This is a genomic window from Caballeronia sp. GAWG2-1 (assembly GCF_023631405.1).
Classification (GTDB): Bacteria; Pseudomonadota; Gammaproteobacteria; order Burkholderiales; family Burkholderiaceae; genus Caballeronia.
Window position 1 is genome coordinate 1 of the sequence record NZ_JALQDD010000002.1, and the last position, 57,055, is coordinate 57,055.

Annotated in this window: 51 protein-coding genes, 1 tRNA gene and 1 pseudogene (1 of these 53 cut by a window edge); 29 read left to right on the forward strand and 24 right to left on the reverse strand. The window is 62.6% G+C overall.

The window, feature by feature from the left end:
* Positions 1-85: 85 nt before the first annotated feature.
* From NCR98_RS00405 to NCR98_RS00440, 8 genes and pseudogenes are all read left to right on the forward strand, one after another.
* Positions 86-709: pseudogene (locus tag NCR98_RS00405) on the forward strand (methionyl-tRNA formyltransferase); the annotation flags it as partial.
* 94 nt (positions 710-803) lie between these two features.
* Complete coding sequence (locus NCR98_RS00410) at positions 804-1,451, forward strand: LysE family translocator (RefSeq protein WP_250462559.1); 648 nt, start codon at positions 804-806, stop codon at positions 1,449-1,451.
* Between the two features lie 129 nt (positions 1,452-1,580).
* Positions 1,581-2,435: a zinc metalloprotease HtpX gene (gene htpX / locus NCR98_RS00415; protein ID WP_244826731.1), complete on the forward strand. Its 855-nt coding sequence runs from the start codon at positions 1,581-1,583 to the stop codon at positions 2,433-2,435.
* 163 nt (positions 2,436-2,598) lie between these two features.
* On the forward strand, positions 2,599-4,059 hold the full coding sequence (gene rsmB, locus NCR98_RS00420; RefSeq protein ID WP_250525266.1) for a 16S rRNA (cytosine(967)-C(5))-methyltransferase RsmB: 1,461 nt from the start codon (positions 2,599-2,601) through the stop codon (positions 4,057-4,059).
* Positions 4,056-4,652 carry a DUF4390 domain-containing protein gene (locus tag NCR98_RS00425; RefSeq protein WP_250462564.1) on the forward strand — a complete coding sequence of 199 codons (597 nt, stop codon included), beginning with the start codon at positions 4,056-4,058 and terminating at the stop codon, positions 4,650-4,652. Before rsmB ends, NCR98_RS00425 begins: the two co-directional genes overlap by 4 nt.
* 22 nt (positions 4,653-4,674) lie before the next feature.
* Complete coding sequence (locus tag NCR98_RS00430; protein ID WP_284502940.1) at positions 4,675-7,104, forward strand: sensor histidine kinase; 2,430 nt, start codon at positions 4,675-4,677, stop codon at positions 7,102-7,104.
* Positions 7,105-7,818: a response regulator transcription factor EsaR gene (esaR, locus tag NCR98_RS00435; RefSeq protein WP_250462569.1), complete on the forward strand. Its 714-nt coding sequence runs from the start codon at positions 7,105-7,107 to the stop codon at positions 7,816-7,818.
* Positions 7,819-7,913: 95 nt separating this feature from the next.
* Positions 7,914-7,989 (forward strand) — tRNA-Phe (locus NCR98_RS00440).
* 175 nt (positions 7,990-8,164) lie between these two features.
* Here the strand turns inward: NCR98_RS00440 and NCR98_RS00445 are convergent.
* Complete coding sequence (locus NCR98_RS00445) at positions 8,165-9,076, reverse strand: glycoside hydrolase 5 family protein (RefSeq protein ID WP_250462896.1); 912 nt, start codon at positions 9,074-9,076, stop codon at positions 8,165-8,167.
* Positions 9,077-10,571: 1,495 nt separating this feature from the next.
* On the opposite strand from NCR98_RS00445, the gene queC reads away from it, so the two are divergent.
* From queC to NCR98_RS00470, 5 genes are all read left to right on the forward strand, one after another.
* A complete protein-coding gene (gene queC / locus NCR98_RS00450) occupies positions 10,572-11,306 on the forward strand; it encodes a 7-cyano-7-deazaguanine synthase QueC (protein WP_244826736.1) in 735 nt (244 codons plus the stop codon).
* Between the two features lie 24 nt (positions 11,307-11,330).
* Positions 11,331-11,963, forward strand: coding sequence for a 7-carboxy-7-deazaguanine synthase (queE, locus tag NCR98_RS00455; RefSeq protein ID WP_250525267.1), 633 nt, complete (start codon positions 11,331-11,333; stop codon positions 11,961-11,963).
* 17 nt (positions 11,964-11,980) lie between these two features.
* On the forward strand, positions 11,981-12,427 hold the full coding sequence (queD, locus tag NCR98_RS00460; RefSeq protein WP_250525268.1) for a 6-carboxytetrahydropterin synthase QueD: 447 nt from the start codon (positions 11,981-11,983) through the stop codon (positions 12,425-12,427).
* 162 nt (positions 12,428-12,589) lie between these two features.
* Positions 12,590-13,372: an HpcH/HpaI aldolase family protein gene (locus NCR98_RS00465; RefSeq protein WP_250525269.1), complete on the forward strand. Its 783-nt coding sequence runs from the start codon at positions 12,590-12,592 to the stop codon at positions 13,370-13,372.
* Positions 13,369-14,058 (forward strand): tetratricopeptide repeat protein, encoded by a 690-nt coding sequence (locus tag NCR98_RS00470; RefSeq protein WP_250508443.1) that lies wholly within the window; start codon positions 13,369-13,371, stop codon positions 14,056-14,058. Before NCR98_RS00465 ends, NCR98_RS00470 begins: the two co-directional genes overlap by 4 nt.
* A 39-nt stretch (positions 14,059-14,097) precedes the next feature.
* Here NCR98_RS00470 and rodA read toward each other — a convergent pair whose 3' ends face one another.
* The 5 genes from rodA to NCR98_RS00495 all read right to left on the reverse strand — a co-directional run bounded on the left by rodA (position 14,098) and on the right by NCR98_RS00495 (position 20,522).
* Positions 14,098-15,252, reverse strand: a complete 1,155-nt coding sequence (gene rodA / locus NCR98_RS00475; RefSeq protein WP_244826741.1) for a rod shape-determining protein RodA — start codon at positions 15,250-15,252, stop codon at positions 14,098-14,100.
* Positions 15,253-15,264: 12 nt separating this feature from the next.
* Complete coding sequence (mrdA, locus tag NCR98_RS00480; protein ID WP_250508444.1) at positions 15,265-17,586, reverse strand: penicillin-binding protein 2; 2,322 nt, start codon at positions 17,584-17,586, stop codon at positions 15,265-15,267.
* A gap of 77 nt (positions 17,587-17,663) precedes the next feature.
* Complete coding sequence (mreD, locus tag NCR98_RS00485) at positions 17,664-18,176, reverse strand: rod shape-determining protein MreD (protein ID WP_250525270.1); 513 nt, start codon at positions 18,174-18,176, stop codon at positions 17,664-17,666.
* Positions 18,173-19,282: a rod shape-determining protein MreC gene (gene mreC, locus NCR98_RS00490; RefSeq protein ID WP_250525271.1), complete on the reverse strand. Its 1,110-nt coding sequence runs from the start codon at positions 19,280-19,282 to the stop codon at positions 18,173-18,175. The genes mreD and mreC overlap by 4 nt, the downstream gene beginning before the upstream one ends.
* 196 nt (positions 19,283-19,478) lie before the next feature.
* Positions 19,479-20,522: a rod shape-determining protein gene (locus tag NCR98_RS00495; RefSeq protein ID WP_004189550.1), complete on the reverse strand. Its 1,044-nt coding sequence runs from the start codon at positions 20,520-20,522 to the stop codon at positions 19,479-19,481.
* A 388-nt stretch (positions 20,523-20,910) separates the two neighbouring features.
* Here NCR98_RS00495 and gatC point away from each other — a divergent pair, with 388 nt between their 5' ends.
* From gatC to NCR98_RS00520, 5 genes are all read left to right on the forward strand, one after another.
* Entirely contained in the window at positions 20,911-21,210 is a 300-nt protein-coding gene (gene gatC / locus NCR98_RS00500; protein ID WP_244826745.1) for an Asp-tRNA(Asn)/Glu-tRNA(Gln) amidotransferase subunit GatC, read from the forward strand.
* Positions 21,211-21,300: 90 nt separating this feature from the next.
* Positions 21,301-22,794 (forward strand): Asp-tRNA(Asn)/Glu-tRNA(Gln) amidotransferase subunit GatA, encoded by a 1,494-nt coding sequence (gene gatA / locus NCR98_RS00505; RefSeq protein WP_250491652.1) that lies wholly within the window; start codon positions 21,301-21,303, stop codon positions 22,792-22,794.
* Positions 22,791-24,266: an Asp-tRNA(Asn)/Glu-tRNA(Gln) amidotransferase subunit GatB gene (gene gatB / locus NCR98_RS00510; RefSeq protein ID WP_250525272.1), complete on the forward strand. Its 1,476-nt coding sequence runs from the start codon at positions 22,791-22,793 to the stop codon at positions 24,264-24,266. The genes gatA and gatB overlap by 4 nt, the downstream gene beginning before the upstream one ends.
* A 138-nt stretch (positions 24,267-24,404) precedes the next feature.
* Positions 24,405-25,244, forward strand: coding sequence for a PPK2 family polyphosphate kinase (locus NCR98_RS00515; protein WP_250525273.1), 840 nt, complete (start codon positions 24,405-24,407; stop codon positions 25,242-25,244).
* A 19-nt stretch (positions 25,245-25,263) separates the two neighbouring features.
* Entirely contained in the window at positions 25,264-26,046 is a 783-nt protein-coding gene (locus tag NCR98_RS00520; protein WP_244826749.1) for an exodeoxyribonuclease III, read from the forward strand.
* A gap of 1 nt (position 26,047) precedes the next feature.
* On the opposite strand, the gene NCR98_RS00525 is transcribed toward NCR98_RS00520, so the two are convergent.
* Genes NCR98_RS00525 through metX form a run of 4 tightly spaced genes read right to left on the reverse strand, consistent with a single transcriptional unit; the run spans position 26,048 to position 30,064 of the window.
* Positions 26,048-26,986 (reverse strand): M48 family metallopeptidase, encoded by a 939-nt coding sequence (locus NCR98_RS00525; protein WP_350029492.1) that lies wholly within the window; start codon positions 26,984-26,986, stop codon positions 26,048-26,050.
* Positions 26,968-28,254: an AmpG family muropeptide MFS transporter gene (locus tag NCR98_RS00530; protein ID WP_250462597.1), complete on the reverse strand. Its 1,287-nt coding sequence runs from the start codon at positions 28,252-28,254 to the stop codon at positions 26,968-26,970. Before NCR98_RS00530 ends, NCR98_RS00525 begins: the two co-directional genes overlap by 19 nt.
* Before the next feature lie 59 nt (positions 28,255-28,313).
* Entirely contained in the window at positions 28,314-28,922 is a 609-nt protein-coding gene (gene metW / locus NCR98_RS00535) for a methionine biosynthesis protein MetW (protein WP_250462600.1), read from the reverse strand.
* Positions 28,919-30,064, reverse strand: a complete 1,146-nt coding sequence (metX, locus tag NCR98_RS00540) for a homoserine O-succinyltransferase MetX (protein ID WP_250525274.1) — start codon at positions 30,062-30,064, stop codon at positions 28,919-28,921. The genes metW and metX overlap by 4 nt, the downstream gene beginning before the upstream one ends.
* 293 nt (positions 30,065-30,357) lie before the next feature.
* Between metX and NCR98_RS00545 the strand changes: the two genes are divergently transcribed.
* Positions 30,358-30,639, forward strand: coding sequence for a type II toxin-antitoxin system Phd/YefM family antitoxin (locus NCR98_RS00545; protein ID WP_244826753.1), 282 nt, complete (start codon positions 30,358-30,360; stop codon positions 30,637-30,639).
* Complete coding sequence (locus NCR98_RS00550; RefSeq protein WP_244826754.1) at positions 30,636-30,956, forward strand: type II toxin-antitoxin system RelE/ParE family toxin; 321 nt, start codon at positions 30,636-30,638, stop codon at positions 30,954-30,956. The genes NCR98_RS00545 and NCR98_RS00550 overlap by 4 nt, the downstream gene beginning before the upstream one ends.
* On the opposite strand, the gene NCR98_RS00555 is transcribed toward NCR98_RS00550, so the two are convergent.
* Both NCR98_RS00555 and argB read right to left on the reverse strand, forming a co-directional pair.
* On the reverse strand, positions 30,946-31,716 hold the full coding sequence (locus NCR98_RS00555; protein WP_250491657.1) for a pyrimidine 5'-nucleotidase: 771 nt from the start codon (positions 31,714-31,716) through the stop codon (positions 30,946-30,948). The genes NCR98_RS00550 and NCR98_RS00555 overlap by 11 nt on opposite strands.
* Before the next feature lie 76 nt (positions 31,717-31,792).
* Positions 31,793-32,692 carry an acetylglutamate kinase gene (argB, locus tag NCR98_RS00560; RefSeq protein ID WP_244826756.1) on the reverse strand — a complete coding sequence of 300 codons (900 nt, stop codon included), beginning with the start codon at positions 32,690-32,692 and terminating at the stop codon, positions 31,793-31,795.
* 148 nt (positions 32,693-32,840) lie between these two features.
* Here argB and NCR98_RS00565 point away from each other — a divergent pair, with 148 nt between their 5' ends.
* The 5 genes from NCR98_RS00565 to NCR98_RS00585 all read left to right on the forward strand — a co-directional run bounded on the left by NCR98_RS00565 (position 32,841) and on the right by NCR98_RS00585 (position 38,642).
* Positions 32,841-33,044, forward strand: a complete 204-nt coding sequence (locus NCR98_RS00565) for a cysteine-rich CWC family protein (RefSeq protein WP_350029494.1) — start codon at positions 32,841-32,843, stop codon at positions 33,042-33,044.
* A 90-nt stretch (positions 33,045-33,134) separates the two neighbouring features.
* Positions 33,135-34,427, forward strand: coding sequence for an ATP-binding protein (locus tag NCR98_RS00570; protein ID WP_250525275.1), 1,293 nt, complete (start codon positions 33,135-33,137; stop codon positions 34,425-34,427).
* Positions 34,428-34,459: 32 nt separating this feature from the next.
* Complete coding sequence (locus tag NCR98_RS00575) at positions 34,460-35,002, forward strand: response regulator transcription factor (RefSeq protein ID WP_244826758.1); 543 nt, start codon at positions 34,460-34,462, stop codon at positions 35,000-35,002.
* A gap of 485 nt (positions 35,003-35,487) precedes the next feature.
* Positions 35,488-37,047: a methyl-accepting chemotaxis protein gene (locus NCR98_RS00580; protein WP_244826759.1), complete on the forward strand. Its 1,560-nt coding sequence runs from the start codon at positions 35,488-35,490 to the stop codon at positions 37,045-37,047.
* Positions 37,048-37,340: 293 nt separating this feature from the next.
* Entirely contained in the window at positions 37,341-38,642 is a 1,302-nt protein-coding gene (locus tag NCR98_RS00585) for a solute carrier family 23 protein (RefSeq protein ID WP_250462612.1), read from the forward strand.
* A 55-nt stretch (positions 38,643-38,697) separates the two neighbouring features.
* Here NCR98_RS00585 and NCR98_RS00590 read toward each other — a convergent pair whose 3' ends face one another.
* On the reverse strand, positions 38,698-40,362 hold the full coding sequence (locus NCR98_RS00590) for a Na+/H+ antiporter (RefSeq protein WP_250525276.1): 1,665 nt from the start codon (positions 40,360-40,362) through the stop codon (positions 38,698-38,700).
* 364 nt (positions 40,363-40,726) lie between these two features.
* Between NCR98_RS00590 and NCR98_RS00595 the strand changes: the two genes are divergently transcribed.
* Positions 40,727-42,046 carry a sensor domain-containing phosphodiesterase gene (locus NCR98_RS00595; protein WP_244826761.1) on the forward strand — a complete coding sequence of 440 codons (1,320 nt, stop codon included), beginning with the start codon at positions 40,727-40,729 and terminating at the stop codon, positions 42,044-42,046.
* A 24-nt stretch (positions 42,047-42,070) separates the two neighbouring features.
* Here NCR98_RS00595 and NCR98_RS00600 read toward each other — a convergent pair whose 3' ends face one another.
* Positions 42,071-45,646: an indolepyruvate ferredoxin oxidoreductase family protein gene (locus tag NCR98_RS00600; RefSeq protein WP_250525277.1), complete on the reverse strand. Its 3,576-nt coding sequence runs from the start codon at positions 45,644-45,646 to the stop codon at positions 42,071-42,073.
* Between the two features lie 234 nt (positions 45,647-45,880).
* On the opposite strand from NCR98_RS00600, the gene NCR98_RS00605 reads away from it, so the two are divergent.
* Positions 45,881-46,528, forward strand: a complete 648-nt coding sequence (locus tag NCR98_RS00605; protein WP_250525278.1) for a glutathione S-transferase family protein — start codon at positions 45,881-45,883, stop codon at positions 46,526-46,528.
* Between the two features lie 7 nt (positions 46,529-46,535).
* On the opposite strand, the gene NCR98_RS00610 is transcribed toward NCR98_RS00605, so the two are convergent.
* The 9 genes from NCR98_RS00610 to NCR98_RS00650 form a co-directional block, all read right to left on the reverse strand.
* Positions 46,536-46,778, reverse strand: coding sequence for a hypothetical protein (locus NCR98_RS00610; protein ID WP_244826764.1), 243 nt, complete (start codon positions 46,776-46,778; stop codon positions 46,536-46,538).
* A 42-nt stretch (positions 46,779-46,820) separates the two neighbouring features.
* The gene (locus tag NCR98_RS00615; protein WP_244828154.1) at positions 46,821-47,042 is read right to left on the reverse strand and encodes a hypothetical protein; all 222 of its coding nucleotides are present in this window, start codon (positions 47,040-47,042) and stop codon (positions 46,821-46,823) included.
* Between the two features lie 63 nt (positions 47,043-47,105).
* On the reverse strand, positions 47,106-48,023 hold the full coding sequence (locus NCR98_RS00620) for a carbohydrate kinase family protein (protein WP_250525279.1): 918 nt from the start codon (positions 48,021-48,023) through the stop codon (positions 47,106-47,108).
* A gap of 5 nt (positions 48,024-48,028) precedes the next feature.
* Positions 48,029-49,273, reverse strand: a complete 1,245-nt coding sequence (locus tag NCR98_RS00625; RefSeq protein ID WP_250462623.1) for an AGE family epimerase/isomerase — start codon at positions 49,271-49,273, stop codon at positions 48,029-48,031.
* Positions 49,274-49,285: 12 nt separating this feature from the next.
* Positions 49,286-50,287 carry a LacI family DNA-binding transcriptional regulator gene (locus NCR98_RS00630; RefSeq protein WP_244826767.1) on the reverse strand — a complete coding sequence of 334 codons (1,002 nt, stop codon included), beginning with the start codon at positions 50,285-50,287 and terminating at the stop codon, positions 49,286-49,288.
* 194 nt (positions 50,288-50,481) lie between these two features.
* Positions 50,482-51,090: a class I SAM-dependent DNA methyltransferase gene (locus NCR98_RS00635; protein ID WP_244826768.1), complete on the reverse strand. Its 609-nt coding sequence runs from the start codon at positions 51,088-51,090 to the stop codon at positions 50,482-50,484.
* On the reverse strand, positions 51,087-51,893 hold the full coding sequence (locus tag NCR98_RS00640; RefSeq protein ID WP_250525280.1) for a PIG-L deacetylase family protein: 807 nt from the start codon (positions 51,891-51,893) through the stop codon (positions 51,087-51,089). The genes NCR98_RS00635 and NCR98_RS00640 overlap by 4 nt, the downstream gene beginning before the upstream one ends.
* On the reverse strand, positions 51,881-52,927 hold the full coding sequence (locus NCR98_RS00645) for an acyl-CoA dehydrogenase family protein (RefSeq protein WP_250525281.1): 1,047 nt from the start codon (positions 52,925-52,927) through the stop codon (positions 51,881-51,883). Before NCR98_RS00645 ends, NCR98_RS00640 begins: the two co-directional genes overlap by 13 nt.
* A gap of 272 nt (positions 52,928-53,199) precedes the next feature.
* Entirely contained in the window at positions 53,200-54,219 is a 1,020-nt protein-coding gene (locus NCR98_RS00650) for a bile acid:sodium symporter family protein (RefSeq protein ID WP_250508459.1), read from the reverse strand.
* Between the two features lie 477 nt (positions 54,220-54,696).
* Between NCR98_RS00650 and NCR98_RS00655 the strand changes: the two genes are divergently transcribed.
* Together NCR98_RS00655 and NCR98_RS00660 are read left to right on the forward strand one after the other, a co-directional pair.
* Positions 54,697-55,095 carry a hypothetical protein gene (locus NCR98_RS00655; RefSeq protein WP_244826772.1) on the forward strand — a complete coding sequence of 133 codons (399 nt, stop codon included), beginning with the start codon at positions 54,697-54,699 and terminating at the stop codon, positions 55,093-55,095.
* Between the two features lie 512 nt (positions 55,096-55,607).
* Positions 55,608-56,702, forward strand: coding sequence for a porin (locus NCR98_RS00660; RefSeq protein ID WP_244826773.1), 1,095 nt, complete (start codon positions 55,608-55,610; stop codon positions 56,700-56,702).
* A gap of 83 nt (positions 56,703-56,785) precedes the next feature.
* Here the strand turns inward: NCR98_RS00660 and NCR98_RS00665 are convergent, their stop codons facing one another.
* Positions 56,786-57,055, reverse strand: partial view of an NAD(P)H-dependent flavin oxidoreductase gene (locus NCR98_RS00665; RefSeq protein WP_250525282.1) — the end only. 693 nt of this gene lie beyond the right edge of the window; only the last 270 of its 963 coding nucleotides appear in the window; its start codon lies beyond the right edge, outside the window — the gene reads right to left on this strand; it ends in the stop codon at positions 56,786-56,788.

Sequence of the window (57,055 nt, forward strand, 5' to 3'; positions counted from 1 at the left end):
GTGCGGCGGTTTCGGGAACACCCGGCCGGTGTATGCGGGCCACGGCCCCCCGGGCGCCCCAAAAACCAGGCGGGGTGGTTGCGCCCCCCGCCCCCCCCGCGCCGCGCCGATCCATCGCGCGATCGAAGCGGGCGACGCCGAATCGGGCATTACGCTCATGCAAATGGACGCGGGCCTCGACACCGGCGCGATGATCCGCGAGGGCCGCACGGCTATTGGCGCGGACGACACCACCGCCACGCTGCACGACCGCCTCGCGAAACTTGGCGCGGATCTGATCGTCGCGGCTCTTCGCGACCTCGAACGCGACGGCGCGCTGCCATCGAAACCGCAGCCTGACGACGGCACGACCTACGCACAGAAGATCGCCAAGAACGAGGCCGCGCTCGACTGGCGGCGTCCGGCAGAAACGCTTGCGCGTCAGGTGCGCGCGTTCGACCCGTTCCCCGGCGCGGTCGGCACGCTCGATGGCGTCGCGATCAAGATCTGGTCCGCGCAGCCGGTGAGCGGCGAGTGGCAAGCCGATCCGGGCACCATCGTGGATGTGTCGGCGGAAGGAATCGTCGTCGCCTGCGGAACGGGCGCGCTCAGGCTCACGCAGTTGCAAAAGCCCGGTGGCAAGCGCCTGCCCGTGCGCGAGTTTCTCGCGGGCGCGCCGCTTGCCCGAGGTCAGCGTTTCGCGCTGCAGGAAACCGATCCGGACGCTTGACCCAGGCTTGAAGCACGCGCGACGGACATGTAACGCATGCGTCGCGCGGCGCTAGAATCGTGAATCTTCAACACGCGCACGCTTGGAGTTTCCGATGCTCGGCATTACCGGTTTTGCCTTCTTTCTCGTCGCCGTCTTTCTGCTGAATGTCACGCCCGGCCCCGATACCGCCTATATCGTCGGGCGCAGCGTCGCGCAGGGACGCGGCGCGGGAATCGTATCCGCGCTCGGCATCTCGGCGGGCTGCATCGTTCATACGCTCGCGTGCGCATTCGGATTGACGGCGATTCTCGCGGCATCGGCCACGGCGTTCACCGTCGTCAAGATCGCTGGCGCGATCTACCTGATTTATCTCGGCGTGCGGCTCATTCTCACGAAGCACGACAAGGCCGTAGACGCTCACGCAGCACGAACCAGCGCGCAAGCCGCGCCAAAATCGCTGCATCAATTGTTCGCGCAAGGCTTCGTCACGAACGTGCTGAATCCGAAAGTCGTGCTGTTTTTCGTCTCGTTCTTTCCTCAATTCGTCGCGGCGGACAGCCAGCACAAGACGCTCGCGTTTCTCACACTCGGACTCGTGTTTATCGCCATGAGCACGGTCTGGAACAGCTTCGTTGCGTGGATCGCGGGCAGCGTCACCGAACGTTTTTCGGGCAAACCGGGGATGAAAAAGTGGCTGGACCGCGGTGTGGGCACGGCGTTCGTCGGCCTGGGACTGAAGCTCGCGACGTCACATCGCTGAACGCAACAACCCGATTGAATTTTTCGCGGACGCCCCTATCTAACGATTTGCTTACAATGAGCGTCCTGGCCAGTGTGGCCGGGACCATCGCGCAAAGTGCGCACCGTATTAGGGATAGGAGTTCCTGACATGTTCAACTGGGTCAAAACCGCGATGCTGATGGCTGCGATCACGGCCCTCTTCGTCGTGATCGGCGGGATGATCGGCGGGTCGAAGGGCATGATGCTCGCGCTCGTCGTCGCGCTCGGCATGAATTTCTTTTCGTATTGGTTCTCGGACAAGATGGTCCTGCGCATGTACAACGCGCAGGAGGTCGACGAAACCACTGCGCCGCAGTTTTATCGCATGGTGCGCGACCTGGCCACGCGCGCTCAGTTGCCAATGCCGCGTGTCTACCTCATCAACGAAGACGCGCCGAACGCGTTTGCAACCGGTCGCAATCCGGAACACGCGGCCGTCGCGGCGACCACCGGCATCCTGCGCGTGCTGTCCGAGCGCGAAATGCGCGGCGTGATGGCGCACGAACTGGCGCACGTGAAGCATCGCGACATTCTCATCTCGACCATTTCGGCGACGATGGCCGGTGCAATCTCCGCGCTCGCGAACTTCGCCATGTTCTTCGGTGGCCGCGATGACGAAGGGCGCCCGTCGAACCCGATTGCGAGCATCGCGGTGGCTATCCTCGCGCCTATTGCGGGCGCGTTGATCCAGATGGCCATTTCTCGCGCGCGTGAATTCGAGGCGGATCGCGGCGGCGCGGAGATTTCCGGCGATCCACAGGCGCTCGCCAGCGCGCTCGAGAAAATCCACGCGTATGCGTCCGGCGTGCCGTTCCCCACGGCGGAAGCGCACCCGGCCACGGCGCAGATGATGATCATGAATCCGCTGTCGGGCGGCAGCATCGCGAACTGGTTCTCGACGCACCCGGCGACGGAAGAACGCGTCGCGCGCTTGATGGAAATGGCGCGCACCGGGCGCATGTAATCCGGGGCGTCGTCACGACGCGTAACACCGAAGGCCGTTCCAGTCACGCTGGCGCGGCCTTTTTCCTTTGTGGTGCGAAACGCGCAAGCACCGGGCCACGAAGCCTTGCACGTTACAATCGTCGTTCGAATCGATGTTCACACGAAGTCGCACGACCTTACACATGACCGACAAGCCTTCCCGGCGACTTTCCACCGCGCCGCACTCGGCGCGCGGAGCGACTCATTTGAGCGCGCTGCATCTTGCTCCCGATTCCCTTGCGTTCGCGCTCGACGGCGCGGCGCAGGCGGTCGGCGCCGTGCGCGCGGGATCGGCGTTGCCGGCCGCCTTGCAGACGGTTGTCGCCGCGGGCAGGCAGCCGGCGGCGCGGGGCGCGATTCAGGACATTGCGTATCGCGCGATGCGCCGTCTCGCACTTGCCGATGCGCTTTTGCATAAGCTCGTCCGCAAGGCGCCGCCGCCGCACGTGACCAACGTGCTGGTCTGCGCGTTCACGCTGCTCACCGACGACGAAGCGCACGCGGCCTACGCGCCGTTCACCGTCGTCGATCAGGCGGTGACCGCCATCGCCACGCGCCGCGAGTTTGCTTTCGCGAAGGGCCTCGTCAACGCCGTGCTGCGCGGCTTTCTGCGCGAACGCGATGCGCTCCTCGAAGAAGCGCGTGTGAGCGAAGTCGCGCGCTGGAATTACCCGCAATGGTGGATCGACGCCGTGAAGCGCGGTCAGCCGGACGCGTGGCAAGACATTCTCGATGCGGGCAACGTGCAGGCGCCGCTCACGCTGCGTGTGAGCGCGCGTCACGTCACCGTCGATGCCTATCTCGAACGCTTGCGGCAGGAGCATATCCAAGCGGAAGCCGCCGGCCTGCACGCGGTGCGCCTTGAAACACCGCTGCCGGTCGAGCGTATTCCGGGCTTCGCGGATGGCGTCGTCTCCGTGCAGGACGCGGGCGCGCAACTCGCGGCACAAGCGCTCGACGCGCGTGACGGCATGCGCGTACTCGACGCGTGCGCCGCGCCTGGCGGCAAGACCGGTCATATCCTCGAACTCGCGAATGTCGAACTCGTCGCGCTGGAAAGCGATGCGACTCGCGCGGGACGTATCGGCGAAAATCTCGCGCGCCTCAAGCTGCACGCCGAGATTTGCGTGGGCGATGCCGGCGATCCTTCGCAATGGTTCGACGGCGCGCCGTTCGATCGCATTCTCGCGGACGTGCCGTGTTCGGCCTCGGGCATCGTGCGGCGTCATCCGGACATCCGCTGGTTGCGGCGGCCCTCGGACATCGCGACGCTCGTCGAAGAACAGCGGCGCATTCTCACGGCGCTCTGGCCGCTCGTCGCCAAGGGTGGCGAGTTGCTCTACGTGACTTGCTCGATCTTTCCCGAGGAAGGCGAAGAGCAGGCTCGCTGGTTTGGAAGCACGCATGAAGATGCGGTACGATTGGACGCGCCGGGCCAGTTGCTGCCGACCAGGGCGCGTGCCGGTGCGGGCGCGGGCGCGGCAAACGGGTCACGGGACAGTACACAAGTGGCCGGCCAGCCATCGAACGGGAACGCGGAAGCTGCATCGAGTTACCGCGCGGACCACGACGGATTCTTCTACGCGCGCTTTCAGAAACGGTGACGATCAAACGCCTTTTTCCGCTTCGGCTTGCGCTCGTCGTCTGGACCGCGCTGACGTTCTGCCTGTATTTCGCGGCAGCGGATTCCGCCTTCGCCGAAACCATTTCCGTGCAGCGGGCTTCGTTGCAGTCGGACAATAACGGCTGGAATCTCGATGCCCATTTCGACTTCGACCTCAACAGCAGCCTCGAAGAAGCCGTGAATCGCAGCGTGCCGCTCTATTTCACCATCGACTTCAACTTGTCCCGGCCGCGCTGGTACTGGTTCGACGAGGAGCCGGTGAATGTTTCGCAGAGCATCCGGCTGTCTTATCAGCCGTTGACCAATGAATATCGCGTGTCGACCGGCGGCCTGCAATTGCGCTTTGCATCGCTCAACGAAGCCATGGCGGTGATCAAGCACGTGACATCGTGGCATGTCTTCGACCGCAATCAGGTGCATCCCGGCGAAACCTATAACGCATCGGTGCGCATGCAACTCGACATCGCGCTGATGCCCAAGCCGTTCCAGATCGACGCGGTGAACAACCGCGACTGGAACCTTTCATCGGACTGGAAGCGTTTTACTTTTACGGCGGCAGAACGTGCGAAATAGATTTCGACGCGGCCGCACGGACATGAAAAGTCTCGTCGTCCGGTTGCTGGTCTCGACAGTGGCGGTCACGGCGGTTCTGCTGCTCGTGATGCTCGCGCTCGCCAGCGCCAATACCGAATTCTTCGACCGCTATTACGGCTGGCTCTACGCGGCGAACGTGGCGATTGCGCTCATCTTCATGCTGATCGTGATCAGCCTCACGGCGATCATCGTGGCGCGCGTGCGGCAGGGCCGCTTCGGCACGCGGCTACTGGCCAAGCTCGCGTTGATCTTCGCGCTGGTCGGCGTGCTGCCGGGCGCAATCATCTACGTCGTGTCGTATCAGTTCGTGTCGCGCAGTATCGAATCTTGGTTCGACGTGAACGTCGAGACCGCGCTCACGTCGGGTCTCACGCTCGGGCGCGGCATGTTGCAGACATCGCTCGCCGACTTCAAGGCGCGCGGCCGGCAAATGAGCGATCAGCTTGCTAGCGCGGATCAGTCGAGTCTCACGCTTTCGCTCCTGCGGTTGCGCGATCAATACAACATTCAGGACGCGGTCGTGTTCGAGCGTCCGCGCGATCAGTACAACCGCGAGGATCTGTCCGCGAATAACGGCACGCAGCGCGTGTCGGGATTGCGCACTATCGCGCAGGCCTCGGGCAACTACTATTCGCTGTTGCCGACGAACGAGCCGACCGGCTCGATGCTGAAGGAGGCGCAAGATCATCCATATGGCGCAATAGAAGGCGAGATCGACGGCGATCCATCGTCCACCGGGCCGAAAGGCGCGTTGCGATTGCGGGTGATCACGAAGATCCCCGATCCCACGACGACCACGGAATTTCAGCACGTCGATCGCTTCCTGCAGATCGAGCAGCCGGTGAGTCAGGAACTCGCGCGCAACGCGGATGCCGTGCAGCGCGCGTATCGTGAATATCAGGAAAAGCGGCTGGGGCGCACGGGCTTGCGCAAGATGTATATCGGCACGCTGACGCTCGCGCTCTTTCTCGCCACGTTCATCGCGATGATGCTCGCGCTCGCGCTTGGCAATCAGCTCGCGCGACCGCTGTTTCTGCTCGCGCAAGGCACGAAGGAGGTGGCCGAAGGCGACTACACGCCAAAACGCGAGATTAATTCGCGCGATGAACTCGGCTTTCTCACGCAGTCGTTCAACGCGATGACGCGGCAGCTTTCCGAGGCGCGCGCGGCGGTGGAAAACAACCGCATCGCGCTGGAGCATTCGAAGGCGTATCTGGAAAGCATTCTCGCGAATCTCACGGCGGGCGTGTTCGTGTTCGACCGGCAGTTTCGGCTCACCACTGTCAATCGCGGCGCGGAACGCATCTTCCGGCAGCGCTTTATCGGCTTGCTGAATCAGCCGCTCGATCAGATCGATGCCCTCGGCGAGTTCGGCGCGATGGTCAAGAAAGCCTTCGCCGAACGCGATGCCGCCGCTGTCGGCAGCGGGCATCCCATTGGCGATCGCGGACACTGGCAGCAGCAAGTCGCGGTGACGGTGCCTGGCGAGAACGAGCCGCTCACCTTGCTCGTGCGCGGCACGCAGTTGCTGAGCGCCACCGACGCCGACTCCGACGACGCGGAAACCACCGGCTATGTCGTCGTGTTCGACGATATCTCCGACGTGATCTCCGCGCAACGTTCCGTGGCTTGGGGCGAAGTGGCGCGGCGCCTTGCGCATGAGATCAAGAATCCGCTCACGCCCATTCAGCTTTCCGCCGAACGCCTGCAAATGAAGCTCGCGGACAAACTCGCCGCGCCGGACGCCGAAGTGCTGAGGCGCGCATCGACGACCATCGTCAATCAAGTGCAGGCGATGAAGCAGATGGTCGACGATTTCCGCGAATACGCGCGCACGCCGCCGGCCGTCCTCGGTAATCTGCAATTGAACGAACTGGTCGCCGAAGTGCTGACCTTGTACGGCATCGAGGAAGGCAAGAGCGCGATCAAGGTGGACCTCACGAAACTGCCGGTAATTCGCGGCGATGCCACGCAGATAAGACAGGTGATTCACAACCTGTTGCAGAACGCGCAGGACGCCGTGGCCGATGTCGCGGAGCCGCGCGTGCTTCTCGAAACGAGAACAGTAGAATATGGCGAGCCTGACGCATCGGGCCATGCGCGTGTCGCGGTACGGCTCACGGTGTCGGACAACGGTTCGGGCTTCCCGGCGCGCATCTTGTCACGCGCTTTCGAGCCGTACGTCACGACGAAAGCAAAGGGCACGGGACTAGGACTTGCAACGGTGAAGAAGATCGTCGACGAGCACGGCGCGCGCATCGACATTCGCAATCGGTCGAAGAACGCGGATGTCATCGAGGGCGCGCAGATATCGATTCTGTTTCTTCAACTCGCGGACGATACCGCCGCTCCCGGCGCGACGACGCGGGGAACGGGCACGGCAGCGAATCACGGAACGACAAAAGCAACAGTGCAGACAAGGGCAGCTTAAATGGCGACCATCCTGGTAGTAGACGATGAAATGGGGATCCGGGAACTGCTCTCCGAGATCCTGAGCGACGAAGGCCACGTGGTGGACGTGGCGGAGAACGCGCAACACGCGCGCGACTACCGCTTGCAGCAGACGCCCGACCTCGTGCTGCTCGACATCTGGATGCCCGACACCGACGGCGTAACGCTGCTGAAGGAGTGGGCCGCGCAGGGCAAGCTCACGATGCCGGTGATCATGATGTCGGGGCACGCGACCATCGACACGGCCGTCGAAGCGACGAAGATCGGCGCGCTCAATTTTCTCGAGAAGCCGATCGCGTTGCAGAAACTGCTGAAGGCGGTCGAGCAGGGCCTGGCGCATGGAAGCGCGGCGCCCGCGGTCGTGTCATCGACCAAGCCGCTGACGAGCGCGGGGGCATCCGGCGTGCCGGTGGCCGCTGCGCTGCCGAGCGCGTCGGCGTTGAACGCCACACCCGGCGACGCGGCTTCGGGCGGGGCATCGCCGAACGCGGGACAGACGGCATCGATCTCGTTCGATATTCCCTTGCGCGACGCCCGCGATGCTTTCGAGCGCGCGTACTTCGAATATCACCTCGCGCGCGAGAACGGCAGCATGACGCGCGTCGCCGAAAAGACAGGGCTCGAACGTACGCACTTGTACCGCAAGCTCAAGCAATTGGGCGTCGATCTCGGAAAGAACAAGAACGACGTTTGACCCGCGGCATCGAGCCGATTGCGTCGAATTAGAGAAAAATTCGGCTCAAGGCTTGAGCCTCGTGCATCACTCTGATATAGTCTTACTTCTCCGATGGCCCGGTAGCTCAGTTGGTAGAGCAGCGGATTGAAAATCCGCGTGTCGATGGTTCGATTCCGTCCCAGGCCACCAGAATTAAGAAGCCCGAGAGTGTCATCACTCTCGGGCTTTTTCTTTTGCGGCCGGGCTTTTGTCAGGCTCGGTATCTGCACGAAACAAGCGAAAAAAGCGGACAGGCGTTTGATTTGCCTGTCCGCTTTTTTTTGCTTCATGCGGCCCCGACTGCGAGCCGCTTGAAAGAACATCTTTACTTCGGGTTTGCCGTGACGAAGTTCTTGAATGCCGTGTAAGCCGCCTTCACCGTCTTGCCGTCGTTCTTGATCAGACCGTAAGCACCTTCGCCGCCCGCCGGATCGTCGTACAGTTCGTACGTCTGGATAGCCTGGATGTTGTACTTCGTCGCCACCGAGACGAACTGAGCCATCATCTTGTTGCCGACGAGGTACGACGCGATCTGTTGATCCGTGCCCATGTTCGGACGCACGCCGAATTCGTTGATCCAGATCGGCTTGCCCATTGCCTGCAGCGTCGCAAGGATGTCGTGGCAGCCCGTGCCGCCGCATGCGTTCGTGATGTCGCCCTGGTCCGAGTACCAGTGCCATGCGGTGACGTCCCAGCTCACAACAGGGTGACCCGTCGTGCCGTCCGGCTGTGTGCCGGCCGCGAGCATCTGGTCGAAGCCGTAGTGCATCCATGCGCCGCCGCCCATGATGATCTTGCCCGCCGTATCCACCGACTTCACGCCGGCGATCATGCCGCGGATCACGCCACGCGCAATCTGGAACTTCTTGTTGTCGAAGTGCTGGGGATAGACGCCATCCACGTTGCCCGTGAGGCAGTCCGCTTCGAGTTCATTGCTGACTTCATAGTACGGATACTTGCTCGCGGCGGCCGTCTGCTGGCCGAGCGCAAAGCCTGCGTTATAAGCATCGGTTTCGCTGTTGAAGTCGATACCCATCAGCATCACCGGATACACGGTCACGCCGCCTGCCGCCATCGTCTTCGCAATGCCCGCGAGCTTGGTCGCCGCAGCCTGGCTATAGACCTCGTTGCGGTACAGCTTCACGCCGAGATCCTGCAGTTGCGACAGTTGCAGCGCGGGGCTGGAAATGTCGTATGCGCCGCCTTCGTTATTGTGGCCGTTCGCGCCGTAGAAGATCTTGGTGGTGGTCGGCGTGGCAGGCGTCGTGGCCTTCGTGTTCGACACCGTCACGCTGACGTTTTGCACCGAGCGCACGCTGTTCGATGCATTCGCCGCCGTGATCTGCCACGTATGCACGCCGTTGACCTGACGCGTGGTATCGACGGTCGTCGAGAATGCCCCGCTTGCGGGCACGGCATCGCGCGCTACCTTGTTGCCCGTCGTCATGTCGACGACAGAAACCGTGGTCCATTTCGATCCGGTCGTGCCTTTCACGGTCACGGTGCCGGTCGCGGTTGCGTTGACCGTCGGCGCCGTCACGACGAATGCCGATGTATTGCGCTTCGAGGCTTCAGCGGTCGATGCGAGGTCGAAGGCGTCGTTGCCGGCCCCGCCGCACGCGGTGAGCAGCACGCTGGCGACGATCGTGGCGGCAATCAGACTTGCCTTGGGAGCGGTGAAGGCGAAACGGGCAGGGGTATGGGTCGAATTCTTCATATTATTAGTTAGCGTTACTAATGATGTGTTGTGCGTCGGCTCAGAAAATGAGTGCGTTGACCAAAGCGCCGGAAATGAATCGGCAAATCGGTTACGGACCTGCGTCCCGCTTAACCCTGCGGATGGGTGCCGGGAGCGAGTTCATTCGGATGCCGAATGAAATTGCCCCGAAGGGTGGGCAGATCAGTCCAACGGCAATGCCGGACGCTGCCAGACAGCCGGACCAGCGCCGGTCGTCCACACGTTTCGAGCGCCTGGAGCGATTGCGGCGTATTAACCTATGGACCGGCACGAAGAAAAAGCCACGCGCTTGCTGCGTTTAAACGTTTGCGCGTTGAATTCGCCTTCAGGCGCGAATTCTGGTAAAGCGGAACTTATTGCTTGACGCAAACCGTCTTTCGGGACGATTACCTAGAATTACGGCTCATCGGCGCGGACCTTTAGCTTTTAAAGACAGTTTTGCCGATTTCATTTTGGCAGATAAGTATATATTTCCGAATTTGAGTGTGTCGCACACAGTTGCGACGGATAACCGGGAGGTCATCCACGACCGCGTGTGTGGAAAAGATGATCCATTCAAGTGACGGCGTTTCCTTATAGAAGAATGACCTTCAGCCGCGTGGTGGTATGTCTCCCGCAACCAGAGTTCGGTGCGTATCGCCGGCCTTTACCGATAATCCGTGCTGAATCTTCGAAGCGTTTTGGGTAACTCTTCGCTCGGCGCAGCGAGCCTAACGATCGGCAAACAATCGCGCTGCGTGATAAAATCCGCATCGAATTAAGGACTTGCCTGTCCTCGGACCGCAGGTCCTTTTTGTTTTTCGACGTTGTGGCTCACAGGTGCGGCCGGTCAAAAGCGTGCCAATTCTGGCGACGCCTTCGTATATGGGACATAAGAGTCGCCGCACGTGGGGAAAGGGTCGTCGGCCTATACTGAAACGTCGGGGTAAAAGCATGTCTCTCTTACCGACCGGCGACATGGCCCGCAGGCCAATCTCAAACACGGAGTTTCACGGTGACTCGTACAGACGCTAAGGACAGCGCGCTCGTGCTGTTTTCCGGCGGACAGGACTCGGCCACATGCCTTGCCTGGGCGCTCGAACGCTATAAGACCGTCGAGACGCTGGGTTTCGACTATGGTCAGCGGCATCGCGTCGAACTCGAGTGTCGTGACGGTTTTCGCGCCGCCGTGCTGCGCGATTTTCCGCATTGGGCTGAGCGGCTCGGCGAAGACCACACAATCGATCTATCGGTTCTCGGCGCCATCAGCGATACCGCGATGACACGCGAAATCGAGATTCAGTCGACCGCAAGCGGCCTGCCGAACACCTTCGTGCCCGGACGCAATCTGTTGTTCATGACGATCGCGGCGGCGGTGGCGTATCGGCGCGGATTGAAAGTTCTCGTCGGCGGCATGTGCGAGACGGATTTCTCCGGTTATCCCGATTGCCGTGACGACACCATGAAAGCGCTGCAAGTGGCGCTCAATCTCGGCATGGAGACGCGTTACGCGCTGGAAACGCCGCTGATGTGGCTCGACAAGGCCGACACGTGGCGTCTGGCTGAAACGCTCGGCGGCGACGCGCTCGTCGAATTGATCCGCGTCGAAACGCATACGTGCTATGTAGGCGAGCGCGCCGAGCTACACGACTGGGGCTTCGGCTGCGGCCAATGCCCGGCGTGCAAGCTGCGCAAACGCGGTTACGAGGCATACCGCGCGGGCGAGCAAGTCACTATCGCGCCGGTTTGAACTCCAATTGATCACAGAGCAGTCATGACGTACGCAGTGAAGGAAATCTTCTACACGTTGCAAGGCGAGGGCGCGAACGCAGGGCGTCCGGCCGTGTTTTGCCGCTTTGCCGGCTGCAATCTGTGGTCGGGTCGCGAGCAGGATCGCGCTGAAGCCGTCTGCCAGTTCTGCGATACCGACTTCGTCGGCACCGATGGCGAGAACGGCGGCAAATACCGCACGCCCGCCGAACTCGTCGCGATGATCGCCTCGCTCTGGCCCGAAGGCGAGGCGAACAAGTTCGTCGTCTGCACGGGCGGCGAACCGATGCTGCAAATCGACCAGCCTTTCGTCGATGCCCTTCACGGCGCCGGCTTCGAAATGGCTATCGAAACGAATGGCTCGCTGCCGGTACTCGACAGCATCGACTGGATTTGCGTGAGTCCGAAAGCCGACGCACCGCTCGTCGTGACCAAGGGCCATGAGCTGAAGGTCGTCGTGCCGCAGGACAACCAGCGCCTCGCCGATTACGAAAAGCTCGATTTCGAGTACTTCCTCGTCCAGCCAATGGACGGCCCGTCGCGCGACATGAACACGAAGCTCGCGGTCGACTGGTGCAAGCGGCATCCCAAGTGGCGGCTGTCGATGCAGACGCATAAATATTTGAACATTCCCTGACAGACGGTCCCGCCGACGTGCAGACGATTACCCGAAAACTCGAATTCGATGCGGGCCACCGCATCCCCGATCACCGCAGTCAGTGCCGCAATTTGCACGGGCATCGTTACGTGCTCGAAATCACGCTGCAAGGCGATCTCGTGGATGTCGAAGGCGCGCCCGATCGCGGCATGGTCATGGACTTCGCGGATGTGAAGTCGCTCGCCATGGAGCATCTCGTCAACAAGTGGGATCACGCTTTCATCGTCTACGAAGGCGACGTGAAAGTACGCAATTTTTTGCAGTCGATGGCCGATCACAAGACTGTCGTGTTCGACCGTATTCCGACGGTCGAGAATATGGCGGCGGTCGCGTTCAAGATTCTCGCGGAAGTCTACGACGCGCATTACGGCGTCAATCTCAAGCTCAAGCGCCTTCGCTTGTACGAAACGCCCAATTGTTGGGCCGACGTGGAACACGCCTGACGCATCCGGCGGCGCGGCCCACGCCTGCGTCGCCGTCACGGTATCATCGCTCGTTGAATCGCCCGTCTTCCGCGGCGACACAAACGGAGCGCGAGTAATGCCGTCATTCCTTCCGCCGTTTTTCCGCTTCTCGAAGCGCGCCCAACTTCCAGGAGTCGCGCAATGAGCACCTTTACGAATCCCCTCAAGCAACGTCTCTCCGAACCCGGCGCGCTCTTCGGCCTGTGGCTGTCGCTTGGCAGTGCCGATGCCGCCGAAGCGCTCGCGCACGCGGGCTTCGACTGGCTGTGTATCGACATGGAGCACTCGCCGAACGATAGCCGCGACGTCGTCGATCAGTTGCGCGCGATCGCGGCGGCGCATCTGCCGAGCGAGCCGATCGTGCGCGTGCCGTTCTCCGATGGCTGGCTCGTCAAGCGCGTGCTCGACGCGGGCGCGCGCACGCTGATGTTCCCCAACGTGCAATCAGCCGACGATGCCGCGCGCATCGTGCAGCTCACGCAGTATCCGACCGAAGCCCAGCTCGACGGCTTGCGCGGCGTCGCGGGCATGGTGCGCGCGGCTGCGTACGGCATGCGGCGCGACTACGTGACGGGCGCGAACGCGCAGATCGCGACCATCGTGCAGATCGAATCGGTGGCGGCGCTCGAAGCCGTCGACGAGATCGCGGCGACGCCGGGCATAGACTGCCTCTTCATCGGGCCCGCGGATCTCGCGGCAAGCCTCGGCCATCTCGGCGACATGAAGCACCCGGATGTGCAGGCAGCCATCGACAAGGTTGCGGCAGCCGCGAAGCGCGCGGGCATCGCGAGCGGCATTTTCGCGATCGATGTCGCTGGCGCGCGGCAATATGCGCAAGCCGGCATTAACCTGATCGCGCTCGCCGCCGATGTCATGTGGCTCCTGAAGGCGACGCGTCAGGCTTTGCAGGAGGCGAGAGCATGAACACGGCTTGGCGTGGCGGCATCGCTGCGGCCTGTCTGATGTTCGGCGTGGCGTTCGCGGCCAACGCGCAGTCGCAGACGATGCCAAAGCCGACGGACCTCGCGACGCAAAACGCAGTCGCCGATTACAACGCGGGCAATCTCGTCTCAGCGCGTTCGCAGTTCCGTCGCGCCGCGCAAAAGGGCAGCCGCCTCGCCGAATTCAATTACGCGATGATGCTGCTGAACGGCGAAGGCGGTCCCGCAAATGTCCCTGAAGGCAAGAAGTGGTTGCGTAGCGCCGCCGACGCCAACATGTCTCACGCGCAGTTCGTGTACGGCAAGATGTACGACGACGGCCAGTTCGTGGACAAGGACCCGGCGGAAGCGCATCGCTGGTTCTTGCGCGCCGCGAGTCAGGGACACGTGCAGGCGGAACTCGCGCTCGCCAACCAGTTTCTCGATGGACGCGGCACCACGCGCGACAACGAGCAGGCATTCACCTGGTACAAGAAGGCGGCGGAAGGCGGCGACATGACCGCGCAATACGTGGCGGGATCGTTCTACGAACGTGGCGGCGATGGCGTCGAGCGCAATCTCAACGTCGCGCGTGCTTATTACGCGGCGGCCGCCGCGCAAGGCGATCCGGCGGCGAAGCTCAAGTACCTGCAACTGAGCGCGGAGCTGGAAAAGCAAAAGCCGCAGTGAACATGACACTGCGGCTTTTTCGGGACACGGGGATTGAGGCTAGCCTTGCATCAATCGCTTCTGTCGCGCGACGCTCATGATGAGTCCAACAGCGACGCCGAGCGTGGTGAGCGCTGTCCCGCCGTAACTCATGAACGGCAATGGCACGCCGACCACGGGCAGAATTCCGCTCACCATGCCGATATTGACGAACGCGTAGGTGAAGAACGCGAGCGTGAGCGAACCGGCCAATAATCGCCCGAAGAAGGTGGCGCCGTTTGCCGCGATGAACAGTCCGCGCGCGATCAGCGCCATATAGAGAAAGAGCAGCACGAGCCCGCCCGCGAGGCCGAATTCCTCGGCGAACACCGCGAAGATGAAGTCCGTGTGCTTTTCGGGGATGAATTCCAGGTGCGCCTGCGTGCCCTTCAGCCAGCCCTTGCCGAGCGTGCCGCCGGAGCCGATGGCAATCACCGCCTGAATGGTGTGAAAGCCTTTGCCGAGCGGGTCTGAAGTCGGATCGAGCAGCGTGCAGATACGATGCTTTTGATAGTCGTGCATCATCGGCCAGTTCACTTCGGGCTGGCAGATGCGGTTCTGGAACACCGCCACGCACGCGATGACGACCACGGCCGCCGCGAGCACCGGCACGATCAGCTTGAAACTGAGTCCCGCGAAATAGATGACGAACATCCCCGCCGCGAACACGAGCACTGCCGTCCCGAGGTCCGGCTGCTTGGCGATCAGCGCAACGGGCAGCAGCAGAATGACGAACCCAGCAACGTAATCCCACCAGCGAATGTTGCCTTCACGCCGCTGGTAATACCACGCGAGCATGAGCGGCATCGCTATCTTCATGATTTCCGACGGCTGGATCACCACGCCGACATTGAGCCAGCGTTTTGCACCCTTGCGCGTGAGCCCGAACGCCGCGACCGCTATCAGCAGCGCCACGCCGACGGTGTACAGCGGGACGGCGAAGCGCATCAGCGTTTGCGGCGGGATATTGGCGAGCACCCACATCAGCCCGAAGGTCAGCATGATGTTGCGCAGTTGGTCTTCCACGCGGCCCGGCATGTCGATACTCGCGCTATACAGGGTCACGATTCCCACGCACAGCAACAAGAAGACGATCAGCGCGAGCGGCTTGTCGAAGCCCGCGAACATGCGCTTTGCGTGCTCTTTCCAGACGTGCTTGTCGAAGGTGAGTTGCATGCCGGTCATCCTTTATTCGTCGATACCGCCGGACGGCGCCAGCGTGCGCACGGCGTCGTTCGGGTTGCTGCGGACCATCGTCGGCGTGGGTTCGGCGGGTCGTTTGTTCGGCGCGGGCTTGCGGCCCGGCGCGGACGCGGGCAACGCCGCGGCAGGCGCCGAAGCGACGCGCGCATTCGCGGCCCGTGCTGCAGACGCCGCCGCTGGCGCCGAAGCGATGCGCGCGTTCGCTGCTTTCGGCGATGATGCAGGCAACGCCGGCGCCGATGCAGCCCGAGCCACCGCCGGATTCGACGCCGCCAGCGGCGAGAACGCCGGCGACGCGTTCACCACCGAGGCCGGCAGCGCCGCCGCGACGGGCGATTGCGTGCCGCCGATCATCGGCAGGCCGGCGTCCGTGGTCGCGGATGCGGCGGCTTCGATCGCGGCCGCCTCGGCGCCAGGCTTCAGGCGATCGACCAGATAATAGTCGAGCACCTTGCGCGCGACCGGCCCCGCCGATTCCGCGCCCCAGCCGCCGTTTTCGACGATCAGCGCAAGCGCGATCTTCGGCTGCTCGGCCGGCGCAAACGCGATGAACAACGCGTGGTCGCGCAAATGCTCGGCCGTCGCGTGACCGTGATAGTTCGCGCCCTGCAGCGAGTAAACCTGCGCGGTTCCGGTCTTGCCCGCTGCCTGATAAGGCGCGCCCACGAAGAGCTTCGCGGCTGTACCGTTCGTGATGACGCCTTCCATTGCGCGCTTGATGAAGTCGACGTCTTGCTGGCGCACGGGAATCTTGTCGCTCGGGTCGCGCACCACGACGCGCATGGCCTTCGTCAGCGGATTCTCGATGTCGCGCACCAGGTGCGGCTTCATCACGACGCCGTTATTGGCAAGCGTCGCCGTGGCGTGCGCGAGCTGCAGGATGGTGAACGAGTTGTAGCCCTGCCCGATGCCAAGGCTGATCGTTTCGCCTTCGTACCAGCGTTGCTGCTCCGGCTTGCGATACGCCTTGCGCTTCCATTCCGTCGACGGAAGAATGCCGCGCGCCTCACCCGAAATGTCGATCCCGGTAATTTGGCCGAATCCCCACGGCTTCATGAAGCCGGCCATCGCGTTCACGCCGAGGTCGCGCGCGAGCATGTAGAAGTACGTGTCGTTCGACACGACGATCGCGCGATTCATGTCCACCCAGCCCTGACCCGAGCGCACGTCGTTGCGGAACGTGTGACCGCCGAACGTGAAGAAGCCGGGGTCCTGAAAGCCCCAGCCAGGCGTGCGCTTGTGCAGCGTGAGCGCGGCGAGCGCCATGAACGGCTTATAGGTCGAGCCCGGCGGATACGTGCCATGCAGCGGACGATTCAGCAACGGATGATCGGGCGAGTTGTTGAGCGCGTCCCACGTCTGCTGATCGATACCATCGACGAAGGAATTCGGATCGAAGCTCGGCGCGGACACGAACGCGAGCACGTCGCCCGTCGATGGCTCGATTGCCACGAGCGCGCCACGCTTGCCCGCGAATGCTTGCTCGGCGACCTGCTGCAGCCCGATATCGAGCGACAGCACGAGGTTGTTGCCGGGCGTCGCCTGCGTGCGCGACATCGTGCGGACCGGGCGGCCGCCCGCCGTGACTTCGACTTCCTCGAAACCTGTCAGACCATGCAGCTCGGTTTCGTAGCTCTGCTCGACCCCGATCTTGCCGACGTAATCCGTGCCCTTGTAGTTGTTGGCGTCGAGACGCGGATCGTAGTGATCGGAGGCTTCGTCGTTGGCGTCGCTCGCGTCGTCGATACGCTCCTGATCGCGCTGCGAAATTCGCCCGATATAGCCGATGACGTGCGCGGCCGTCATGCCGAGCGGATATTGCCGGAAGAGCCGCGCGCGCACTTCGACGCCCGGAAAGCGGTAATGCTGTGCGGTGAACTTGGCGACTTCGTCGTCGGTGAGACGCGTGCGGATTGGCAGGCTTTCGAAGTTCTTCGAGTCTTCCAGCAGCTTCTTGAAACGCCGGCGATCGCGTGAATCGATAGGAATGACTTGCGAGAGTGCGTCGATGGTGTCGTCGAGCGACGCGGTGATCTTGGACGGCGTGATTTCGAGCGTGTAAGCGGAATAGTTCTTCGCCAGCACCACGCCGTTGCGATCGGTGATGATGCCGCGGTTCGGCACGATCGGCGCCACGGAGATGCGGTTCTCGTTTGCCTGCAACGAGTATTTGCTGAAGTTCCAGACCTGCAGATAGAGGAAACGCAGGCCGATCAAACCGAAGCAGACGAACACGAACATTCCCGCCGCCGCGACGCGCAGGCGGAATCTGGACAACTGTTGCTCGGTGTTCTTTATTTCGGTCATGCAGCTTTCGCGGTGGGTCGCGATTCAAGTGTAGTCCGCGCGCGTTCGCATCGGGGGCGGCACGCGCGCGGTGGCGCTCAGATCGGGCGCGTATCGTCGGGATCGGCGGCGCGTCGTTGCGGTATCAGCAAAAGAAAACTCGTGACCGGCCAGAGCGCGGCTTCGACAAATCCGTTGACGAGATAACTCCAGCCGGGAAACGCGGCGCCCGTCATCAGGCGGATCACGAACGGCACGAGATGCGCGCCCACCAGAAGCGGCGCGACGACGAAGGTTTGTACAGGCAGGGACATCCACAGGACACGCCTGTGAATGGTAATCGCGCCATAAGACAACAAGGTATAAGCCAGCGCATGTTCGCCGAGCAGATTCGCGCTATGCACGTCCATCAACAGCCCAAGCAGAAACGCGATGCCCATGCCCACCTTGCGCGGTTGATGGACGTTCCAGAACAGCAGCACGAGCGCGACGAAATCCGGTATGCCGATAAGCCGGCCCCAAGGCACCAGATTCAGCAGAAACGCTGCAGCGAGGCTGAAGGTGATGAAGTACGGATTGACCGGCTGAAGAATGTATTGCGGGCGGTTCATTGCGCGGCCCTCGCGGATGCGGGCTTAGGCATATGCGCTTTTCGCGATGGCCGGGCGGTAGCGGCCGAGGCGGCTTTCGGCGCGGCAGGTTTCGCGCTGGGCTTTTCCACGGCAGCGGGAGCGGATACCGGAGCGGCAGCCGACGCGGCCGATGCGCCGCTTGCACCCTCGGTGGAGACCGTGGCCTTCGCGATAGGCTTCTTCTTGCCCTTGTTCTCTTTCGCTTCCTTTGCAGCGGCGGCGGCTTCGACTTCGATCGGATTCGGCGGCACGTTCACGTTGTAATGCAGTACGAGCAACTGACGCGCGCCGCGAACAGCGGCAATAGGCACGCAGACGACGCGCGCGAATGCCGTATCCGCCTGCTTGTCGACGCGCAGCACTTTGGCCACCGCGAGTCCCGGCGGATAGATGCCATCGAGACCGCTCGTCACGAGTTCGTCGCCAGCTTGGACGTCGGCGCTGATCGGCACGAAGCGCAGGTCGAGTGTGTCGCCTTTCGGCGTGCCGTAGATCACGCTGCGCAAACCCGTGCGCGCGATCTGCACCGGCACCGCTTGATCCTTGTCCGTCAGCAGCGTGACTTCCGATTGCAACGGAAACACGCGCGTGACTTGACCGATCACGCCGTCTTCTGTCACGACGGGCGCGCCATCCTGGATGTTTTGCTGCGAACCCTTGCCGATCACGACTTTCTGCGTGAAAGGATCGCGCGTGTCGTATTGGATTTCGACGGGCGTGGTTTGCGTCGTCGCGCGCGATTGCAGATTCAGCAATGCACGCAGATGCGCGTTCTCAGCCGAAAGCTGAGAGGCATCGCCCGCCTTGACGGACAGGTCCAGATTCTTGTCGGAGAGCTTGCGGTTCTCGCTGCGCAAGGTGGCGCTCGTAACCGCGAGGTCGGCCGCGCCCATGAAGATGTCGCGCGGCACGAGCGCCGCGCGTTGCAGCGGATAGAGGCCGGCGCCGAGCATGCCGCGCGCAATTTCCAGCGTATTGAACCGCGCATCCGAAACGAGCAATGCGATGGCGAGCACCACAAAGAAGATCAGTCGCGCGAGCGCGGAAGGGCCTTGCTTGAAAAGTGGCGGCGGACTGTATTCCATGGTCGGCGCCGAGGGCGTGAGCGGGTGGATCGATGCTGCAGGTTTGCCGGTTTCGGCTGAGCCTGCCCTACGCTGTTTCAACAACGGCCCGGACATGAGCCGGGCCGTGTGCGCGTCGCGTTACGCGGGTGCGTTCAGACTGTGCGTGGAAGACCGTGAGGTCGTGGAACAGCGAAGTCTGAAGGTCACGGCCGTATCACTCGTAGGAGAAGATGCTGCCGAGCTTGTCCATGCGTTCGAGCGCCATGCCCGAACCGCGCACGACGCAGGTCAGCGGATCTTCCGCGACCAGCACCGGCAAGCCGGTTTCTTCCGCGAGCAGACGGTCGAGATCGCGCAACAGCGCGCCGCCGCCAGTCAGCATCATGCCGCGTTCGGCGATATCCGCGCCGAGTTCCGGCGGAGTTTGTTCCAGCGCGATCTTCACCGACGAGACGATCTGATTCAGCGGGTCGGTCAGCGCTTCGAGAATTTCGTTGCTGGAAATGGTGAAGCTACGCGGAATGCCTTCGGAAAGATTGCGGCCCTTGACTTCCATCTCCTTCACTTCGGAGCCGGGGAACGCCGAACCGATTTCCTTCTTGATGGCTTCAGCCGTTTGCTCGCCGATCAACATGCCGTAGTTGCGACGGATGTAGTTGACGATGGCTTCATCGAACTTGTCGCCGCCGACGCGCACCGAGCCTTTGTACACGATGCCGCCAAGCGAGATGACGCCGACTTCCGTCGTGCCGCCGCCGATGTCGACGACCATGGAACCCGTGGCTTCCGAAACCGGCAGACCTGCGCCGATGGCAGCGGCCATGGGTTCTTCAATGAGATAAACCTGCGAGGCGCCCGCGCCGTGCGCTGCTTCCTTGATGGCGCGGCGCTCGACTTGCGTGGACCCGCACGGCACGCAGATGATGATGCGCGGCGACGGCGAGAACATGCGGGATTCATGTGCAGTCTTGATGAACTGCTTGATCATCTGCTCGGTAACGGTGAAGTCGGCGATCACGCCGTCCTTCATCGGGCGGATGGCCTCGATGTTGCCCGGCACTTTCCCGAGCATCTGTTTGGCTTCCTTGCCGACTGCCTGAATGGTCTTCTTGCCGTTCGGGCCGCCTTCCTGGCGAATTGAAACGACCGATGGCTCGTCGAGAACGATGCCCTTGCCGCGCATGTAGATCAGCGTGTTGGCGGTGCCGAGGTCAATCGCCAGGTCGTTGGAAAAGTAGCTGCGCAAAAAACCGAACATTCAAAAATCCTGTCTCGCTGGGTGGCCGTGCGTCGCTATGAGCGCCGGGGACGGCAGCGGAAAAAATAACGGTTTGCCGGGGCGGCGAAGGTTCGCCGTGAAGTGCAAATCCGCGAGGAAATCTACCGCAGGATAAGACGTGCCGCGTAAACGTTTCTCGCAATTTAACGATTCAAGGAGAAAGCCGCTGGCAGGTCAATCCAGAAGTGAGTCGAACGTGTAATGATACCTTATAATTTGGGCGTATCTATAGGAAAAGGATGGCACTTTTTGCCGTCGCCAGTCTGCTTTTTAGCGCTTTTCCCAGGATCGCAACGCGCGCCGCAAACTATCGCGGCGCAGTGTGTTTTCGAGATTGGGAAGTCCACGCTTATCTCCGGTGATTTTCATGTCTTTGACCCTGACCGACGTAAAACGTATCGCGCATCTCGCGCGGCTCGAGTTGCCCGAACACGAGGCAGAACCCACGCTCGCGCGCCTGAATGACTTCTTCGGTCTCGTCGAACAGATGCAGGCCGTGGATACCTCCGGCATCGAACCGCTTGCGCATCCGATCGAACAAATCGAGGAAGTCGCGCTGCGCCTGCGCGACGACGCAGTTTCAGAGCGCGTCGAGCGCGAAGAGTTCCAGCGCAGTGCGCCAGCCGTTCAAGACGGGCTGTATCTGGTGCCGAAGGTCATCGAATAACGCAATCGAACAAGTAACGCGTCGGGCGTATCCAGCGCCGAAACGACACTCCCGCGCGGCGTTCACCGCCGCGCTCATCAGGGAACTGCAATGCATCAGAAAAGTTTGACCGAACTGCGCGCCGCGCTCGACTCCAAGGAAATCTCCGCGGTCGAGCTGGCGCAGTCGTATCTGCAGCGCATCGAGGCCGCGAAGAATCTGAACGCCTTCATCGGCATGGACCGCGACCTCACGCTCGCTCAGGCTAAAGCCGCCGACGCGCTCATCGCGGAAGGAAAGGCTGGCGCGCTCACCGGTTTGCCGATTGCGCACAAGGACGTGTTCGTGACGCGCGGCTGGGCATCCACGGCCGGTTCGCACATGCTCGAAAACTACGCGAGCCCGTTCGATGCCACCGTCGTCGATCGCTTGAAGCAAGCGGGCATGGTCTGTCTCGGCAAGACCAACATGGACGAGTTCGCCATGGGTTCGTCCAACGAGAATTCGTACTTCGGCGCGGTGAAAAATCCGTGGGACCTGAAGGCCGTGCCGGGCGGTTCGTCGGGCGGTTCGGCCGCTGCCGTCGCCGCGCGTCTTGCGCCCGCCGCGACCGGCACCGACACGGGCGGCTCCATTCGCCAGCCCGCGTCGTTCACCGGCATCACCGGTATCAAGCCGACTTACGGCCGCGTGTCGCGTTACGGCATGATCGCGTTCGCGTCGTCGCTGGATCAGGGCGGTCCGATGGCTCAGACCGCCGCGGACTGCGCGCTCTTGCTCAACGCAATGGGCGGCTTCGACGAACGCGACTCCACCAGCCTGCAACGCGACAACGAAGACTACACGCGCCATCTCGGCCAGACGTGGAATGGCGGCGATGCGCAAAAGCCGCTCGCCGGATTGCGTATCGGCATGCCGAAGGAGTACTTCGGCGCAGGGCTTGCCGACGACGTGCGCGCCGCCATCGACGCCGCGTTGAAGCAATACGAAGCGCTCGGCGCGACGCTCGTCGAAGTATCGTTGCCGAAGACCGAGCTTTCCATTCCCGTGTACTACATCATCGCGCCGGCGGAGGCCTCGTCGAATCTGTCGCGTTTCGACGGCGTGCGATACGGGCATCGCGCGGCGCACTACACGGACTTGCTCGACATGTACAAGAAGTCGCGCGCGGAAGGCTTCGGTCCCGAAGTGAAGCGGCGCATTCTGGTTGGCACGTACGTGTTGTCGCATGGCTACTACGACGCGTATTACCTTCAGGCGCAGAAGATTCGCCGCATCATCGCGCGCGATTTCCAGGAAGCGTTCAAGCGGTGCGACGTCATCATGGGACCGGTCGCGCCGTCGGTCGCGTGGAATCTCGGCGAGAAGGCCGACGATCCCGTGCAGATGTATCTCGCCGATATCTACACGCTCTCCGTGAGCCTCGCGGGTCTGCCCGGCATGAGCGTGCCGTGCGGTTTCGGTGCGGGCGCGAATGCGAATCGGCCGGTCGGTCTGCAGATCGTCGGCAACTATTTCAACGAAGCCCGGATGCTTCAGGTCGCCGACGCGTTCCAGCGCGCGACCGACTGGCATGCCAAGGCACCATCGGCAGCGGGAGTATGAGCATGCAGTGGGAAGTCGTCATCGGTCTGGAAACGCATGCGCAGTTATCCACCGTTTCCAAGATTTTCTCGGGCGCGGCAACGCAGTTCGGCGCAGCGCCGAACACGCAAGCCTGTCCCGTCGATCTCGCGTTGCCGGGCGTGCTGCCCGTGATGAATCGCGGCGCGGTCGAACGCGCGATTCGCTTCGGCTTGTCGATCGGCGCTCATATCGCGCCGCGCAGCGTCTTCGCGCGCAAGAACTACTTCTATCCGGATCTGCCGAAGGGTTATCAGATCAGCCAGTACGAGATTCCTGTCGTGCAGGGCGGTCAGCTCACCATCCAGGTTCCAGCCAATGAAAAGGCCGGCAAGGAAGCATACGAGAAGACCGTCAATCTGACGCGCGCTCACCTCGAGGAAGACGCGGGCAAGTCGCTGCACGAAGACTTCGCGGGCATGACGGGCATCGATTTGAATCGCGCGGGCACGCCGCTGCTCGAGATCGTCACCGAGCCGGAAATGCGCAGCGCGGCGGAAGCGGTTGCGTATGCGAAGGCGTTGCATGGTCTCGTCGTGTGGCTCGGCATCTGCGACGGCAACATGCAGGAAGGCTCGTTCCGTTGCGATGCCAACGTGTCGGTGCGCCCGGTCGGTCAGAAGGAATTCGGCACGCGCGCGGAGATCAAGAACCTGAACTCGTTCCGGTTCCTCGAAGAAGCGATTCAATATGAAGTGCGCCGTCAGATCGAACTGATCGAAGACGGCGGCACCGTCGTGCAAGAGACGCGTCTTTACGATCCCGACAAGCGCGAAACACGCTCCATGCGCAGCAAGGAAGACGCGCACGACTACCGCTATTTTCCCGACCCGGACTTGATGCCCCTGGTTATCGAGGAAAGCTGGGTGGCGCGCGTGAAGTCGGAACTGCCGGAGTTGCCAGCCGACATGCAGAAGCGTTTCGCCGAAACGTACGGCTTGACGCCTTACGACGCCGGCGTGCTCACGTCGTCGAAGGCAATGGCTTCCTATTTCGAAGCCGTCGTGCAGGCGGCGGGCGCGGCGCAGGCGAAGATCGCCGCCAATTGGCTCATGGGCGACGTCTCCGCGCAACTGAACCGCGAATCGCTCGACATCGGCGAGTCGCCGGTCGCGGCGGCACAACTCGCGCTGCTTCTGCAACGCATTGCGGATGGCACCATCTCCAACAAGATCGCGAAGGACATTTTCCAGGCGATCTGGGACGAGAAGGCGACCGACGTGGGCGCGGCGGACCGCATCATCGAGGCGAAGGGGCTCAAGCAGATTTCCGATACCGGTGCGCTCGAAGCCATCATCGACGAGGTGCTCGCGGCGAACCAGAAATCGGTGGAAGAATTCCGCGCGGGCAAGGAAAAGGCGTTCAACGCGCTGATCGGCCAGGCAATGAAGGCGACCAAGGGCAAGGCGAACCCGCAGCAGGTAAACGAGCTTCTGAAGAAAAAGCTATCCTGAGCAAGCACTTGGGCGAAATCCTCCGCGTCGACGGAGAGCCGGTCGCCTGGAAGTAGCACAACGAACGGGCTGTTGCCGTCTAGCTTGGCAGCGGCCCGTTTTCATTGGCGTTTCGGGATAGAACAAAAGGTTGGCGACATGGCAAAGAAACCGTCTCTGGACGACTTCCTCGTCCCGTATTTCGATGACGACAAGAAGCTCAAGCCCTTCGATCTGAGTTCGATCGATCCATCCGGCAAGCCGTTTTCGAACGGCTCGAAAGACGAAGACCGCGACCGGCTCGCGGCAATCGGCGCGCAACTCGACGACCTGCAGGAGAAGCTGCACGCACAGCGTCTTCGGCGCGTGCTGCTCGTGCTGCAAGGCATGGACACGAGCGGCAAGGACGGTACGGTGCGCGCGGTGTTCCATGACGTCGATCCGCTCGGCTTGCGCATCGTGCCGTTTCGCGCGCCTTCCGAGCGCGAGGCCTCGCACGATTTCCTCTGGCGCGTGCACGCGCAGGCGCCGATGGCCGGCGAGTTCGCTGTCTTCAATCGCAGCCACTATGAAGACGTGCTCGTGCCGCGCGTGATGAAGTCTATCGACGATGACGAATGCGAGCGCCGTTACCGGCATATTCGCGAGTTCGAGGCGTTGCTCGCGGATAGCGGTACGACCATCGTCAAATGCTTTCTGCATATTTCGAAGGACGAGCAGCGCGAGCGTTTGCAAGCGCGTATCGACGATCCGACCAAGCACTGGAAGTTCGATGTCTCCGATCTCGACGCGCGCAAGCTGTGGAACGAATATCAGCGCTCGTATGAGCTGGCGTTAGGCGCGACCTCGACCGAATACGCGCCGTGGTACATCATTCCTGGCGATTCGAAACCGCATCGCAACGTGATGGTCGCGGAGCTTTTGCTGCGCACGATGCAGGGCATGAAACTCGAATTTCCGGCCGCCAAGGAATCGCTCAAGGGCGTGAAGGTCGAATAAACAAGGAGAGAGGACAAGTATGTTTCGGGTGATTACCGCCAATCTGAATGGCATCCGTTCGGCGGCCAAGAAAGGTTTCTTCGACTGGTTTGGCGAGCAGAAATCGGACGTCGTGTGCGTGCAGGAAATCAAGTGTTCGCAGGACGATCTCACGCCGGAGTTTCTCGCGCCGCATGGTTTCAAGGGTTATTTCCAGCACGCGGTGAAGAAGGGTTATAGCGGCGCGGGTTTGTACACGCGTCACGAGCCGGACGATGTCGTGATCGGCTTCGGCAGTGCAGAGTTCGATCCCGAAGGACGTTACGTGGAAGCGCGTTTCGGCAAGCTGTCCGTGGTGTCGGTGTATGTCCCGTCTGGGTCGAGCGGCGAAGAGCGGCAGCAGGCGAAGTATCGTTTCATGGACGAATTCATGCCGCATCTCGCCGGGCTTTCGCAAGAGCGTGAGGTGATCGTGTGCGGTGACGTGAATATCGTGCACAAGGAAATCGACATCAAGAACTGGAAGAGCAACCAGAAGAACTCGGGGTGTCTGCCGCAAGAGCGCGAGTGGCTCACGAAGCTTTTCGACGATGTCGGTTACGTCGATGTCTTTCGCACGCTCGACCAGCGTGCCGAGCAATACACGTGGTGGAGCAATCGCGGGCAGGCGTACGCGAAGAACGTGGGGTGGCGTATCGACTATCAAATCGCGACGCAGGAAGTCGCGGCGACCGCCAAGAAGACTTCCATTTTCCGCGACATCAAATTCAGCGATCACGCGCCGCTGACTATCGATTACAACTGGAAGATCGGGAAGAAGTAGGTTAACGCCCCCCCTTCTTAAACCGCCCCAACCCGCCGTAATTCGGCAACTGGTCGATGCTCTTTCCCACCGCTTTGGCATACAGCGGCATCATGTCCGGCAGGCGCTTGAGCAAGTCCTGCCGGCGCTCCGGCCCATACGGATGCATCCAGATGAAACCGTTGTCGGAACGTCGCGTGGCGGTATCGATCTTGTTCCACAAGGTGATGGCCGCGCGCGGATCGTAACCTGCGCGCGAAGCAATCTCGCTGCCGATGACATCCGCTTCGGTCTCGTCGGCGGGGGCGTATTTCATGGCCAGCAACTGATCGCCGATGCCAAGCGGCTGCGAACCGTAATCGGTAAAGCCGAAAAGCTGCGGCATGGTACCCGACGACAACTGCTGCGCCTGCTGCCGCCCGAGCCGTTCGCGCGCATGTTCGCGCAGCGCGTGCGCGATCTCATGGCCGATCATCATGCCGATCTCGTTGTCGTTCAGATGCAGCTTGTCGATGAGCCCGCTATACACCACGATCTTGCCGCCCGGCAAACAGTACATGCGCACTTCGGGCGACTTGATGACGTTGATTTCCCACTTCCAGTTCTTCGCGCGGTCATTCCACTTGAGCGCGAACGGAATCTCGTGAGTGGCGATATCGCGCACGCGCTTGACGAGCAGATTGTCATTGCCGAGCAGTGTCTTGTTGCGCTCGGCGTCGTGAATGATCTGTGCATATTCATCGCTCGCCTGCTGTTCGAGCGTCGCGGGTGGAATCAGATTGCGGAACAACGCCGAGTTGCCGAAGCGGATCTGGCTGTTCGGCGCCGTGTAAGGCGGCGCGCGCTCTTCGTCCTGAGCGCGCGCGGACATGGGCGCGAGCGTCGCCAGCATGAGCGCGCAGATGAGCGCGCCAAGCGTGGGCCGGGCCGGCATCGATACCGTCATCGTGGCGTTCTCCATGGCGCGATCTTCGGCAACAGTAGCATGCCGGGTATGGACAGCGCGACGCACACCATGAAGTACGGAAACCATCCTGTTTCACTCACGATAAAGCCGCTGCCCGCCGCCGCGAAAGTCCGTGGCACGGCGGCGAGGCTCGTGAAGAGCGCGAACTGAGTCGCGGTGTAGCGCGGATCGGTCGTGCTCGCGATATATGCCGTGAATGTGGCGAGCGTGAGGCCCGTCGCGAACGTTTCGAAGCCGTAAAGCACCGCGAGCGCGGCGGGCGACGGCCCGATTTTCGTGAGCCACGCAAAGCCGAGCGTCGCGATGATCTGCAAGAAGCCGAAGACCCAGAGTCCGCGCGCAATGCCGATCTTCACGAGGCAGATACCGCCGATCAAGCCGCCCGCGATGCTCGCCCAGAACGCCACCGCTTTCGCTATCACGCCGATCTGCGTGAGCGTGAAGCCTACGTCGATGAAGAACTTCGTGGCGAGCGCGGTCGCCATGGTGTCGCCGAGCTTGTAGAGGAAGATGAAGCCCAGCACCAGCAGCGCGGATTGCCAGCCATTGCGCGTGATGAACTCGTGGAACGGCTCGACGATCGCCTCGCGCAACGTCTTGGGCGGCGCGCCGTGAATGGCCGGCTCCTTGACCACGAGCGTCATGATGAGGCCCGGCAGCATGAACGCGGCGGTGATCAGAAACACGGTCTTCCACGGAAGAACGTTCGTGAGAATCAGCGAAAGCGAGCCAGGCACGAGCCCCGCCACCTTGTACGCGTTGACATGAACCGCGTTGCCGAGACCTTGCTCGGTATCGGCGAGCAGCTCGCGGCGGTAGGCATCGATGACGATATCCTGACTCGCGCTGAAGAACGCGACGAGCGCGGCGATGGCCGCAACCGCCCACAGATTCTGCGCGGGCGAAAAGAACCCGAAGGAGCCGATGGCCACCATCACGAGCACTTGCGTGACGAACATCCAGCCGCGCCGTCGGCCCGGACGCCAGCCCGGAAAGCGCGGAATGAAGCGGTCCATCAACGGCGACCAGACGAACTTCCACGTATAGGGAAGCCCGATCAGTGCGAAGAGGCCGATCTCCTTGACGTTGACGCCCGCAGTCGAGAGCCACGCCTGCAACAGGCTGTAGAGCGTGAAGAGCGGCAGTCCGGACGTGAAGCCGAGAAAGACGCAAATGAGGATGCGCGCGTTGAGGAACGCGTGCAAGCCGGGATCTTCTTCGTGAGCTGTAAGAGCGGGCGCCTCGCGTGGCGTTTCGGGCATATCGATGTGGGTAATACGTCGTGGTGGTGCGTTTCGATGCGTGACGGGCCGATTCGAACTCAGCGGCGCTTCACGCGATAGACCGCAAGACTACCACGCCAGTTCGCGCCCCAACGGACCGTTTGCCCGTCGTGCAGCACCACGCGGTCCAGTATCTCGATGCCCACTTCGGGCGCGAGCGCCTCGAAGTCCTTGATGGTCAGAACGCGCACGTTCGGCGTGTTATGCCATTGATACGGCAGCGATTTCGAAACCGGCATGCGCCCTTGAATAACCGAGAGCCGATGCTGCCAGTATCCGAAGTTCGGGAACGAGACAATGCATTCGCGACCCACGCGAACGGTTTCACGCAGGATCGCCGCAGTCTGATGAATGGTCTGCAGCGTCTGCGAAAGCACGGCGAAATCGAAGCTGTCGTCTTCGAAAAGACGCAGGCCGTCTTCGAGATTCTGCTGGATCACGTTCACGCCTTTTTGCGCGCATGCGAGCACGCCGGCGTCGTTGATTTCGATGCCGTAACCGTGCACTTCGAGTTCTTCGCCGAGCAGCGAGAGCAGCGAACCGTCGCCACAACCGAGATCGAGCACGGAGGAACGCGGTTCGACCCAGCGCGCGATGGCGCGAAAGTCCGAACGCAGCGCGAGGGAATCGAGAGTGTGCTGGTTCATACGCCGATCTCCGTGGCAATGCGTTCGTAATAGGCGCGCATCAGGTTGTGATAGCGCGCGTCGTCGAGCAGGAAGGCGTCGTGGCCGTGCGGCGCGTCGATCTCCGCGTAGCTCACGGTGCGCTTGTTGTCGAGCAGCGCTTTGACGATCTCGCGGGAACGCGCGGGCGCGAAACGCCAGTCGGTCGTAAAGCTCGCGATCAGATACTTCGCCGTTGTGTTGGCGAGCGCGCGGCGCAGGTCGCCTTCGAAGGCCTTGGCGGGATCGAAATAATCGAGCGCGCGCGTGATGAGCAAGTACGTGTTGGCGTCGAAGTATTCGGCGAACTTGTCGGCCTGATAGCGCAAATACGACTCCACTTCGAACTCGACGTCGAAATTGAAGTTGTACGCGTCGAGCGCGCCTTCGGCACGGCGCAGCGCGCGGCCGAACTTCACGGCCATGTCGTCATCCGACAGATAGGTGATATGGCCGATCATGCGTGCCACGCGCAAGCCGCGGCGCGGCTTCACGTCGTGTGCGTAGTAGTCGCCGCCGTGGAAGTCGGGGTCGGAGAGAATCGCCGAGCGCGCCGTTTCGTTGAACGCGATGTTCTGCGCCGAAAGCTTCGGCGTCGATGCCACCACGATGCAATGCCCGAGCCGCTCCGGATACATCGTGCTCCAGGCAAGCGCCTGCATGCCGCCGAGACTGCCGCCCATCACCGCCGCGAAGCGTTCGATGCCGAAGCGGTCGGCCACGCGCGCCTGCGCATGCACCCAGTCTTCCACCGTCACGACGGGAAAGCTCTTGCCGTAGGGCTTACCGCTTGTACGGTCGATGCTCATCGGCCCGGTCGAGCCGAAACACGAACCGAGATTGTTCACGCCGATCACGAAGAAGCGGTCGGTATCGAGCGGCTTGCCCGGACCAACCATGTTGTCCCACCAGCCTACGTCTTTCGGGTTGTCGGCATAGACGCCCGCCACGTGATGCGACGCATTGAGCGCGTGGCAAACGAGCACGGCGTTCGAGCGCGCGGCGTTGAGTTCGCCGTAGGTTTCGACGACGAGTTCGTAGTCGTTGAGCGTCGAGCCGCTTTGCATGACGAGCGGCTCGGTGAAGCGCAAGGTTTGGGGAGTGACGATGCCGATTGATTCCATTCATTCCGCCTTGAAATAGCGGCTAAACGGGTGTCGGCGATGCGCGTGTGGATTGACGGCGCGGCTGACGACCTCTTTAGCCGCATTTGTATTGAACCTCCCCGCAGTACCGCTTGGGAAGGTTCGCGCGCCCGCAATCGAGTCAGCAAATCGGCGCGTGTTCGAATTCAGATTGAGCGAAGAAGTATAGCGGAAAACGTAATAAAGCCGCCAATAGCGGTGCCCGGGCGTTCTGGATATGGCCCGAGTTTGTGTCTATATTGTCTAATCTGCGCGTGGGCCCTGGAGCGGAAATGAAACCGAGTCGTGTGAGGCCGCTGAGCCATCTCAAGAGCCGCGCGGCCGAAATGATCCGCAACGTCGTCGAGAGCCGCGAGCCCATGCTCATCACGCAAAACGGCGAAGGCCGGGTGGTCGTGCAGGACGTGCAGTCTTATGAAGACCTGCACCAGACCGTGGCTTTGCTCAAGATTCTGGCGATGGGGCAGAAGTACATCGAGGCGGGGCATTGCATAGACGCAATCGACCTTTTCGGCGAACTCGAACGGCTCGACAGGGAAGAAGGCGTCAAGTGAAAACCGTCTTTCTCGATCCGGTGCAGCAGGAGTTGCGCGACTATAGACGCTACGTCATCAACAAGTTCGGCAAGATGGCGTGGAAGGCCACGCGCGACGGCCTGGCCGACACCATCGCCGAGATAGAAGCGTCACCGCGTCGTGGCGCGACGCCGCCCGAACTGGTCGACTTCCGCATGACGGGATACTACGAAGTGGCGAGCGGCACCAACCGCGTCATCTACAAGGTGGATGGCGAAACCATCTACGTGCATCTCGTCGTCGATCAGCGCTCGGACCTCGAAGACATGCTCGCGCGGCGCCTCTTCAGGATGTAGTCGCTTTCGCCGCTCGAAAGCCGCCGCCGCGCATGCCGAGCGTGAGCGCGCGCAACGAACGCACGGTGCGATCCACGTAATGCGGCCGGCCCGAGCCGGGCAAGCGCTGCGAAATGCCGCCGCTTGACGTGCGCGCCATCGGCAAATGGCCGACGATCCACACCGTGCGAATGCCGAGCCGCCGGTAGCGCTTCAAATGCCCGCGCGTGTCTTCCACCAGAATCGCGTCTTTCAAATGCACGTGCGCGCGGCGCATCGCGCGACGGAGCATGGGCGCATCGGGCTTGGCGCGCCAGCGTTCGCCGTCGCGCATGTCCTCGATGGCGATCACGCGCTCGAACAGCTTGCCGATACCCAGTTCCGCGAGCACCGAGCGCGCGTAGAGCGTCGGTCCGTTGGTGAGCACGATCTTGCGGCCCGGCAGCGCGCGCACGATGCGCTTCAGGCCGCGCTCGGCGCGCAGCATGGACGGCAGATCGGGGAAGGTATGGACTTCGCGCAGGAAATCGGCGGGATCAATGCCGTGATGCCGCACGAGTCCGAGCAAGGTCGCGCCGTATCGCACCGTGTAGCCGACGCGCAGCCGGTTCGCTTCGTCGATATCCACGCCCAGCCGGTCGATGATGTACTGCGTCATCGCGCGATTGATCGCCGGAAAAATCTCGTGCGACGCGTGATGCAGCGTGTTGTCGAGATCGAAGAGCCAAACTGGGCCGCGCGTTTTGACATGACGGCGGCGAGCACTGCGAGATGAACTCATGCGCGATTACGTTCGGCAAATAAAAACGCCCGCGCGGAGCAAACCGCAGCGGGCGTTGGAGGAAGAGTGACGAAGCTCAATGCGAGCGGATCATTGTGCCGAACGGCTGCTCGGTCAGAATTTCGAGCAGCACCGAATGCTCGATACGCCCGTCGATGATATGCACCGAACGCACGCCGCTTTTCGCCGCATCCAGCGCGGAGGAAATTTTCGGCAACATGCCACCGGAGATGGTGCCGTCGGCGAAGAGGGCGTCGATCTCGCGCGCGGAAAGGTCGGTGAGAAGATTGCCTTCCTTGTCCATCACGCCGGGAATGTTGGTCATCATCACGAGCTTTTCGGCGTTCAGGACGACCGCCAGCTTGCCCGCGACCAGATCCGCGTTGATGTTGTAGGAGAGTCCGTCTTCGCCGAAACCGATAGGCGAGATGACCGGAATGAACGCGTCGTCCTGCAGCGCCTTCACCACCGCCGGGTTGATGGACTCCACTTCGCCCACCTGACCGATGTCGATGAACTGGCCCGGATTATCGCGATCCGGCATCATCAGCTTGCGCGCGTGGATGAGCCCGCCGTCCTTGCCGGTCAAGCCGACCGCCTGACCGCCGAAATGGTTGATGAGCGTGACGATGTCCTGCTGTACCTCGCCGCCGAGCACCCATTCGACCACTTCCATGGTCTCTTCGTCGGTGACGCGCATGCCCTGAATGAAGGTGCCCTGCTTGCCGATCTTCTTGAGCGCCTGGTCGATCTGCGGACCGCCGCCGTGCACGATCACCGGATTGATGCCGACGAGCTTCAGGAGGATCACGTCGCGCGCGAAGCCTTGCTTGAGGCGCTCTTCGGTCATTGCGTTGCCGCCGTATTTGATCACGACCGTCTTGCCGTGATACTGACGGATATAAGGCAGCGCCTCGGCCAGAATTTCGGCTTTCAGCGTAGGCGCGATCTGCGTGAGGTCAGGTAGCTCGGACATGGCGGCAAATGAGGCGAGGAGCGTTTAAACACGCGGATTGTACAGGAGTGACGCTACACGACAGGTCGTTTTTCCCCGCGCGCCGTCTCGTTTTCCGGCATGGCGGCCGGGCATGCGATCATCGCTTATCAATGTCGATGACACGATGATGAACGTAACGCTTCAATCAGGCTCCGACGCGACGCAACGGTGCACGCGCTGCGGCGCGGCGTTTCATTGCGGCGCGCTCGCCGGCGCTGCGACGTGCTGGTGCGCAACCTTGCCCGCGCTGCCGCGCGAACGCTTGCGGCCGGACTCGACTTGCCTGTGCCGCGCATGCCTGGCGGCGGAGATAGGCCAAGCGTCACGCTGATATCAGGGTGCGACAAATCGCGCCACGTTCGGTTTCACTATAGGCGCAAGCGGGATAATGTCGCATGGACCGCACGCACTCAATCACCCGATGCATCGCATAACCAATACCGGACGGGTCAACCTCGGTCACCTTTTCTGGCTTCGCTCGCTGGCGATCATCGGCCAGTTGACGACCATCGCCGTCGTGCAGATTTTCTACAGCGCGAAGCTGCCCTTGCCGGCCATGCTCCTCGTCGTCGCGCTCGAAATGTTCTTCAACGGGCTGACGTGGCTGCGCGTGGCGCGGGCTCAGCCGGAAACCAATGTCGAACTCTTCGGCCAGATGTGGGTCGACTTAGGCGCGCTCTCCGCGCTTCTGTTTCTCTCGGGCGGCTCGACCAATCCGTTCGTCACCTTGTATCTGCCGTCGCTGGCCATTTCCGCGGCCATTCTGCCGTGGACCATGACCGCGTGGCTCGCGCTCTTCGCGGTCTCTTGTTATGCGCTCCTGAGCTACAACTACGTGCCGCTCAACATAGAGAATCCATCGAATCTGTTCGACTACTTCCGCACGGGTCTGTGGGTGAACTTCATGGTGAGCGTCGGGCTGATCGGCTGGTTCGTCGCACGCATGTCGCGGGCGCTGCGCGTGCGTGACGCCGCGCTCGCCGACGCCCAGCAACGCCATCTGCGCGACGAACGCGCCGTTGCCCTTGGCGTGCAGGCGGCCACCGTTGCGCACGAAATGGGCACGCCGCTGTCCACCATTGCAATGCTGAGCGAGGAATTGCGCGATTCCGCCGCGCACGACCGCAACCTCGCGCCTTACGCGGCCGACTTCGAATTGCTCGAACAGCAGATGGCGCTGTGCACCTCGGCGCTCGCGCGCTTGCGCAGCCGCGCGACGGGGCCGTCGAATCGCCAGCCGCTTCGCGAATGGCTCGCGAGCTTCATCGAGCAATGGCGGCTGCGGCATCCGCAAGTGAAGTTCGAGCATGCGGGCAACACGCCGGAGTCCATGTCCATCGACGATTCCGTTGCCATCGGTCAGATTCTCACGATCTTGCTGGACAACGCAGCGCGCGCGAGCAGCGAGCTCGTGACCTTGCAGGCATCGGCTGAAAGGGTGGAAGGCGTGCAGATGGTGCGCTTCGATATCTGCGATCGCGGGCCGGGCATTCCGCCCGCGCTGCGTTCGAGCCTGGGCGCCGCGCCAGTGGACAGCACGCAGGGCGGCCACGGCGTCGGGCTATACCTTGCGTTCGCGGCGGCGGCGCGCCTGCAGGGATCGATAGAACTCGCGGCGGATCAGCCACGCGGCACGCGCGCGATCTTGCGTCTGCCGAATTTTGGCGCATCGCCCGCCGATGAAGCACGAACCGAATCAAGCGGCGCGGCGTGAGCACGACGCCGGCCAACATTGGAGAAAGAAGCATGAGCGACATGAATTTCCTTATCATCGACGACGACGAGGTTTTTTCGGGCATTCTCGCGCGCGGCCTGGTTCGGCGCGGCTACACCGCGCATCAGGCGCACGACGCGAGCGAAGCGCTGAAGCTCGCCAATCAGCACAAGTTCGGCCAGATCACGGTCGATCTTCACCTCGGCAACGATTCCGGTTTGCGGCTTGTCTCGCCGCTGCGCGACTTGCAGCCGGACGCGCGCATTCTCGTGCTGACGGGCTACGCGAGCATTGCGACGGCGGTTCAGGCGGTAAAGGACGGCGCGGACAATTATCTGGCGAAGCCCGCGAACGTCGAGTCCATTCTCGCCGCGCTGCATGAACAGGCGAGCGAGCAGACGGCGGAAGAAGCGATTGAGAATCCGACTTTGCTTTCCGTGGCGCGGCTCGAGTGGGAGCACATTCAGCGGGCGCTGGCCGAGAACAACGGCAATATTTCGGCGACGGCGCGTGCGCTCAACATGCACCGGCGGACGTTGCAGCGGAAGCTGGCGAAGAAGCCCGTGCGCCAATAAAAAAAAGAACCGCCCAAGCCGGGGGAACGAGGGCGGTAATCGGAGAGTTACAACGACTACGTGCATATACAGGGGAATACGCACAGGGAAAGAATACGTCGACTCGTTGCGGCCAAATATACGATTATTCCGAATCTAGGAAGACTCCTAGAAAGCTGCGATTCAGCAGGAACTTGAAGGCGGCGAGCATCCTCGGCGCAGCACTGAACGACAGCGAGCGCGCACGCGCAACGCAAGCGTCCATCGCTTGCACGACAACGCCAGTTTTCGTCCGCCTTTCGCCTCACATCTCATCCGCCGTATTCTCCGCATTCGATCTCAAGAAGGCCGCAACCCGCGCCGTAAAGCTCTCTGTGCGCGAACCTGAGTTCGCACCACGCCGTCCGTGGGCGTCGTCTGCGGGGCGTGGGACCAGACGGACCGGCGCGGAAAGCTCGACGCTCGAACGCCGGTCGACGAAGCGCTGGTCGACAGAGGAGACATCGATGAACTGGTTTGACCGCCTTTCCGTGTTTGGCAAGCTCGTGCTGTCATTCGCGGTGGTGATTGTATTTACCGCATGCGTGGGCGTGACCGGCGTCGTATCGCTGGCGAAGATGAACAGCTTGATCGGCGAGATCGGCGCCAAACACATGGACGGCCTTTACTGGGTCGAGGAAGCCAACAAGCACAAGCTGAACACCGACCTCGCCGCCGCGAATCTCACCTTCGCCGACGATGCCGGCAAGGCGAAGCTCAAGGAAGGCATGACCGCCTCGCTCGCAAGCATGCACCAGGCGCTCGACAACCTGCGCCCCACGATGACGACGACGGATGGCCGCGCGCTCTACGACTCGGCGGCGCAGGCTATCGCCGGATGGGAAGACATCGTGCATATGCAGATCGGCACGAAACCCATGCCGACGGACGTCGATCAGATGGGTCTCATTGCCCGTGCGATCGATGCCAGCGAGAAAGCGCGCGCATCGCTCGAACGTCTCGCCGACTTCAAGCGTGAGCGCGCAACCGGCGCACGCAACAACGCGGCGTCCGAATACCAGACGATGCGCGTCGTGATGCTCGCACTCGTGCTCGGCGCGATGGCGGCCGGCGGCTTGCTCGCGGTCTTGATCGGCAGGCGGCTGTCGGCGCAGCTCGGCGGCGAGCCGGGCTATGCGGCGCAAATTGCGAACCGTATCGCGGAAGGCGATCTGACGGCGCGTGTGCAAACGCGTCCGGGCGACGACAGCAGCATGCTTCACAGCCTCGGCAACATGAGCGTGAAGCTGGCGGAGATCGTCGGCGGCATCCGGCATTCGAGCGAATCGATTCTGTTCGCATCGCGTGAAATCGCACAAGGCAACACCGACTTGTCGCAACGCACGGAAGAGCAGGCGGCGTCGCTAGAAGAAACCGCGTCGAGCATGGAGCAGCTCACCGCGACCGTGCGTCAGAACGCCAGCAACGCCGATGAAGCCAGCGGCCTGGCGCGCGGCGCATCGGATGTCTCGACGCGCGGCAGCGAACTCGTCGGCGAAGTGGTGGACAACATGCGCGAACTCGCGGCGGGCTCGAAGCGAATGACGGACATCATCGCGGTGATCGAAGGCATCGCGTTTCAGACCAATATCCTGGCGCTGAATGCCGCTGTCGAAGCGGCGCGCGCGGGCGAGGAAGGACGCGGTTTCGCGGTCGTCGCCGGTGAAGTGCGTTCGCTTGCGCAACGCAGCGCGATGTCGGCGAAGGAGATCAAGGAACTGATCGAAGCGTCGACGGCGCGGGTGGACAGCGGAGCGGCGATCGCCGAGCGCGCGGGTTCGACCATGGCCGAAGTGACGGAAGCCGTGCAGCGCGTGACGGACATCATGGCGCAGATTTCGGCGGCCTCGCACGAGCAGAGCGCGGGCATCGAACAGGTGAATCGCGCGGTGGCGCAAATGGACCAGGTGACGCAGCAGAACGCGGCGTTGGTCGAGCAAGCGGCGGCCGCTGCGGGCGCGATGGCCGATCAGGCCGAGCAACTGAAGGGCGCGGTCGCGGTGTTCGAACTGGACGGGCGCGGGTAATTCGGTTCGCGCTGGCCGCTTGCGATGGCAGCCTGCGTCGAATGTCGCCGACGGCGAGCAGCGGACGCGCTAGCGTTTCGGCGCTCATCGTGCGGTCGCGTTCGAGCGGGCCGCGCATGAATCTCGGCGCCAATGCGCCTTTCGCAACGATGTGTACGAAGCGCTCATCACCGCAAGCCTCCCGTAATATCACCTCGCTTGCCACCCTGCATCCCACTCCGTAAACTCGCGCCAGTTTCCAGAACACCCGCGCCGCACGAAACGGCGTCAATGTCGAGAAGGAGTTGTTTCCCATGTCCAATCCCTATTTCCCGCGCTGGCCCGTCCAGCCGGATGCGCAAGGCGGCCGCGTCGTCGGCCCCGATGAGCGCCTGCCCTGGCCGCAGATGTTCGCCATGGGCATTCAGCACGTCGTCGCCATGTTCGGCTCGACCGTGCTCGCGCCGCTTCTCATGGGCTTCGATCCCAATCTGTGCATTTTCATGTCGGGCATCGGCACGCTGCTTTTCTTCGTGCTGGTCGGCGGACGTGTGCCTAGCTATCTCGGTTCGAGCTTCGCGTTCATCGGGCTCGTCATAGCGGTGACGGGCTACAGCGGCCACGGCCCGAACATGAACATTCCCGTTGCGCTCGGCGGCATCGTGGCGTGCGGCGTGGCTTACGCGATCATCGGTGCAATCGTCACGGCGGTCGGCACGAAGTGGATCGAAGCGCTGATGCCGCCCGTCGTCACCGGTGCGATCGTCTGCGTGATCGGACTGAATCTCGCGCCTATCGCCGTGAAAGGCGTGAGCGCCAGCAACTTCGATTCGTGGATGGCGCTCGTCACCGTGCTCTGCGTGGGCGGCGTGGCCGTGTTCGCGCGCGGCATGGCGCAGCGCCTGTTGATTCTGATCGGGCTGGCGATTGCCTACATCATCTACGCGGTGCTGACCAATGGCATGAGCATGGGCAAACCGATCGACTTCTCGATCGTCGCGAACGCCGCGTGGTTCGGCATGCCGCACTTCACCGCGCCCGTGTTCGAACCGCAGGCGATGACCCTGCTCGCGCCCATCGCGATCATTCTCGTCGCCGAGAACCTCGGCCACATCAAGGCGGTCGGCGCGATGACGGGACAGAGTCTCGACCGTTACATCGGACGCGCGTTCATCGGCGACGGACTGGCGACCATCGTCTCCGGTTTCGCGGGCGGCACGGGCGTGACGACTTATGCGGAGAACATCGGCGTGATGGCCGTCACGAAGATTTATTCGACGCTCGTGTTCGCCATCGCGGCATTGTTCGCCATCGTGCTCGGCTTCTCGCCGAAGTTCGGCGCGGTCATTCAAACCATTCCGGGGCCGGTGCTCGGCGGCGTGTCGATCGTGGTGTTCGGGCTGATTGCGGTGACGGGCGCGCGCATCTGGGTGGTCAACAAGGTGGACTTCTCGGATAACCGCAATCTGATCGTCGCGGCCGTCACGCTCGTGCTCGGCGCGGGCGACTTCACGCTCAAACTCGGCGGTTTCGCGCTTGGTGGGATTGGCACCGCGACGTTCGGCGCGATCATTCTGTATGCGCTGCTGCGCCGGCGTGGGTCGGGCGTGGTCTGATGACAAAGCGCCTGCGCGCCCGGTGGAACGCACGCGCAGGCAAGAGAGCATGCTCTCAAGCCGACAACCCCCGCTTCCGATTCACCAGCGCGGTCTCCGCCAGATCGATCTCCCGGATGAGCTTGTTCAACGTCTCGTCGTTGATCGTCTGAGCCGCGCGTAACCTGAACAACTCGGCCCGCTCGGCGCGCATCGCGGCCATGCGCAGCCGTGTCTCGACCATTTCGCTTCTCTTCGCGGCCACGCGTGGCGCTTCCTCATCGCCGAGGGATTCCAGCCTTCGCCGGTAAATGCCCATCACACGCGCGGATGAATCCGTGCAGCGCGCCGCCGCCGTTTCGTCCATCTGCTCGATGAGCGTCTCGTGCGTGTCGTCGATAGCGCGTATCGCCGCCTGCGCGATGCGCCGCCGCGCCATGCGCTCCTCCGCCGCGTAGGGCTTGTCGATGCGCGCGGTGCCGCGCAAGAGAATAGGCAAGCCGATGACCGCGATGACGAGCGACACCAGGATCACCGCCGACGCGATGAAGATTGCCACGTCGCGACCCGCGAGCGGCGTGCCGTTATCGAGCGTGACCGGCAGCGAGAGCACGCCCGCGAGTGTGACCGCGCCGCGCACGCCGCCAATCGTGGTCATGGCGAGCGTGCGAAAACCGGGCGCCGCGCCAATGCCCTGTTTCGCGGCGTTGCGGCTCGCCACCCAGCGCAGGCAATACACCCACACGAAGCGCAACGCATACAACGCGACGACGGTCGCAAGCACATAGCCGATCAAAAGGCCCACTTGAGCGTCGCCATCGTGATGTGCTTCGATCAGCGCCTGCCCGATCACGTGCGGCAACTGCAGGCCGAGCAGAATGAACACCATTCCGTTGAAGACGAACTCGATCATCGCCCAGGTGCTCGTCATGCGGATACGCACCGCGCTCGGAATGCTGTCGCGCAGGCTCTGGATGTTCATCATCATCCCCGCCGATACCGCCGCCAGAATGCCCGAGCAACCCGCGCGCTCGGCGATCACGTAGGCGGCGAACGGAATCAGCACGGTGAGAATGACGCCCGCAGCGGGGTCGTCGTCCTCGGAAAACTTGAGGATGCGCGCGGGTATCTCCGTGATCGCCCAACTGATCGCCGCGCCGATGGCGAGCCCGCCCGCCGCGATGATGAAGAAGCTGACGGTCGCGTCGCGCAGGGAGAACACGCCGGTGAGCGCCGCCGCGATGGCGAACTTCAGCGCGACGAGGCCGGACGCGTCGTTCATCAGCGCTTCGCCTTCGAGGATATGCATGAGGTTCGGCGGAATGCGATTGCGCCCGGCAATGCCCGTCAGCGCGACGGCATCCGTCGGCGAAAGCACGGCCGCGAGCGCAAACGCGACGGGCAGCGGCATCTCGGGAATCATCGCGTGCAGGAAGTAGCCGAGCAGCCCGACCGTGATGAACACGAGGCCGAGCGCGAGCATGAGTATCGCGCGGCGCTGCATGTAGAGCTCGCGCTTCGGAATGCGCCAGCCATCCGCGAAAAGCAGCGGCGGAATGAACAGCAGCATGAAGAGTTCGGGATCGAACGTGACGTGAAGCCCGAAGCCGTGCCACGCCAGCACCGCGCCGATGGCGATCTGGATCAGCGGCAGTGGCAGCTTGACCGGAAGCAGGCTCAGTCCGAAGCCGGACAGCGCGACCACCATCAGAAGAATGAGTACGGTGAAGACGATTTCCATATGTGCGGTACTGCACGACGCAAAGAGGCGAAAGCCCTTGATGCCGTCTAGCATTGTTCGGGCGACGCGAAAGTTTATCGCGTGAGCCGGTCAGGGTTGATATACGGTGATATACGACGCTCGCACCGCGGAGGTGCGCATGCACGCGAAATCGCCTGATAGCGGTGCACATTCCACCTAAAACGCCGACAAATCCACATGCATTGCTCGCATGGAGCTTGCTTTATCGTCAGCCACGGGGGACGCAAGACTCCCGGCAGATCAACGAGGGCTGTTCTATGAAATCGGTATTGGACGGGGCCGGGGCGGGACCGGTCAGGCTTGGCCAGGCAAGAGATTCGGCGTTTTGCGGGAGGGCACGGACATGGTGATCGCGAATCCGGAAAAGGCGACGGTCACCACGCGTAGCTTCGAACTGGGCGTGACCTCGGGCTTCGACCGCTATTCCGTCGAACATGGCGACCTGACGCTCTCGAGCGTCTTCCAGCCGGTCTTCAGCCTTTCGCATATGCGCGCGGTCGGCTACGAAGGCTTGTTGCGCGCGCATGACTCGCTCGATCGTCCGGTTCCTCCGGTCGATGTTTTCGGGCAGGCATCGCGTATTGGCGAAGCCATGCTAATCGACCGGCTGGCGCAGGCGCTGCATCTGGAAAACTTCAAGATGCTGGGCGCGCAGACCGAATGGCTCTTTCTCAACGTGCATCCCGGCGCGCTGACCGAGCCGTATCACGCCGCCGCGTTGATGGCCAACCTCAAGCGGCTGCATATCGAGCCGCGCCGCGTCGTGCTCGAAGTGCTGGAGCAGAGCGCCGAAGACATGGAACGGCTCGCGCTCGCCGTGCAGCAGTTCCGCGATCAGGGCTTTCTCATTGCGCTGGACGACTTCGGCGCCGGACATACGAACATCGAACGCATCTGGCAACTCGATCCGGATATCGTGAAGCTCGATCGCGTGATGCTGTCGCACGCCGGGCAGAACGTGCACGCGCCTTCGTCGTCGCGCACGATCAAGCAGCGGCAGAACATGGAAGCGGTGCTTTCGGGCATCGTGTCCTTGCTGCACGAAGCGGGCAAGCTCGTGCTGATAGAAGGCGTCGAGACCGAACACGAGGCGCAATTGGCGCTTGCGAGCGGCGCGGACTTCGTGCAGGGCTTCTTCTTCGCGCGGCCGCATCCGGGTCTCGCGGATGGCGACCACGCGAAAACCGTCATCGGCGAACTCACCGAGCGCTACCGCTTGCAGACCGAGGCGCGCGAACGGCGCGTGGCGACGCGTCTGCAACCCTACGTGCGTGCCTTCGAGCGCGCGGCGGAACGGCTTGCGGCGGGCGAGCCGCTCGACGAAGTGTGCTGGAACTTCCTCGCGCTCGATAACGCCGCCCGCTGCTTCCTGCTCGACGCCAACGGTCGCCAGGCGGGCCGCAATGTCGTGCTGCGCGCCGACCGCGCGGCGCACGAAGCACGATTTCTCCCGCTGATCGACGCGCAAGGCGCGAACTGGCTGCGCCGGCCGTATTTTCGGGCGGCGCTCGGCGAGCCGGAGCGCGTGCACGTGACGAAGCCGTATCTGTCGATCAACGAGGCGATGCCTTGCGTCACGTTGTCGGTGGAGACGCGGCTCGACGGCAAGCGCTGCGTGCTGTGCGGCGACATCGACTGGATCTCGGACGACGAGCTCGTCTGAGAGCCGAGGCGTCACACGTCCCGATCATTTCGCCACGACGACCGGAATTCCCTTCAGGCTCGATGCGCCCTTCATCGTTTCGATGGACGCGCGCACCGCGTCGCCCGTCGCCGCTTCAATGCCGATGCGCGCCGCGATATCGCGTTCGCCGCGCTTGACCATCGCGAGGCTGGCGAGCTTCACGTGACCGTAGCCGCGCACGCGTTCGAAGAGCGCGGCAAGCGCCAACACGTCTTGCGCGTTGTGCGTATCGCGGTTGGCGAGCGCGCGTTGCATCGTGAGTTCGTAATCGCTGGCGAGTTGACGCTCCATGCGCCGTTCGAGCGTCTTGCCGAACGGATCGAGCACCGTGCCGCGCAGCGCGCGAAATCTCGACAAGCCGCCGAGCACGGACCACATCCATTGACCGAACACCTTCTTTTTCGGCGCGCGTGACATGGCGGGCGGCGCGAGATTGAACTTCACGGTGTAGTCGTCGCCGGCCGCGCCTTCGAACTGCGCGGCGAGCGCGGCGCGAAACGCCGGGTCCGTGTAGAGGCGCGCGACTTCGTACTCGTCCTTCACTGCGAGCAGCTTGTAGAACGTGACCGCAACGGCGCGCGTGAGGGCGTCATCGCCCGATGCGGCCTCGACGAGCTTGCGATAACGCGCGACATACTTCGCGCCGCCATACGCGAGAAGCCGTTCCTCGCGGTCGCGGATCAGCTCGCGCAAGGGCATGTCCGCCATCGCGACACGCTTGTTTTCCTTCGATGCCGCCAGCGCTTCCAGCGCGCTCGCATCCGCCGCCGCGAGCCGTCCGATGGCGAAGGCCAGCTTGTTCGCGGCCACCGCCACGTTGTTCAGTTCGAGCGCGCGCATGAGCGCCGCGTGCGACAACGGCACGAGCCCCAACTGCCACGCGAAGCCCAGCATCAGAATGTTCGCGCCGATGGTGTCGCCGAGAAAGCGCGTGGCGAGCGCCTGTGCATCGCAGCTTCGGAGCGCGTCGGCGGCATGGGGCCCGGCTGCGTGCCGCATCTTGTCGATGAGCGCATCCGCGTGAAGATTCGCCTCGGGGTTCTGCACGAAACTCGCGTTGGCGATAGCGTGCGTGTTCACGACGATCTTCGTTCTGTCGTGCCGCACCGTTTGCAAGGCTTCGGGACTCGCGCCCACCACCATGTCGCAAGCGAGCAGCAAGTCGGCCTGTTGCGTGTCGATGCGCACCTGGTTCAGAAGCGCATCGGTCGCGGCGAAGCGCACGAACGACAGCACCGAGCCGCCTTTCTGCGCGAAGCCCATGAAGTCGAGCACCGACGCGCTCTTGCCTTCCAGATGCGCCGCCATGCTGATGAGCGCGCCCACGGTGACCACGCCCGTGCCGCCTACGCCCGTGACCAGGATGTCATAGGGCGCAGCGCCGAGGTGCGCTTGCGGCAAGGGCAGGGAATCGACCTTTCGCGCGAGTTCGGCTGGATCGAACGCGTGGCCTTCCGCCTTCTTGAGCTTCGCGCCTTCGAGCGTGACGAAGCTCGGGCAGAAGCCATTCACGCACGAATAGTCCTTGTTGCACGACGACTGATCGATGCGGCGCTTTCTTCCCAACTCCGTTTCCACCGGTTCGACCGATAGACAGTTCGACTTCACGCCGCAGTCGCCGCAACCTTCGCACACCGCTTCGTTGATGAAGAGCCGCTTGTCTGGATCGGGAAATTCGCCTTTCTTGCGGCGGCGGCGCTTCTCGGCGGCGCAGGTCTGGTCGTAGATGAGCACGGTGACGCCCGGCGTGTCGCGCAGACGGCGCTGCACGGCATCGAGTTCGTCGCGATGATGAAACGTCGTGCCGCGCGGAAACTGATCTTCGTGGCCGTCGTACTTTTCGGGCTCGTCGCTGACCACGACGAGCAGCGCAATGCCTTCGGCTTCCACTTGCCGCGCGATTTGCGGCACGGAAATGCTGCCATCGACGGGCTGGCCGCCGGTCATCGCGACGGCGTCGTTATAGAGAATCTTGTACGTGATGTTCGTCTTCGCGGCCACGGCTTGACGAATCGCGAGAATGCCCGAGTGGAAATAGGTGCCGTCGCCCAGGTTCTGAAACACGTGCGGCGTTTTCGTGAACATGGAATGCGAAGCCCAATCGACGCCTTCGCCGCCCATCTGAATGAGACCGGTCGTGTCGCGCTCCATCCACGAAGCCATGAAGTGACAGCCGATGCCCGCCTGCGCCACCGACCCTTCGGGCACCTTCGTCGACGTGTTGTGCGGACAGCCCGAGCAGAAGTAGGGCGTGCGCTTCACGGCATCGGCGATATTGGACAGAATTTGCGGCGCGACGAGATCCACCACTTTGTCGCGGCGATCGAGCGCGGGCTTGTGACGCGCGAGCCATTGCGCGAACACCGGCAGCACGCGCGAGGGCCGCAACTCGCCGAGCGCGGACAGAAGCGGCGCGCCATCTTGCGCCGTCTTGCCGATCACGACGGGACGCGCACCTTGCGCGCGGTTGTAGAGATGGTCCTTGATCTGCTGCTCGATGACCGGCCCTTTCTCCTCGATCACGAGCACTTCCGCGAGCCCTTCGACGAACGATTCGAGCCGCGTCGTTTCGAGCGGATACGAGAGCCCGACCTTGTAGATGCGCACGCCCGCCGCATCCAGATCGGCGATGGTGAGATCGAGGCGGCGCAGCGTTTCCATGAGATCGAGATGCGCCTTGCCGCACGTCACGATTCCCACGTTGGCGCGCGGGCTCGGCGCAATCCATTTGTCGATGCTGTTTTCGCGCGCGAAGTGCCGCACCGCTTCTATCTTCGCGGCGAGGCGCGATTCGATGGTGAGACTTGGCAGATCGGGCCAGCGGTTGTTCAATCCGCCCGGCGGCGGCGTGAAGTCTTGCGGCGCTGGCCAGTCACGGCGGATGCCGTCCAGATCGACGGTCGAGCCGGATTCGACCGTCTCTGAAATCGCCTTGAAGCCGACCCACGCGCCCGAAAAGCGCGACAGCGCCCAGCCGTAGAGACCGAACTCCAGCATGTCGGCCACGTTCGACGGATTCACCACCGGCATGTGCCACGCGATCATCGCTTGATCGCTCTGATGCGGCATCGACGAAGACACGCAGCCGTGATCGTCGCCGGCGACGACGAGCACGCCTCCATGCGGCGAAGAACCGTAGGCGTTGCCGTGCTTGAGCGCATCGCCCGCGCGGTCCACGCCAGGGCCTTTGCCGTACCACATCGCGAAGACGCCATCGACGGTGCGCTCCGGGTCCGATTCAACGCGCTGCGTGCCGAGCACCGCCGTGCCGCCGAGTTCCTCGTTGATCGCGGGCAGAAAGCGCACGTCGTGCGACGCGAGCAGTTTCTTCGCCTTCCACAATTGCTGATCGACCATGCCGAGCGGCGAGCCTCGATAGCCGCTCACGAAACCGGCCGTGTTGAGATTCGCCGCGCGGTCGAGTTCGCGCTGCATCAGGACGAGCCGCACGAGCGCCTGCGTGCCGGTAAGGAAGATGCGGCCGCTCGTGGCGCTCAGGTTGTCGGTCAGTCGATAGCCCGACAATGCCGGTTCTTTAGAGTGCGAGGCGAATGAGTCAGCGGGAACACGCGCGTTCATGGAGTCTCCGTTCTTTTAGGTACGCGGGGCAGGTCTCCATTTTTCGCTGTCGAAGGCGGAAAGTTTTTGCGCACTTCCCGACTATCGCGTTCTCTCGGAAAGTAATTGGATTAATTTCGAGATAACCGAGCGGAATCTTCTCGATTGCCGGTGTGCTCACGTATACCCGAAGCGGGATCGTGCATGCTTTGGGTCTAACCTGAACGCCCGACGATCGCCCCAAGAAGGATGCCGATGAAGCTCTATTACTGGCCGAAGACCCGCGCTTTTCGCGCGCTGTGGATGCTCGAGGAAATGCGCGTGCCTTACGACCTCGAATTCGTGAACATCCGCGCGGGCATACAGAACGAGCCCGCGTTCTGCCGCGTCAATCCGATGTCGAAACTGCCCGCGCTGGAAGACGGCGACGTCAAGGTGGCGGAGTCGGGCGCGCTGCTGCTGTATCTCACGGATCGCTATCCGGAAACGAAGCTCGGCGCTTCGCCGCACGACCCGTTGCGCGGCCGCTTTCTGCAGTGGATGTTCTTCACCGGTTCATGTCTCGAACCCGCGATGGCCGAACGCATGACCGGCGCACAAGGAAACACGGTGAGCTTCGGATGGGGCGATCTGGCGCGCGTGGAGCGCGCCATCGAAGGCGCGCTCGAAGAAGGCCCGTGGCTGCTCGGCGAACAGTTCAGCGCCGCCGACATCCTCGCGGCGAGCACGCTGCAGATTGCGTTCATGGCGAAGCTGATCGCGCCGCAGGGCGTGCTCTTCGATTATGTCGAACGGGCGGTGGCGCGCGATGGTCATGAACGCGCGGCGGCGATCGATCATCGGGAAGCGGAGCGGCTCGCGTTACGGCCGCATACCGGCGCGATCACGCCGCCCGCGCATTGAATGAGATTTAGGGAAACGTGCGCGGCTTAGGAATTCCCGCACCGGCTTCGATGTCCGCTACCGCGCGTCGATGCGCAAGCTCGACCGCGGCGGCGGAATCGGCAAGGCCGTCGCCGCCGACCGTGGACCACGCTTGCACGGGTTTGTCGTTATGACGGATTTCGTACTCCGCATCCCAGCGCGCGCCTTGCAACTCGAGCGGCTTGACGTGGATTGCGTAGACGCCATAAAGGAAGACCTGCTCCGGCATGATGCCCTCCCGATCAGGATAAGCAGCGGCGCGCCGCTGCTCCTACAGTTCGATTTCCCCGAGAATTCGATGCGCAAGCGCGCGCGCTTCTTCCAGCGCTTCGTGCTCGTTCTCCGATGCGGCTTCCACTTCGTAGAGTGTCGGCTCGGTGTCTTCGCCGTCGTCGCGTTCGAGTGAGACGAGACCCTGATACTTGTCCCCGTCGATGGCGCGCACGCCGATCGTCGCGGTATAGATGCCTTTCGTGTACGTCGTGTCTTCCATGAGCGCCTCCGGCAAGGACGAAATCATGCTAGCACGCGGTCATGGAACGCGTATGACGCCGTGCTACCGGAGCAGCTCCTCCACTTCTTCGAGCGATGGCGAATGCCCGCCCGAATGCCGGCACGCCGCCGCGCCTGCCGCCAGCGCGAACTTCAGGTGATCGGGCCATTGGCCGTGACGCGCCATCAGGCTATAGAGCAAGCCGCCGATGGACGCATCGCCGGCGCCGACCGTATCCGCCACTTCGACGCTCGGCGGCCGCGCGCGATATTCCTGGCCATCCGCATAAAGCGTGGCTTCGTCCGAACCGCGCGTGACGAGCACGGTGGCTTGCGGGTTCATCACGCGGATTTGCGCGAGCGCGTCCGCTTCGGACAAGCCCTTGAACAGCATGTGCAGGTCTTCGTCGGAGACCTTGATGAGATCGGCGAGGGCGGCCATCTTGCGCAGCGTCGGCTCGTAGCCGTGCTCCATCAAGTTGCGATAGTTCGGATCGAAGCTGATCTTCACGCCGTGCTGACGCAGTTGCGCGGCGAGCGCGGCGAGCGTGTTGCCGAGCGGTTGACGCACGAGGCTGATGCAGCCGAAATGCGCCCACTTCACGCGCTCCATCCAGCCTTGCGGCAGCTTCGACGGATCGAACGCGAGGTCCGCGCCGTTCTCGCCCATGAAGTAGTAAGTGGGCGGCTGCGTCTTGTGGACGATGGCGAGCAGCGGCGGACGTTCCACTCGCTGCAGGAAACGCATGTCGAGGCCGGCGGCGACGCTTGCGTCCCAGAGATCGTCGGAGAAATTATCGGTGCCGAGCGACCCGGCCGCCGCCGTCGGCAACCCGAGACGCGCAACCGCGCGCGCCACGTTCCAGCCCGCGCCGCCCGGACGCGAAAGCCAGCTCGACACGTCGGTGCGGATCATGTCCGTGAGGATGTCGCCTGCGGAAACGAATTGCGGAAAGGTCTCGGATGTCTTCTCGGTTGCCATGCGCGTCACCGTTGTGTCGAATGGGACCCGAGCGCGTTCAGCACTTCGTAGCACGCGCCCATGGTGTGATAGTCGGTCTTGCCGGCGGGACTTTTCTCGTCGCCGTACTTGCGGTTGTCGCACGTGAGGATGCGATACCACGCGCCGTATTCGTGATCGACGAAGTGTTCCCAGCTATAGCGCCAGAGTTCGTCGTAGCTGTCCCAGAAGCGCTCGCGGCCCGTGCGCGCGCCGAGCAGCGCCGCCGCCGCGAAGCTTTCGGCCTGCACCCAGAAGTACTTGTCGTGATCGCAGATGGTGTCGTCGGGGCCGAAGCCGTAATAGAGGCCGCCATGACGATCGTCCCAGGCGCGGCAGAAGCCTGCATCGAACAATTCGATGGCGCGTGGCGCAAGCCACGGCAGCGCGCGATGCCGCTCCAGGATCAGCAGCAGCTTCGCCCATTCGGTCTGATGCCCCGGCTGAAAACCCCACGGACGAAAAATGTTCGAGCTGTCGGATTCGTTGTAATGCCAGTCCACCGACCAGTCGCGCTTGAAGTGTTCCCAGACGAGGCCGTGAGAAAGCTTCGCCTGCCGCAGCGTGATGTTGCCCGCGATCTTCTCCGCGCGATCCAGATAAATCACGTGGCCGGTGGCTTCATACGCGGCGAGCAGCGCCTCGGTCGCGTGCATGTTGGCGTTCTGCCCGCGATAGTCGGACAACTGCCAGTCGGGCGTGGCCTCGTCGGCGTAGAGACCTGCTTCGGCGTCCCAGAAGCGGCGCTCCATCAGCGCGAAAGTCTCGTCGATGAACGGCTTCGCTTCGTCGATGCCCGCCATGGCTGCGTGCGCGCAAGCAAGCAGCACGAACGCATGGCCATAGCAATGACGCGTGCCGTCGAGCGTGTTCGCCTGGCCGTCGCGCCATTCGATTTCCCAGTCGTAGCCTTCGTGCTTCGCGTCCCAGTGGGCGTCGCGCAGGAATTGGAACGCGTGGCGCGCCCAATCCTGATACGACGGATCGCCGAAATGGCGATAAGCCATCGCGTAATTGAAGACGAAGCGCGTGCTGCTGACGAGATGGCGCGTGGTGCGGTCGTAGACGCGGCCGTCGTCCTTGAAGAAGTGGAAAAAGCCGCCTGACTCGTCGCGCGCGGTGGGCGCGTAGAACGCGAGCGTGTCGCGCACGTGCGAGAGCAGGAAGTCGCGGCTGCGGAAATCGACGCTCGCTTGCGGCGCGGTTTCCACGGGGGATGCGGTCAGGTTCATGTGTCGCTCATCTCATATCTGGCCGGAGCTCGCGCGGGCGATGAAATCGACGCCCACCAGCGTGTCGGCCTGCCCCGGCGGGTTCGCATTGTCCTCCAGCAACAAGTCGACGCCACGACGGCCGAGCGCTTCCTTGTCGACCGTCACGGTCGAAAGCGGCGGCGTGCTCTGCGCGGCGGCCGGGATATCGTCGAAACCGACGAAGGCGATGTCCTCCGGCACGCGCATGCCGTGCGCGAGGCATACGCGCATGGCGGCGAGGGCCGCTGCATCGTTATAGGCAAAAACCGCGTCGGGCAAAGGAATGGATTGCGCGCGCGACTCGCCGATCAGCCGCTGCATGGCGTCGGCGGCGGCGAGATCGGGAGGCGATCCAGGGTGCGTGACGAGTTCCAGCATTGGGTCGAACAGCAGGCCGGCATCGAAATACGCCTTGCGATAGCCAAGCGCGCGCTGCGCGATGCTGTAATGCGCGAGCGACCCGCCGATGAACGCCACGCGCCGCCGCCCCTGCGCGAACAGATGCTGCATTGCAAGCGACGCGCCCCTTACGTTGTCGATATTCACCGAGCGAAAGCCCGGCGCGCGCAGGTCGATGAGCACCGTGGGGCGCGCCAGCGAGTGCAGATGCGCAAGCAGTTCCGGCTCGACGAAGCCCGCGACCGCGATGGCGTCGGGAGCGTGCAGGCGCATTTGCTGCGCGAGATCGAGCGTGGGACCCGCGGTCAATACCGACGGCACGAGCCGATGTTCGCGGCAGGCTTCCTCGAAGCCATGCAGCACATGCGAGAAAAACGGGCTGGCGGCGAAGTTGTTGTGCTGCCTATGCAGCAGAAACGTGACACGGCGAATGCGCGTGCGCAATTGCGCGGCATCGTAACCGAGTTGCTGCGCGACTTCGACGACGCGCACGCGCGTGGCTTCCGACAGCCCCGGCTGGTTCTTGAGCGCGCGTGACACCGTCCCGATCGAGACGCTTGCCGCGCGCGCGACATCGCGAATGGTGGTGGCCATCGTGGTGATTCTGTCTCCGCGGATTTCCTGCGGCGCGCGCGGTGTTTAGCGCGAACCGGCTACATTCGTTTTGCGGCGATTGTATAGTAAAAAACCGCAAAACAAACCGTGGGGACAGGGTGGGGAAACCACTAAGCCCAATGCTGTATGGCGTTTGAAGCCTTCTTGTTTGTTTAGTAAAAAGCAGAAAATATTTACATCGAGCCTTCGCGCTCGTGTACCGAACGCTTGTCGGGCGTCCAAACGTCGAGCAGAAGGTCGTCGTCCCAGTAGTGGCACAAGAGTGGCAAGCCCATTCGACCGCGCAAGCGCGCGTGCACGTCTTCGCCGGTATGCGTCCAGCCTTCCATGGGTTTTCGCCAGTGGCATGCCACGACCGTTCCGTCCGGCGTAAGCGTGCGGCGCACATGTTCGACGATATGCCACAGCTGCGGCTCGTCGAGGTAGTAGCCGATTTCGCTGAGGAGCACGAGATCGAACTTGCCTTCGGGCCACGCGTCCGGAAGCAGCATGTGCTCGACCGTCACGTTGTCGAATTGCGCGATGCGCTGCCGCGTTAGCTCGACGGCGTCCGCGCTGATGTCCGTGGCGACGACTTCGTCGCAGCGCGCCGCAAGCAGCGCCGTTAGTTCACCGTTGCCGCAGCCCGGTTCGAACGCGCGCGCGTAGCGGTCGTTGGGAAGCGTGGCTAGCGTCAACGCGCGCTTGCGGCGTTCGTACCAACGGTTCCTGATCTTCCAGGGATCGTCGTTGTCCTTGTAAAGCTGGTCAAAGTACTGCTTCGGATCGTTGATGTTGCTCATATGAGAATGACTTCGAAGGGCCTCGTCAGGCGGGCCAGGACATGCTCGGGCAGAACCGGCGCTTGTCCGGTCGTCTTATCCGGCTCGGTCTGGCTTCTGAAGGCTTGCACGGCCCGAAGCTTCCTGGTGTGCGTTGCCGCGTCCAGTGCGATGCGCCGCGCGCGGCTCCACGGCACGCGCGAATCGTCCGGCGACGCCCAGTGCCAGGTCCAAAGCGGCACTTCGATAAACGGCAAACCAAGCTCGTTCGCGGCCAGACACGTGGCGCGCCCGACGGCCTCGTGATCGGGATGGCCATCGTACCGCCACGTAGTGAAAACGATGTCACCAGGCTGAAGAAATTTAGCCAGAAGTACTGATAGATCCGCTTCGATTTGTCGCGCCCCGCCATCCGGCAAGCCCAGCCGGACGACTTGCGCGTTACGCAGATGCAGCCGCTGCAGGGCGTCCCGCGTTTCTTGCGGACGTACGCTGGCAAGGCGATCCGGCGTCCATTCGGTCGATTCCGGATGGCTCGCGGTGCCGTCCGTCACGGCGACGATCAACACGTTTCGGCTTAATTCCGAGAGGCGTGAAAGTAATCCGCCCGTACCGAGCACTTCGTCGTCCGGGTGTGGCGCCACGACGACAGCGCGGCCGCCCAGCGGGACGAGATGGGCGGGATCGACTTCCGGTAGCGCGCTCAGCTTGCCCCAGTCCTGCCAGCTTTTCTCGGGCGTGCCTCGCCCTTCGATTACCCTGTCGTGCTCCGGCGCACCGGTTTCGGCGAGCGCCTTCGGCTCTTGCGTCGTCAAACTTTCCATGAGTCAGGCTCCCGTTCGAGCAGATGTTCCGCGAGCGATGCCTCGTCGCGTTCCGCGTGGCTTTGTCTGATGAAAACTGGCAAATCCGCCATCAAGTGAGCGAAGTGATCGTCGCGGCAGAGCGGCGCCGCTCCGAGCGCGCGGCCCGCATGCTCGATGACATGCGCGGCGCAGCGTTCGGCCGCCAGACGCGCGCGCATGGCGGCGAGCATGGCGTTGGCCTGCGGCTCGCGGTCGATGAATGCCGCCGTTTCGCGCAGCAGCGCGGCCGTGGCGCAAAGCGTGGTGTCGATGGCGCCGAGATGCGCGAGCTTGTACGGATCGGCGCCGCGTCGCGCGCCCTTTTCGACGAAGCGCGCAATGCCCGCCGCCGCGCCGAACCAGCACGCTGCAATGCCCGCGCCGCCTTGCCAGAAGCCAGGGCGCTCGACATAGCTTCCCGGCTTGCCGATTCGCCGCGCAGGCACGTTGTCGAAGTGGACATCGACGCTCGCGCTTGCTTGCATGCCGACGGCAAACCAGCCTTCGCGCGTCACCTTGACGCCCGGCTGGCGGATATCAACGGCGGCGAGCATCGGCTCTCCGCGCTCGTTCCAAGCCGTCACGAGCGCGTGTGTCACCGAAGCCGCACCGGAACACCACGCCTTGACGCCGTGAAGAAGCACGTCGTCCGACTCCGGGTTGCCGATGGCCGCAAGGCGGGCGTTCGGCGGCTCGGCGGCCCATACGCCCCACGCTTCGTTCGAGGCGTGATGCTCTTCGTCGAGTTCGGCGAGGATGGCGAGCGCGTCCGTATGGCCTTCGTACAGTTTGACGAGCGCGAGGTCGAAAGCGGCGACGGCGCCGAGCGCGCGCCAGCGCTCACGCGTGGCGCCGCGTCCGGGCAAGGGCAGCCGGTCGAGGCGCGCGTCGATCAGAACGCGTAGGGCGCGAGCCGTGTCGTCTGCGTTGCCGCGCTGAAAAGACAAATCTCCGAGACATGCTTGCAGGGCGGATGCCGATACAAGCGGCTCGGCGGCCGAGGCGAGTGACATGGCGTGACTCACTCCCGATCTTCGCTGTGCTGGAGGGCGCTAGCGTTCCGCATGGACATCTCCTGTTCTCGTTTGCGCATTACTTGGACAAGAGTGTGGCAAGCGACATGCCCGGACGCCATTCAGCCAGACGGGATAAGCAAAAGCGCCGGACAGGAGTCAGGCAAATCCGACTTACGCCGTCCGGCCGAGTCGACGGTATCGATCAGACGGGTTCAAATGCACAAAGGCCGCACGAGGCGGCCTTTGTCGGGGAAACGATGATGGACGTGTCAGCGCCGCGCGGTTGCGGCGATGTTCTTGCCTTCGCGCGGGGGTTCAGCCGCGGTCTTGCGCGCGCCCCAACGTTGCGCCAGGACCGCGCACACCATTAACTGAATTTGATGGAACAACATCAACGGGAGCACGACCGCGCCAACCGTATGGGACGCGAAAATCACCTTCGCCATTGGAATGCCGGAAGCAAGGCTCTTCTTCGAACCGCAGAAGATGATGGTGATCTGATCGGCGCGGCTGAAACCGAGACGCCGCGCGGTGAAGGCCGTTACCAGGAGCGCGACGGTGAGCAGCAGCACGTTGACGACGAGAAGGCCCAAAAGCGTGGAAGCGGAAATCGAATGCCAGATGCCTTCGTTTACGGCTTCGCTGAACGCGACATAGACCACGAGCAGAATCGAGCCTTGATCGACGAACTTGAGCACCGCCTTGCGCCGGTCGATCCACTTGCCGATAGCCGGACGCAGCAACTGCCCCGCCACGAACGGCACGAGCAATTGCATGACGATACTGCCAACCGTATGCCAGGGCGAACCCGTTGTCGCACCATTGCTCGTCACGAGCAAGCCGACGAGCGCAGGCGTGATGAAGATGCCAAGCAGGCTGGACGCCGACGCGCTGCATACGGCGGCAGGCACGTTGCCTTTTGCCATCGATGTGAACGCGATCGACGACTGCACCGTGGAGGGCAATGTGCACAGGAACAGAATGCCGGTGTAGAGAGCAGGCGTGACAAGCGGCATGAGCAACGGCTTGAGCGCGAAGCCAAGCAACGGGAACAGCACGAAAGTGCTCAACAGAACGAGCAGATGCAGCCGCCAGTGTGTTGCGCCAGCGACGATCGCCTCGCGGGAAAGCTTTGCGCCGTGCAGAAAGAACAGCAGCCCGATTGCAACGTTGGTGATCCAGTTGAACGCCGTGGCCACGTTGCCGCGACAAGGCAAAAAGCTCGCGAGGATGACCGTGCTGACGAGCGCCAGCGTGAAGTTATCAGGAAGAAGTTTGGGCCGCGCCATCGGTTGGATCTCGCACTCGTGCTTACGGGCCGAATTGTTCGGGTGCCGCACGCGTCAAGTCAGTAAAAACCATGATTTTCGCTCGTAGGCGATTGAAAAGGCAAATTCATTTACAGGATTGATTGATTACCACCGCGCATGAGCGCGCTTGTTTTCCTTCGATGCAGAAGCATCAACCGGGCCGCCAGACTGGTCACTTCGACAGTGCGCAAATCCTCCGTGAGCGACTTTTTTCATCGGACGATTTGTCTTTCAAATCAGCAGGATGCAGCGGAAAAACTCCGACGTAACATGGTGTTACAACCATGAATCGGGCCTAACACTTTTTGGCTCGACGGACGACGCCGGGCGAAATAAATTGTGGAACATGCCGGTCGACGAGTGCGCGCGAGATCTCCTCGCCGTCGCCATTGGTCCGACTTTGACCGGTTGTCCGTTGGGCGTCGACTTCTCTTTTTGCGTCGCCAGCGGGCAGGAATGGTGTCGGACACTGGCTGTTTTCTCGACATGGCGCTCATCGGCATACGCACTACGACTCGCTTTCTTGCAGCCACCGCGATCTCTTCGCTGGCGGTCGCGGGTTCGCTCGCGCTCGCCGGTCCGCGTGTCGAATGGCTGTCGTCGGCGGTGTTTCAAGATTCCGCGAGCAGCCGTCAGTCGCTGCACCATACGCCGGTTGCCGCCAAGGACGGTCTCACGCCAGTGAGCGCCGAAGTGCGGCCCGTGCCGCGCGCCGAACAGGCGGCGTCGCTCAGAGGCGCGGGTTCCATTCGCGCGGACATCGCCCGCTATAACGAAGAGCGCAGCCTGCCACGTCAACCCGGCCGCCCGGTCGATGACGGCCGCACCTCCGGCAACGCCAACTTCCGCAACTGAGCTTCATCTGCTGCGACGTCTTGTTGCAATTCCGCAATGCTTGCGCGTTAACTTCGTGGTTAACTAAAAATTAATTGCGCGTCTAGTTGCGCCGTGACGGTGACGCAATCACGCCACAGTTGTTCATTCGTGACCGCATAAACATTCCTCTCTTTTCGCGCTGCACGGACAATGCGCCCTGCGCGGGATTTCGCAATCCAAAGCAGTTTCGATTTCCCTTTCATCGCCTTCAAAGGCGCGCCGTTGCTCGGCTTCCTATAAAGACCGCTCGGAACGATTCGGCTTTGACGCGAGAAGCGACGCGCATCGAAGCGTGAAAAGGCGCGCCTGCCTATTCAAACCGTGATACCCGCAATAACCAAAAACATTTTTGACCGGAAAAATGGTCCGTAAAGATGGTGCCGCTCCACTAGCGACACCGCTCTCGCCGAAATCATTAGCCGACAGAAGAGGCGAGTGCACCGTTCCTCGCCCGCCAAGCATTCAATTTTTGACAAACGACAGGAGAGTTCATGAAGCCAACCGTCAACCGTGCGATGAAGACCACGGTCAAGGCCACCGTAGTCGCCGCCATGTTCGGCTTTCTCGCCGCGGGCGCGGCGCAGGCGCAATCGAGCGTCTCGCTTTACGGTCAGGTCGACGAATGGGTCGGCGCACAAAAGTTTCCCGGCGGCGATCGCGCCTGGAATGTGAGCGGCGGCGGTATGTCCACGTCGTACTGGGGCTTGAAGGGCGCCGAAGATCTGGGCAACGGCTACAAGGCGATCTTCACCCTGGAAAGCTTCTTCCGCGCGCAGAACGGCCAATACGGTCGCTTCCAGGGCGACACGTTCTTTGCACGTAACTCGTATGTCGGTATTCAAGGGCCGATCGGTACGTTCACCGCTGGCCGCCTGACGACGCAGTTGTTCGTTTCGACGATTCTGTTCAACCCGTTCGTCGACTCGTATGTCTTCTCGCCGATGGTCTATCACGTGTTCCTCGGTCAGGGCACGTTCCCGACCTACACGACGGATCAGGGCGTGACGGGCGATTCGGGCTGGAACAACTCGTTGCAGTACACGACACCCGACTTCAACGGCTTGTCCGGCAGCGCGATGTACAGCTTCGGCAACAACGCGGGCGATGGCCGCTCGAAGAAGTACAGCGCGCAGTTCCTGTACTTCCACGGCCCGTTCGCCGCGACCGGCGTTTATCAATATGTGAACTTCAACAACACGCCGGGCGATCTGGTTACCTCGAACGCCTTCGCCATTCCCGGCTACAAGAGCCAGAGCGTTGCCCAGTTGGGTGCGTCGTACGACTTGAAGTACGTGAAGTTCTTCGCCCAGTACATGTACACGAAGAACGACATCGACCCCGGCACGTTCCACGTGAACACGGGGCAGGGCGGTGTGACGGTGCCGCTCGGCCCGGGCCTGGTAATGGCGTCCTATGCGTATTCGCGCAGCAACGGCGGTCTGGACCAGACGCATAAGAGCTGGGCCGTAGGCTACGACTACCCGCTGTCGAAGCGCACCGACGTCTATGCCGCGTACCTGAACGACAAGTACACGAGCATGTCTTCGGGCGATACCTTCGGCGTCGGCATCCGCGCCAAGTTCTGAGTCTTGCGGCAGCAAACGAAAAGCGCGTTCCGGATAATCACCGGAACGCGCTTTTTTTCATCTGAATCTCTGCGACGAGCGTTTCAGCCGATCCGCAAACGCGACTTCGCCTCGTCGTATTCCTGACGCAAGCGCGCGACCAGTTGCGCGACGCTCGGTACATCGTCCATCAGGCCTACGCCCTGGCCCGCGCCCCAGATGTCCTTCCACGCTTTCGCCTTGGCCGCGCTGTCACCGAAATTCATCGCGGTCTTGTCGGACTGCGGCAGCGCTTCGGGATCGAGTCCCGCATTCACGATACTCTGGCGAATGTAGTTGCCATGCACGCCGGTGAAGAGATTCGTATAGATAAT

Bases quoted from the DNA above. Each gene is read 5' to 3' on its own strand.
- NCR98_RS00410 (WP_250462559.1), top strand. From the start codon at position 804: ATGCTCGGCATTACCGGTTTTGCCTTCTTTCTCGTCGCCGTCTTTCTG.
- htpX (WP_244826731.1), top strand. From the start codon at position 1,581: ATGTTCAACTGGGTCAAAACCGCGATGCTGATGGCTGCGATCACGGCC.
- rsmB (WP_250525266.1), top strand. From the start codon at position 2,599: ATGACCGACAAGCCTTCCCGGCGACTTTCCACCGCGCCGCACTCGGCG.
- NCR98_RS00430 (WP_284502940.1), top strand. From the start codon at position 4,675: ATGAAAAGTCTCGTCGTCCGGTTGCTGGTCTCGACAGTGGCGGTCACG.
- esaR (WP_250462569.1), top strand. From the start codon at position 7,105: ATGGCGACCATCCTGGTAGTAGACGATGAAATGGGGATCCGGGAACTG.
- queE (WP_250525267.1), top strand. From the start codon at position 11,331: ATGACGTACGCAGTGAAGGAAATCTTCTACACGTTGCAAGGCGAGGGC.
- NCR98_RS00465 (WP_250525269.1), top strand. From the start codon at position 12,590: ATGAGCACCTTTACGAATCCCCTCAAGCAACGTCTCTCCGAACCCGGC.
- NCR98_RS00470 (WP_250508443.1), top strand. From the start codon at position 13,369: ATGAACACGGCTTGGCGTGGCGGCATCGCTGCGGCCTGTCTGATGTTC.
- rodA (WP_244826741.1), bottom strand. From the start codon at position 15,252: ATGCAACTCACCTTCGACAAGCACGTCTGGAAAGAGCACGCAAAGCGC.
- mrdA (WP_250508444.1), bottom strand. From the start codon at position 17,586: ATGACCGAAATAAAGAACACCGAGCAACAGTTGTCCAGATTCCGCCTG.
- mreD (WP_250525270.1), bottom strand. From the start codon at position 18,176: ATGAACCGCCCGCAATACATTCTTCAGCCGGTCAATCCGTACTTCATC.
- mreC (WP_250525271.1), bottom strand. From the start codon at position 19,282: ATGGAATACAGTCCGCCGCCACTTTTCAAGCAAGGCCCTTCCGCGCTC.
- NCR98_RS00495 (WP_004189550.1), bottom strand. From the start codon at position 20,522: ATGTTCGGTTTTTTGCGCAGCTACTTTTCCAACGACCTGGCGATTGAC.
- gatC (WP_244826745.1), top strand. From the start codon at position 20,911: ATGTCTTTGACCCTGACCGACGTAAAACGTATCGCGCATCTCGCGCGG.
- gatA (WP_250491652.1), top strand. From the start codon at position 21,301: ATGCATCAGAAAAGTTTGACCGAACTGCGCGCCGCGCTCGACTCCAAG.
- gatB (WP_250525272.1), top strand. From the start codon at position 22,791: ATGAGCATGCAGTGGGAAGTCGTCATCGGTCTGGAAACGCATGCGCAG.
- NCR98_RS00515 (WP_250525273.1), top strand. From the start codon at position 24,405: ATGGCAAAGAAACCGTCTCTGGACGACTTCCTCGTCCCGTATTTCGAT.
- NCR98_RS00520 (WP_244826749.1), top strand. From the start codon at position 25,264: ATGTTTCGGGTGATTACCGCCAATCTGAATGGCATCCGTTCGGCGGCC.
- NCR98_RS00525 (WP_350029492.1), bottom strand. From the start codon at position 26,986: ATGGAGAACGCCACGATGACGGTATCGATGCCGGCCCGGCCCACGCTT.
- NCR98_RS00530 (WP_250462597.1), bottom strand. From the start codon at position 28,254: ATGCCCGAAACGCCACGCGAGGCGCCCGCTCTTACAGCTCACGAAGAA.
- metW (WP_250462600.1), bottom strand. From the start codon at position 28,922: ATGAACCAGCACACTCTCGATTCCCTCGCGCTGCGTTCGGACTTTCGC.
- metX (WP_250525274.1), bottom strand. From the start codon at position 30,064: ATGGAATCAATCGGCATCGTCACTCCCCAAACCTTGCGCTTCACCGAG.
- NCR98_RS00545 (WP_244826753.1), top strand. From the start codon at position 30,358: ATGAAACCGAGTCGTGTGAGGCCGCTGAGCCATCTCAAGAGCCGCGCG.
- NCR98_RS00555 (WP_250491657.1), bottom strand. From the start codon at position 31,716: ATGAGTTCATCTCGCAGTGCTCGCCGCCGTCATGTCAAAACGCGCGGC.
- argB (WP_244826756.1), bottom strand. From the start codon at position 32,692: ATGTCCGAGCTACCTGACCTCACGCAGATCGCGCCTACGCTGAAAGCC.
- NCR98_RS00565 (WP_350029494.1), top strand. From the start codon at position 32,841: ATGAACGTAACGCTTCAATCAGGCTCCGACGCGACGCAACGGTGCACG.
- NCR98_RS00570 (WP_250525275.1), top strand. From the start codon at position 33,135: ATGCATCGCATAACCAATACCGGACGGGTCAACCTCGGTCACCTTTTC.
- NCR98_RS00575 (WP_244826758.1), top strand. From the start codon at position 34,460: ATGAGCGACATGAATTTCCTTATCATCGACGACGACGAGGTTTTTTCG.
- NCR98_RS00580 (WP_244826759.1), top strand. From the start codon at position 35,488: ATGAACTGGTTTGACCGCCTTTCCGTGTTTGGCAAGCTCGTGCTGTCA.
- NCR98_RS00585 (WP_250462612.1), top strand. From the start codon at position 37,341: ATGTCCAATCCCTATTTCCCGCGCTGGCCCGTCCAGCCGGATGCGCAA.
- NCR98_RS00590 (WP_250525276.1), bottom strand. From the start codon at position 40,362: ATGGAAATCGTCTTCACCGTACTCATTCTTCTGATGGTGGTCGCGCTG.
- NCR98_RS00595 (WP_244826761.1), top strand. From the start codon at position 40,727: ATGGTGATCGCGAATCCGGAAAAGGCGACGGTCACCACGCGTAGCTTC.
- NCR98_RS00600 (WP_250525277.1), bottom strand. From the start codon at position 45,646: ATGAACGCGCGTGTTCCCGCTGACTCATTCGCCTCGCACTCTAAAGAA.
- NCR98_RS00605 (WP_250525278.1), top strand. From the start codon at position 45,881: ATGAAGCTCTATTACTGGCCGAAGACCCGCGCTTTTCGCGCGCTGTGG.
- NCR98_RS00610 (WP_244826764.1), bottom strand. From the start codon at position 46,778: ATGCCGGAGCAGGTCTTCCTTTATGGCGTCTACGCAATCCACGTCAAG.
- NCR98_RS00615 (WP_244828154.1), bottom strand. From the start codon at position 47,042: ATGGAAGACACGACGTACACGAAAGGCATCTATACCGCGACGATCGGC.
- NCR98_RS00620 (WP_250525279.1), bottom strand. From the start codon at position 48,023: ATGGCAACCGAGAAGACATCCGAGACCTTTCCGCAATTCGTTTCCGCA.
- NCR98_RS00625 (WP_250462623.1), bottom strand. From the start codon at position 49,273: ATGAACCTGACCGCATCCCCCGTGGAAACCGCGCCGCAAGCGAGCGTC.
- NCR98_RS00630 (WP_244826767.1), bottom strand. From the start codon at position 50,287: ATGGCCACCACCATTCGCGATGTCGCGCGCGCGGCAAGCGTCTCGATC.
- NCR98_RS00635 (WP_244826768.1), bottom strand. From the start codon at position 51,090: ATGAGCAACATCAACGATCCGAAGCAGTACTTTGACCAGCTTTACAAG.
- NCR98_RS00640 (WP_250525280.1), bottom strand. From the start codon at position 51,893: ATGGAAAGTTTGACGACGCAAGAGCCGAAGGCGCTCGCCGAAACCGGT.
- NCR98_RS00645 (WP_250525281.1), bottom strand. From the start codon at position 52,927: ATGTCACTCGCCTCGGCCGCCGAGCCGCTTGTATCGGCATCCGCCCTG.
- NCR98_RS00650 (WP_250508459.1), bottom strand. From the start codon at position 54,219: ATGGCGCGGCCCAAACTTCTTCCTGATAACTTCACGCTGGCGCTCGTC.
- NCR98_RS00655 (WP_244826772.1), top strand. From the start codon at position 54,697: ATGGTGTCGGACACTGGCTGTTTTCTCGACATGGCGCTCATCGGCATA.
- NCR98_RS00660 (WP_244826773.1), top strand. From the start codon at position 55,608: ATGAAGCCAACCGTCAACCGTGCGATGAAGACCACGGTCAAGGCCACC.